Below are 55,695 nucleotides of genomic sequence, written 5' to 3'. Positions count from 1 at the left end.
ACAACCTCGGACTGTCGCACCCGCACGACGGTTCCTACGGCGTGGACAAGTGCCCCGCGGGCGACCCGAAAGCCGGTCAGTGGGAGTGCTATTGGTCCGGGCTGGGCTGGATGTACGACATCTCGGCCGCCCCGACCACCTACGCGATGTCCTACCGGCCCTACGAGGTCGAGGACCAGGACAACCTGCAGCGCGGGCACGTCGCGGAATACCTGATCGGTGCGCAGGCAGCACTCACCGACCGGTTGTCCAAGGAGGCCAAGGCCGGGGGGAGCACGCCCAGCGCGGCCTGGGCAGCCGACTACGACCGAATGAAGCAGTGGCGGTCGCAGGCCGGCGAGCTCTTCCGCAAGGGCGACTACCTGCACGCCGAGTACGCCGCGCGCAACGCCTCGCTCGCTGCTCGCGGCTTCCCGCAGACGCCGGCGAACACCTCCGACCCGAAGCTCGTCGAAGCCGGCCAGGTCTTCTACTTCAACGTCCACCCGCAGGGCACGGGCGAGAAGCCGAACCTGACGCCGACGTCCCTCAGCGCGGCCCAGCCGACGCCCAAGCAGACCGTGCTGACCGCAGCAGTGAGCAACCCGTCCGGCGTGCCGGCGACCGAGGTCGTCGTGCAGTTCCTCGACGGCACGACACCGGTAGGCACGTCCGCGCCGGTCAACGTCGGGCCGGGCGCCACGGTGGATGTTTCGGTCAGGTGGAACACCACTGCGGTCAAGGGCGACAGGTCGATAACGGCGGTAGTCGACCCGGCCAACGCGATCGCCGAGTCCAACGAGTCGGACAACCGGCTCACCCGCACCATCACGGTCAAGGGCAACAAGGTCACGAACGGCTCGTTCGAGTCGGGCACTGCCCAGCCCACGTCCTGGACGTCGACCGGCACGCTCTACGACACGTCGGGCGCGCACGCAAGTGACGGCACGGACGCGGTGGGGCTCAGCTCGAAGGTCGCGTCGGTCACCTCCGCTGCCATCCCGGTCCAGGCAGGGCAGACCTACCAGTTCGCCGCCACCCTGGTCTCCGGCACCGTGCCCTCCGTGTCGGTCGAATACTTGGACGCGGGCGGGAATCTCCTACGTTCGGTCGAGCCGGTCCTGTCCGGTCTTACCGGCTCGTTCGCGGCGGCGAGCGGAGCGACGCAGCTGAAGATCACCCTGGCCGCGCCTACCACGCTGGGCGCCGGGCAGGTGATCTGGCTCGACGACGTCTGGGTCTGGTGACCGTGCCGGAATCTGCTGATTGCGCCACCCGACCGGCGCGATACTTACCGGTCCGCAGTGGCTGGGAAGCAGTACAAGTAGAGCTTCCCAGCCGTCTTGCCGATGGGCTGTCCTCGGTACGACGGGTGCTACCTTGGGCCAGCGAATGCGGGGTCTCCCGCTCGGTCTACTCCCATTCGATGGTGCCGGGTGGCTTGCTGGTCACGTCCAGCACCACCCGGTTGACCTCGCGCACCTCGTTGGTGATCCGGGTGGAAATCTTCTCCAGCACGTCATAGGGCACCCGGGTCCAGTCGGCGGTCATCGCGTCCTCCGACGACACCGGCCGCAGCACCACCGGGTGCCCGTAGGACCGCCCGTCGCCCTGCACCCCCACCGACCGGACGTCGGCCAGCAGCACCACCGGGCACTGCCAGATCTGGCGGTCCAACCCGGCCGCCGACAGCTCCGCACGGGCGATCGAGTCGGCCCGCCGCAGGATCTCCAGCCGCTCGGCATCCACCGCGCCGATGATCCGGATCCCCAACCCGGGCCCCGGGAACGGCTGGCGCCAGACGATGGCCTCCGGCAGCCCCAGCTCCAGGCCGACCCGGCGCACCTCGTCCTTGAACAGCGACCGCAGCGGCTCCACGAGCTTGAACTGCAGGTCCGAGGGCAGCCCGCCGACATTGTGGTGGCTCTTGATGTTCGCGGTCCCGGTCCCACCGCCGGACTCCACCACGTCCGGATACAGCGTGCCTTGCACCAGGAACTCGAACGGCGGCCCCTCGGCCGACGCGATCAGCTCACGCTCGGCCTGCTCGAAGGACCGGATGAACTCCCGTCCGATGATCTTCCGCTTGGTCTCCGGATCGGTCACCCCGGCCAGCGCGTCCAGGAATTGCTGGCGGGCATCGACGATCTTCAGCGACACCCCGGTCGCGGCGACGAAATCGGTCTCGACCTGCTCGGCCTCACCGGCCCGCAGCAGCCCGTGGTCGACGAACACGCAGGTCAGCTGGTCCCCTACCGCCCGCTGCACCAGCGCCGCGGCGACCGCCGAGTCCACCCCGCCGGACAGCCCGCAGATCACCCGGGACGTCCCGATCTGCGCCCGGATCCGCTCGACCTGCTCGTCGATGATGTTCGCGTCGGTCCAGGTCGGTTTCAGGCCGGCGATGTCGTAGAGGAAGTTCTTCAGCACCTGCTGGCCGTGCTCGGTGTGCAGCACCTCCGGATGGAACTGCACGCCGGCCAGCCCGCGCCCGGCGTCCTCGAACGCCGCGACCGGAGCGCCCGCCGAGGACGCGGTCACCACGAACCCCTCGGGCGCCCGGGTGACCTCGTCACCGTGCGACATCCAGACCTGCCGGGGGTCACTGCGCGCGCTATCGGCGTTGCCGAACAACAGGCCCGGCTCCCGGAGCGACAGCAGCGTCCGGCCGAACTCCGACCCGCCGGTGTTGGCGACCTCGCCGCCGAGCGCCTGGGTCATCGCCTGGAAGCCGTAGCAGATGCCGAACACCGGCACGCGGGCGTCGAACAGCGCGGGGTCGGTGCTCGGCGCGTCCGGGGCGTACACCGAGGCAGGGCCGCCCGACAGGATGATCGCCTTCGGCTCGCGGGCCAGCATCTCGGCCACCGGCATCGACGACGGCACGATCTCGGAGTAGACGTTGGCCTCTCGCACCCGCCGGGCGATCAGCTGCGCGTACTGCGCCCCATAGTCAACGACGAGCACGGTGTCGGTCTGCACCGGCTCATTCTCGCAGAGCCGGCCCGGCTATCAGCCCAGCGACCGGGCCTCGCCGACCCAGCCGTGGTCAGCGCGCCGGCCATGCCTCACCAACTACGCCGGATCAGCGCGCCGGCCAGTCGTAGCGAACCCCGGTCAGCTGCTCGCTCAGGTCCCACAGCTCGGCGGCCAGCCGCGGGTCCCTGGCGGTCCTGCTGGGCGTCGCGGGTCCGGCCGGGCCGCGCATCCCGCCGGGCCACTGCGGACCGCTGAAGGAGCCGGGCTCGGCGACGCTCGCCGCGTACAGCGTCGGGTTCGCCCCGGCCGCCGCGGACTGGAAGACCAGCCGGCCCACCGTGTGGCGCACCCAGCGCGCCCGTGCCCGGGCACCCATCCCGTCCTGGCTGAGCATCAGGTTGGTGGTCGAGACGCCCGGGTGCGCGGCGGTCGAGGTCAGCGGAGCAGCGTGCGCCTCGGCGCGGCGCTGCAGCTCCAGCGCGAACAGCACATTGGCGAGCTTGGAGTTCGCGTAGGCCAGCTGCGGCGAATAGGCCGGCTCCGGCTCGCCCCGCAGCGGCCCAGGACGGCCACCCCGGTGCAGCAACGAGGACACCGTCACCACCCGGGCCGCGCCGGTGGAGCCCGCGGCCAGCAGCGCCGGCAGCAGCTGCCCGGTCAGCGCGAAGTGGCCCAGGTGGTTGGTGCCGAACTGCAGCTCGAAGCCGTCTTCGGTCCGGCGCAGCTCCGGCGGGGCCATCACCCCGGCATTGTTGATCAGCAGGTGCAGCGGCCCGTCCCAGTCGCCGGCCAGCGCCTTGATCGAGGCGAGCGAGGCCAGGTCCAGCCGCACCGGCTCGATGTCGGCTGCGGGCAGCTGCTGGCGTATCCGGGCCACCGCCGCCTGGCCGCGCTCGGCGTTCCGGCTGGCCAGCCGGACCCGGGCGCCGTGCCGGGCCAGCTCTAGACAGGTGTGCCAGCCGATGCCGGAATTGCCGCCGGTGACCAGCGCGGTCCGCCCGGCGAACGAGGGCAGTTGGGACGCGTTCCATGCCATGCTCGTCACGATACGGCCGCGGGACACCCCGGCCCTGGGGCGTGGGAGAGGTAGGGCATGACTGAAGCCGCCGTGCGCACCCGGCTCTGGCGCGACGGCGTGCTGGAGAAGGAGGACTTTCCGTTCGAGGAGCTGTCGGACTACCTCTGCCAACCCGACTGCATGGTGTGGGCCGACCTGCAGGCCCCGGACGCCGCCCGGCTGTCCGAGCTGGGCGAGGAGCTGTCGCTGGACAAGCTGGCGATCGAGGACGCGGTGGCCCACCACGAGCGCCCCAAGGCCTCCCGCTACGCCAGCCACACCTTTCTCACCGCCCGTGCGCTGCAACTGGACCGGCAGAGTGGCGAGCTCAGTGACATCCAGGTGTCGGCGTTCGTGCTCAAGCAGGCGTTCGTCACCGTCCACGCCGGTGAGTGGTTCGACATCGACACCATCGTCGAGCGCTGGGACGAGAACGCCGAGCTGATGCGCTACGGGGTGAAGGCGCTGGCCTGGGGAATGCTCGACGTGCTGGTCGACAGCCAGTTCGACGTCGTGCAGGCACTCGACGACGAGATCGAGGATCTGGAAGACCTGCTGTTCGACCAGGCCAACGGGGCCCATCAGCTGCAACGCCGGACGTTCGCGCTGCGCAAATCGCTGGTACGAACCCGCCGGGCGGTGCTGCCGATGCGCGAGTTGGTCAACACCCTGGCGCGGCGCGACAACGACGTTCCGCCGGAGCTGCGGCCCTACCTCGATGATCTGTACGACCACGTGCTGCGGGCCGCCGAGTGGACCGAGTCGCTGCGCGACATGATCGGCTCGGTGTTCGAGACCAACCTGTCGCTGCAGGACGCCCGGCTGAACACGATCATGAAGAAGCTGACGTCCTACACGGCGCTGATCGCCATCCCGACCGCGGTTACCGGCTTCTACGGCCAGAACGTGCCCTACCCCGGGTTCGGGCAACACTCCGGGTTCGTGTCCAGCCTGGTGGTCATCGCGCTGCTGGCCAGCCTGGTCTACCTGGCGTTCAAACACGCCGGGTGGCTGTAGCCGCTCAGCCTGCCCGCGAGTCGACGAGGGTGACCGGCCGGACATCCAGGCCGCGCTCGCGCAGCTGCGCCTCGACCCGGTAGATCTCGGCCAGCGGGGTGTGCCAGTGCGCCCCGGTCCGCGGCGGCGGGACATCGAGGCGCTGGCAGGCCTCGGCAAGCACCTGGACGTAGGCGATCCGGACGGCGCCCATCCGCATGCCCTTACCGGTCAGGCCCGGCCGGTTCTCCCGCGCCTCCAGCTGGGCGCGCAGCCGGCGCAGATCCGCCGCGACCTTCTCGATCGGGGCCGCGGCGCCGGCCGGTCGGCGCTGCTCGGCGCGCTGGTCGGCGATCAGCTCGCACTGGCGGCGCACCATGCGGAGCAGCGCGCTCACCAGGTACGGCAGCGCGAGCAGCCCGATCAGCAGCAGAGCCAGCAGCACCCCTCAAGTGTGCGCGTGCGCTCTACGCCCATCAAGGGAAACCACAGGACTTGTCCGCGCTGTTACCGACTTCTCAGGCTCACCCAGGCTCGGCCCGTCCGCGCAGGCCGGACCCGTCCGCGCAGGCCCGGACCCGTCCGCGCAGGCCCGGACCCGTCCGTGCAGGCCGGACCCGTCCGACCCGTGGGCGGAAAGCCTCAGCGCAGGCCGGACCCGTCCGACCCGCGGGCGGAAAGCCTCAGCGCAGGCCGGTGACGATCAGCTCGGCCTTCTGGAACTCCTTGACCGAGGAGTAGCCGCACTTGGCCATCACCCGGCGCAGCGATCCGAACAGGTTGCGCTCCCCGCTAGGGTCCGCGGTCGGGCCGAGCAGCAGCTCCGCCAGCGACGGCCGGTCCTGCGGATCGACGCCCAGATCCACCAGGGCCGAGCGCGGCACCCGGGGATGCGACGCGGTCGGATCCCAGTAGCGCCCGCCGCCGGGCGCCTCGGCCGCGCCGGCCAGCGCCTCGCCCAGCATCACCGCGTCCGCCCCGCAGACCAGCGCCTTGGCGATGTCGCCGCCGGTGGTGATGTCGCCATAGGCGATCAGGTGGACGTACCGGCCGCCGGTCTCGTCCAGGTACGCGCGCCGGGCCGCGGCCGCGTCGGCGATCGCGGTCGCCATCGGGACGTCGATGCCCAACGCGGAGTGGGTGGTGGAGCCCGAGTGGGCCCCGTAGCCGATGATCACCCCGGCCGCGCCGGTGCGCATCAGGTGCAGCGCGGTCTGATAGTTGGTCACGCCACCCACCAGCACCGGGATGTCCAGGTCGGCGATGAAGGTCTTGAGGTTGAGCGCGTCGTCGGCGGCATCGTCGGAGGCGACATGCTCGGCCGAGATGACGGTGCCCTGGATGACCAGCAGGTCGACGCCGGCCTTGAGCACTGCGGGTGAGAGCGCCACGGTGTGCTGCGGGGACAGCCGGACGGCCACCCGCACGCCGGCGGCCTGCAGCTCGCCGGTCCGCCGGGCCAGCAGCTCGGGCGAGACCGGCTGGGCGTAGAGCTGCTGCAGCGTGCTGGTGGTGCAGCCGGACTCGTCGGCGATGCTGGCCAGCACCTGCGCCGGGTCCTCGTAGCGCGCCCACAGGCCCTCGCCATTGAGCACCGCCAGGCCACCGAGGCGCTCGATCTCCACGGCCGTCGACGGCGAGACCACCGCGTCCGACGGCGCGGCCACCAGCGGCAGCTCGAAGGTGTGCGCGTCGATCTGCCACGCGGTCGAGACCACCGAGGACCCCCGGGTGCGCCGGGTCGGCACCAGGGCGACCTCGTCCAGGTGGTACCCGCGGCGCGCCTCACGCCCCAGTCCGATCTCCACGGTGTCAGGCATGTGCCAAAGTCTGCCCTATGGCCCGGCCGGAGCCGGTGCGGGCACGTTCCGGCGAGGTCTCGAGGGAGGGCTGCTCACCATGATCGGACGGCTGCACCACATCGTGCTGGACTGCCCCGATCCGGACGTCCTGGCGCGGTTCTACTCCGAGCTGCTCGGCTGGCCGGTCACCTGGCGGCACGACATCTGGGTGGTGGTCGCCGCGGACTCCCGGACCTCGGGGCTGGCGTTCCAGCGGGTGGCGGGCTACCAGGCGCCGGACTGGCCCGATCCGGCGCGTCCGCAGCAACTGCACCTGGACGTGATGGTCGACGATGTGGACGCGGCCGACCCGCTGGTGCTGGCCCTGGGCGCCCGCCGGCTGCCGATCGACGACCTGGACCAGGGCTGGCGGGTGTACGCCGACCCGGCCGGGCATCCGTTCTGCCTGATCCCGCGGCCGTCCTGGGCGCCGCCCATCCGCGCCTCCTCAGGCGAGCAGGCGGGCCGTCCCGCTGCGGGCGAGCAGGCGGGCTCTTGATGTTCCGGATCGCCTTCCTGGAGCCGAAGATCCCGCCCAACACCGGCAACGCCATCCGGCTGGTCGCCGCGACCGGCAGCGAGCTGCACCTGATCGGACCGCTGGGCTTCGACCTGTCCGACGCCAAGCTGCGCCGGGCCGGCCTGGACTACCACGACCTGGCCTCGGTGATCGTCCATCCGGACCTCGAGGCCGCCTGGGCGGCGTGGGCGACCAGGCCGCCCGCCGGTTCACCCCGGCCCCGGGTCTTCGCCTTCACCACCCGAGCCGCCACCCGGTTCACCGACGTCAGCTACCAGCCCGGGGACGTGCTGCTGTTCGGGGCCGAGCCGACCGGGCTGCCCGATGCCGTGCTGGCCGACCGGCGGATCAGCGGCGAGCTGCGGATACCGATGCTGGCCGGCCGCCGGTCGCTGAACCTGTCCAACGCTGCCGCGGTGGCCGCCTACGAGGCCTGGCGCCAGCACGGCTTCGCCGGCGCCTGAGCGGCACGCCGTCCCCAAGCCTGAGCGGTCGTCGTTTCAGCCATGAGCGGCCGTTTTCAGGTCCGTGCGGCAGGCGCGCCCGGCACCAGGCATGATCTGCCTCATGCAGACAGCCCCTTACGGTTCGTGGACCTCACCGATCAGCGCGGCCGACCTGGTCCGCAGCCAGCATCCGGTCGGCGGCGGACGCTATGTCGGCGGTCAGCTGTGGTGGACCGAGGCGCGGCCCGCCGAGGCCGGCCGCCAGTCCGTCCGCAGGCTCGGCGCCGACGGCGAGCCCGAGGACATCCTGCCGGCGCCGTGGAACGCCCGGACCCGGGTGCACGAGTACGGCGGCGCGTCCTGGACGGCCGGCCCGGACGGCAGCCTGCTGTTCGCCGAGTTCACCGACCAGCGGCTGTACCGGCTGGCCGCGGGGGCGTCCGAGCCGGAGCCGCTGACCCCGGTGGGCCCCGAGCCCGCCAGCCTGCGCTATGCCGAGCCGCAGCTGTCCGCCGACGGCGCCGAGGTGTGGTGCATCCGCGAGAGCCACCAGGCCGACGGCGCGATCACCCGTGACGTCTGCGCGGTGCCGCTGGACGGCTCGGCCGCCGAGGACCCGTCCCGGATCCGGTCGGTGGTGTCCGGCTCGCACTTCCTGGCACACGCGCGGGTGTCACCGGACGGCAGCACGCTGGCCTGGATCGCCTGGGAGCATCCGCAGATGCCGTGGGACGGCACCGAGCTGCGGGTGGCCGAGCTGACCTCCGACGGCGTCTGCGGGCCGTGGCGGACCCTGATGGGCTCGACCACCGAGTCGGTGCTGCAGCCGGAATGGGCCGACGAGAACAGCCTGTTCGTGATCAGCGACCGGTCCGGCTGGTGGAACCTGTACCGGGTCGCGTTGGCCGACGGCGCGTCCCCGCAACCGCTCTGCCCCCGCTCGGAGGACTTCGCCGGCCCGCTGTGGCAGCTCGGGCGCCACTGGTACTTCCCCTTGGGCGACGGCCGGCTGCTGACCGTCCGGACCTTGGGCCTGGACCGGCTGGCGGTGCTGGACCCGGCGACCGGCGAGCTGACCGACATCGACCTCGGTGACGTGACCACGATCGGGCTGGACAGCACGTCGGACGGCCACGCGGTGCTGACCTGCGGTGGCGCCCGGACCGACACCGGGCTGCGGACGCTGGACCTGAGCACCGGCGAGCTGACCGACGTGCGGCTGAGCAATGATGAGCTGCCGCCGATGGCCTACCTGCCCGACGCGCGGCCGATGACCTTCACCGGACCGGGTGGCCGTGACGTCCACGCCCTGGTGTACCCGCCGAACAACCCGGACTTCCAGGCGCCGGAGGGTGAGCTGCCGCCGTACGTCGCCTTCGTGCACGGCGGGCCGACCGCGCGGGTGTCGCCGACGGTGAACCTGGCCGTCGGCTACCTGACCAGCCGCGGGATGGGCGTGGTCGACGTCAACTACGGTGGCTCCTCCGGGTACGGCCGGGAGTACCGGGAACGGCTGCGCGGGCAGTGGGGAGTCGTGGACGTCGAGGACACCGTGGCCGTGGTGCGCGGGCTGGCTGACGAGGGGCTGGCCGACGGGGACCGGCTGGCGATCCAGGGCGGGTCGGCGGGTGGCTGGACGGTGCTGGCGGCGCTGACCGGGACGAAGGTGTTCGCCTGCGGCGCGTCCTACTTCGGCGTCGCCGAGCTGGTCAAGTTCGCCCAGGCCACCCACGATTTCGAATCCCGTTATCTGGACGGGCTGATCGGCCCGCTGCCGGAGGCGCTGCCGCTGTACGAGTCGCGCGCGCCGCTGAACAATGTGGACGGGCTGTCGTGCCCGGTGCTGCTGTTGCAGGGCCTGGACGATCCGGTGGTGCCGCCGTCCCAGTCGGAGATGTTCCGGGATGCCCTGATAGCAAAGGGAATTCCGCACGCGTACCTCGCCTATGCCGGTGAGTCGCACGGCTTCCGGCGGGCCGAGACGCAGATCCACTCGCGGGAGGCGGAGCTGTCGTTCTACGGGCAGGTGCTGGGGTTCGAGACGCCCGGCATTCCTACGTTGGAGTTGTGGCGTCCGGAGTCGGCTATCGGCGAGTGATCGCTTGTGGTTGCTGTGGCTGACGGGGCCTCCGTGGTTCAAGAAACCGCTTGTGGAGACGGCTGATCCTCTGCTGAGCAGTATTGTCAGACCCTTGCTTTAGTGTCTGATGTATGACGGTGATGGCCAGCTCGGACGCGGTGGTGTTGGCTGCTTCGACCGTGCCTGCAGCTGTCGCCGAGCTGGCCGGGTGCTCGTTCTCCGGCCTCGCCGATGACGATGTGCTCGAGGTGCTGCGGCTGGCCGAGCGGGCCCGTCGCCAACTGGAAGCGCTCGACCATGTGCTGATCGCCGAGCTGGAGGCCCGCAACCTGCCAGGTCGATACGTGCTGCGCGGTTCGAAGCAATTGCTGGCCGGGCTGCTCACCCTGTCGCCGGCTGAGAGTGGCGCCCGGGTGCGGCACGCCCACGCGCTCGGGCCGCGGACCAGCCTGACCGGCGAGCGGCTGGCCCCACTGCTGCCCGTCACAGCAGCAGCCCGCGCCGAGGGCGCCCTCACCGGACGGCAGGTCGAAGTGATCATCTCCGCGATGGCCAGGCTGCGTGCTGCCCAGTTGCCGGTCGAGCAGCAGGCGGACGCGGAGGCGTTCCTGGTCGAGCAGGCGCGCCGCTTCGACGCTGCCACTCTGGCCGGAATCGCCCGCCGGTTGCTGGACATTCTGGATCCCGACGGGCGGCTGGCCGAGGAGCGCAGCCAGCAGCGGCGGCGGTTCCTGACCTGCGTGCCGAACGGTGACGGGATGCACCGGCTTACCGCCGACCTAGACGCCGAGACCGCGGCCCTGGCGATGGCGGTGCTGCACTCGCTGGCCGCACCCAAAACCATTGGCCGGCGGCGAGCGGGACGAGCGCACTGCCGGGCAGCGGATGCACGATGCCTTCCGCGCCGTGCTGAAGCTGGCCCTGCGCGCTGGCGAGCTGCCTGCGGCCGGCGGCGTCCCGGCGACGGTGCTGATCACCATGACCGCGGAGCAGTTCCACACCGGCGCCGGCCTTGCGGCCACCAGCTACGGGCAGCAGCTCAGCATCGACCAGGCACTCCGGCTTGCCGATCAGGCAGCGATCGCCTGGATCGTGCACAACAGCAAGGGCGGCATCCTGAACTACGGCACCACCCGCCGGGTGGCCAGCGACAAGCAGACCCTCGCGCTGATCGCGCGTGACCAGGGCTGCAGCTTTCCCGGCTGCGCCGATCCGCCCGAGTGGACCGAGCGGCATCACATCATCCCGTGGCGCGAAGGCGGCCGGACCGATCTGGACAACCTCTGCCTGCTCTGCGACTACCACCATGACCGGATCGACACCGGCGGCTGGCAGATCACCATGCGCGACGGCGTGCCCTGGTTCATCCCGCCGGCGTGGCTGGATCCACGCCAGGAACCGCAGCGCAATGTCCGGCCATGAGCCGCCGGGCAAGCTTGTCAGCTGACGTCGCGTGCCTAGCTGGGCAGGCCGGCGCCGGCGAGCAGGTCAGCGCCGACATCAGCGAGCGAGGTCATGGCGACCCGCTGGGACCAGGGGCCGAAGGAGACCCGGGCGACGCCGAGCTCCGCCAGCTCGCGCGGCTCCGGGGTGCCGGGCAGCCCCAGGACGCTCACCTTGCGCTCGCCGATCCCCTCGACCAGCTGCCGCACGGTCGCCGCGTCCAGCCGGCCGGGGACGAACACGCAGTCGGCGCCGGCGTCCAGGAACGCCCGGCCGCGCTCGATCGCCTCGGCCAGCAGGTCCGCCGGGTCGCGGTCATCGCCCAGCAGGTACGCGTCGGTGCGGGCGTTCAGCACGAACGGCACACCCTCGGCCTCACCGGCCCTGACCGCGGCTCGCACTCCGGCCACCGCCTCGTCCAGCGGGCGCATCTGATCCTCGATGTTGGCCCCGACCACACCGACCCCGATAGCCTTGCGGACCGTCTCGCCCACATCGCCGTAGCCGGCCTCGAGGTCGGCGCTGACCGGCAGCGCAACCGCCGCGGCGATCCGGCCGACGGCCTCGATCATCAGCGACGCGGGCATGACCTCGCCGTCCGGATAGCCGTACGACGCCGCGATCGAGTAGCTGGCGGTCGCCACGGCGCGGCAGCCCGGCAACCCGGCGACCACCTTGGCGCTGGCCACATCCCAGACGTTGACCAGCACCAGCAGCTCGGGATCGGTGTGCAGCCGGCGCAGTTCGGCGGCCTTGTCGGCAAGGCCGCCCGCGAGGTTGCCTGCAAGAGTCATGCCCGCACCCTAGAGGCCGGGCAGCCGGTGCGTTCCACGGGCGCCACCGAAGCGCCGCCCCGGTCAGCGACCGCTGTAGTTCGGCGCCTCCACCGTCATCCGGATGTCGTGCGGGTGCGATTCCTTCAGCCCCGCCGCGGTGATCCGGACGAACTGGGCGTTGCGCTGCAGCTCGTCGATCGTGTGCGCGCCGGTGTAGAACATCGACTGCCGCAACCCGCCGATCAGCTGGTAGGCCACCGCCGCGAGCGGGCCGCGGTAGGGCACCTGCCCCTCGATCCCCTCCGGCACCAGCTTGTCGTTGTCGGTCACGTCCCCCTGGAAGTACCGGTCCTTGGAGTAGGACTTGGCCCGGCCGCGGGTCTGCATCGCGCCGAGCGACCCCATCCCCCGGTAGGACTTGAACTGCTTGCCATTGATGAACACCAGCTCGCCGGGCGACTCCTCGCAACCGGCCAGCAGCGAGCCCAGCATCACCGTGTCGGCCCCGGCGGCCAGCGCCTTGGCGATGTCACCGGAGTACTGCAGGCCACCGTCGCCGATCACCGGCACCCCGGCCGGACGGCAGGCCAGCGCCGCCTCGTAGATCGCGCTGACCTGCGGGACGCCGACCCCGGCGATCACCCGGGTGGTGCAGATCGAGCCCGGCCCGACCCCGACCTTGACCGCGTCGGCGCCGGCATCGACGAGCGCCTGGGCACCGGCCCGGGTGGCGACGTTGCCGCCGATGATGTCCACGTGCGCGGCGGCGGGCTCGGCCTTGAGCCGGCGGATCATGTCGGTGACACCGGCGGCATGCCCGTTGGCGGTGTCGACGATCAGCACGTCCACCCCCGCCTCGACCAGCGCCATGGCGCGCTTCCAGGCGTCGTCGAAGAAGCCGACCGCAGCACCCACCCGCAGCCGTCCGGACGGGTCCTTGGTGGCCAGCGGGAACTGCTCGCTCTTGGTGAAGTCCTTGACGGTGATCAGGCCCTGCAACCGGCCGGCCGCATCGACCAGCGGCAGCTTCTCGATCTTGTGCCTGGCCAGCAGGCCGAGCGCCACGTCCTTGTGCACGCCGACCTGCGCGGTCACCAGCGGCATCGGCGTCATGACCTCGGCGACCCGGCGCGAGTAGTCGGTCTCGAAGCGCAGGTCCCGGTTGGTGATGATGCCCACCAGCAGGCCGTCGCCGTCGACCACCGGCAGCCCCGAGATGCGGTAGCGCCCACACAGCGCGTCGACCTCGGCCAGCGTCGCGGTGGGCGAGGTGGTGACCGGGTGGGTGACCATGCCCGCCTCGGACCGCTTGACCAGATCCGCCTGCTGGGCCTGCTCCTCGATCGAGAGGTTGCGGTGCAGGATGCCGATGCCGCCCTGGCGGGCCATCGCGATCGCCATCCGCGCCTCGGTCACGGTGTCCATCGCCGCCGACACCAGCGGCAGTTTCAGGCTGATGTTGCGCGACAGCCACGCCGAGGTGTCCACCTCGCTGGGGATCACGTCGGTGGCGCCGGGCAGCAGCAGCACGTCGTCGAAGGTGAGCCCCAGGGCGGCGAATTTCGCTGGCACGCTCTCGGGCACATCAGGCAGGCTGTACCCCTGGGGACGGGCGCTCCGGTCGGCCGTGCGGTAGTCGGCGACCGTGCTGTCGTCGGTCACCGCGGTGGAGCCAGCAACGGGGCTGGCGCCGGGCGCCGCGTCGGGGCCAGCGGGACTGGAGGCAGCGGGACTGGAGGCAGCGGGACTGGAGGCGGCGGGACTGGAGTCGGCGACGTCACTGTGCCCGGGAGGCGCGGTGGTTCCAGGATCTGACGGGTGGTTGGTGTGCACGCGAACTCCTCGATGCCGGTAACCCATCCTAGGGGGCGACCACGACCTGATCCCCGATTGACCGACCTGCTGGTGAGCAAAACCTCAGGGGGAAATCAGGGTATTCCCCGCTCCCCACTCCCAGCCCGATCCGGAAGTCTCAGCTGCAGTGGATACCTCCCGGCCCGGCACGCGGTCCTGGGCCCGAGAACAGTCGAAAGGCACGCCTCATGAACTCGCCCGTCACCACCCCGAGCGGCAGCGCCTCGGACGGCAGCGCCTCGGACGGCAGCACTCCGGACGGCAGCACTCCGGACGGCACGCCGGGTGCGGCCGGCGGGCAGCGCGGCGTGGCCGCCCAGGCGATCGGCCTGACCAAGATCTACGGCAGCGGCGACACCCAGGTGCGCGCCCTGAACTCGGTCTCGGCGGACTTCGCCCGGGGCGAGTTCACCGCCATCATGGGCCCTTCGGGCTCGGGCAAGTCGACGCTCATGCACTGCCTGGCGGGCCTGGACACCGCGAGCTCCGGCTCGGTGCGGATCGGTGACACCGAGCTGACCGGCCTGTCGGACAAGAAGATGACCCAGCTCCGCAGGGACCGGATCGGCTTCGTCTTCCAGGCGTTCAACCTGGTGCCGACGCTGACGGCGCTGGAGAACATCACCCTGCCGATGGACATCGCCGGCCGGCGCCGCAGCGCCGAGGACCAGGCGTGGCTGACGTCGGTGATCGACACCCTGGGCCTGGCCGACCGGCTCGACCACCGGCCCTCGGAGCTGTCCGGCGGCCAGCAGCAGCGGGTGGCCTGCGCCCGGGCGCTGGCCGGCCGTCCGGAGATCATCTTCGGCGACGAGCCGACCGGCAACCTCGACTCGCGCTCCTCCGGCGAGGTGATGAGCATCCTGCGCAGCTCGGTCAGCCAGCTCGGCCAGACCGTCGTGATCGTCACCCACGACCCGCGCGCGGCCAGCTACGCCGACCGGGTGGTGTTCCTCGCCGACGGCGAGATCGTGGACGAGATGCGGGCTCCCACCGCCGACTCGGTGCTGGACCGGATGAAGAACCTCGAGCAGATCTGAGATGGCCACCGCATCCAGCACCTTGACCGAACCCGGCGGGCCCAGCGACTCCGGCAGGCCCGGCAGCTCCGGCAGGCAAGCCGTCCCGGCCGTCACCGCGGCCGCGGCGATGCGCAAGGTGTCGCTGCGCAACCTGGCCGCGCACAAGATCCGGCTGGCCCTCACCGTGCTCTCGGTGGTGCTCGGCACCGCCTTCGTGGCCGGTTCCTTCGTGTTCACCGACACCCTGCAGCGCACCTTCGACGGCATCTTCGACGACACCGCGGTAGGTGTGGACGTCCGGGTCTCGGCCCGGGACGACAACAGCAGCGGCGTCCCGCTGACCGACCTGGACCGGCTGCGCGCGGTGCCCGGCGTCCGGACGGTCGAGCCGGGCATCACCGGCCAGATCGTGCTGCTCGGCTCCGACGGCAAGGCCGTCAAGGGCGGCGGCGCGCCCAGCGTGGGGCTGTCCTACCTGCCGAGGGAGCAGCAGATCGGCGACCAGTTCACCTTCACGGCCGGCGGGCCGCCGACCCGGGCGGGCGAGATCGCGCTCAACCCCGGCGCGGCCAGGCTGGGCAAGCTGACCGTCGGCTCGCGCGCCAAGGTGCTGGTGCCCTCGCAAGGGCTCCTGGACGTGACCCTGACCGGCATCTACGACACCAAGACCGAGACCGGCGGCTACATCGGCGCCCTGTTCCCGCAACCGCAGGCGCTGCAGCTGTTCACCGACGGCAAGCACGTCGGCTATGTGGATGTGGCCGGCGACGGCGTCTCCCAGACCGAGCTGCGCGACCGGATCGCCCAGGCGCTGCCGGAGCTGAAGGCCAAGACCGGCGACCAGGTCCGCCACGACGTCAAGCAGGACATCAGCAACGCCCTGAAGTTCATCAACTACTTCCTGCTCGCCTTCGGCGCCATCGCGCTGCTGGTCGGCACCTTCATCATCTACAACACCTTCTCGATGCTGGTGGCCCAGCGGCTGCGGGAGCTGGCGCTGTTGCGGGCGATCGGCGCCAGCCGCCGCCAGGTGAGCCGCTCGGTGCTGCTGGAGGCGGCCCTGGTCGGGCTGGTCGGCAGCGCCATCGGCATCGCCGGCGGCGTGGGCCTTGCCTACGGGCTGCGGGCGCTGCTCAACGCGTTCAACGTCGGGCTGCCGTCCGGCGCCCTGCAGCTGCGGCCACGCACCGTGCTGATCGCGCTGGCCATCGGGATCGGCGTCACCATGTTCAGCGCCTACTCCCCCGCCCGGCGGGCCGCCAAGATCGCTCCGGTGGCCGCGATGCGCGAGGAGTTCGCCTCGACCGGGACGTCGCTGCGCCGGCGCACCGCGCTCGGGGTGGCAGCCGCCCTGCTCGGAGCGGCAGGCCTGGTCGCCGGCGCGACGGCCAAGCCCGGCGGTGGCGCGGCCGGCCTGATCGGGCTGGGCGCGCTGGGGCTGATCCTGGGCGTGCTGCTCGGCGCGCCCGCGCTGTCCCGTCCGGTGATCGGCGTGCTCGGCGCCGGCCTCGGCCCGGTGTTCGGCACCGTCGGCCGGCTGGCCCGCACCAACGCGGTGCGCAATCCCCGGCGGACCGCGGCCACCGCCTTCGCGCTGACCCTGGGCCTGATGCTGGTCACCACCATCGCGGTGTTCGGCGCCTCGGCCAAGAAGAGCATCAACGGCCTGGTCGACAACGACGTCACCGCCGACTACATCCTCACCGGGCCGGAGGCGATCGGCGTCCCGGTGGCGGCCGCGCCCGCGGTGGCCAAGGTGAGCGGGGTGGCTGCCACGGTGGCGCTGCACCCGGCGCAGGTGAAGATCGACAACCGGACCGAGTTCGGCACCGGGGTGGACGGCCCGCTGGCCGAGGTGCTGCGCTACCGGATCCTGCAGGGCAGCGACGACCTGACCGGGCGCAACCTGCTGGTGTCGCAGAAGTGGGCCGCCGACAACAACCTGCGCGTCGGCAGCACGGTGCCGATGCTGACCGCCGACCAGCAGACCGTCACCGGCACCGTCGGCGGCATCTACGAGAACAGCCAGCTGATGGGCAACTGGCTCACCTCGGGCAGCCTGTACCGCGAGCTGACCCCGAGCCGGGTGCTGAGCGACGAGGTGGTGCTGATCAAGGCCGCTCCGGGCGCCGACCTGGCCGCGCTGCGGACCGGGCTGGAGCAGGCCACCGACCCGCTGGTGGTGGTGCAGGTGCAGGACCGTGAGGAGTTCAAGGGCGAGGGCGCCCGCCAGATCAACGCGCTGCTGGCGGTGCTGTACGGCTTGCTGGCGCTGGCCATCGTGATCGCGGTGCTGGGCATCATCAACACCCTGGCGCTGTCGGTGGTCGAGCGCCGCCGCGAGATCGGCATGCTGCGCGCGGTCGGGGTGCTGCGGCCGCAGCTGCGGCGCACCATCTACCTGGAGTCGATGCTGATCGCGGTGTTCGGGGCGATCGTCGGGGTGGCGCTGGGGCTGACGTTCGGCTCGCTGTTCGTCCGGACGCTGCGTGAGCAGGGCCTGGACCAGATCTCGGCGCCGATCGGCCAGGCGGTGCTGATGCTGGTGCTGGCCGCGGTGGTCGGCGTGCTGGCGGCGCTGTGGCCCGCCGTCCGGGCGGCCCGCACCCCGCCGCTGGCTGCGATCGCCGACCTCTGACCAGCCGCGGGCCCAAAAAATCCGCATAAAGAAATCCGCAAGAATTGGAACGGACCGGCTCGCGGGCGTTACCGTTGACGGGTGACCTCTCGCGATTCGTTCTCCGATCCGCACAGCGGACCGCTGGATCCGTTCTTGGGGGACCCCAACGATCCGTCCAACCTGCTGGACGATCTGGACCCGGTCGAGCCGCTGACCGATACCGACCTGCAGGAGATCGCCGCCGATCTGGCCGAGCTGATCGAGTTCGAGGCGGCCCTGAGCCCGCACGAGATCCACGGCATCGTGGTGGACTGTGCCGACTGCGGCGAGCAGCACTACTTCTCCTGGGCGCTGATGGCGGCCAACCTGCGCAGCCTGCTGGGCAGTGGCCGCACCGGGGTCCACGAGCCGGCCGCCGAGCCGTACACCGACGCCTACGTCAGCTGGGACTACGCCCGCGGGTTCACCGACGCGCTGGCTCACCGCAGCTGACCCTGCGGCGCGGCTGACCCTCTAGCGGGCGCCGACGGCGCTCTCAGCGATGGCTACCGGCCGTGTTCAATACGGGTAAAATCCCGCAGAACCCACCGCCTGACGGGCGTCGCCGGAAATTTCTTGCACTCAGTTGGGCACTCTGCGTCACCTATCCCGCGCTCGATCGTTGATCGGAACACTTGGCACTTTTTTCGGGTGCGGGTCGTGTTCGGGAGGTAACCATGGCGGATGTCTCGCGCTTGCCAGCGCCGCGTGCCGAGGACTGGGATTGGCAGATGCAAGGCGCCTGCCGAGGCCTGGACTCCTCGACCTTCTTCCACCCTGAGAACGAGCGCGGGCCCTCCCGGGTACGCCGCGAGCGGGCCGCCAAACAGGTGTGCGCCCGCTGCCCGGTGACCGAGGCCTGCTTGAACTGGGCGCTGCAGACGCGCGAGCCCTACGGCGTCTGGGGTGGCAAGTCCACCGAAGAGCGTGCCCAGCTGATCAGAAGGCAGGCGAGCTACGCCAGCTGAGAAGCCAACTCCCCGCTCGCATAGCGGACGATGCGAGCGGGGAGTTGCTCAGCTGGAAGCTGCGGGCCAGGCTGGCGGCTAGTGGCTGTGCGAGTGGCCGCCGTGTGAGTGCGAGTGCCCCTCGGGCTCCGGCTCGGCCGGCTTCTCCACGATGGCGGACTCGGTCGAGAGCACCAGCCCGGCCACCGAGGCCGCATTGGCCAGCGCCGCCTTGGTCACCTTGACCGGATCCACGATGCCGGCTTCGAGCAGGTTCTCGTACTTGCCGGTCGCGGCGTTCAGGCCGACGTTGAGGTCCAGCTCTCGGACCTTGCTGACCACCACGTAGCCCTCCAGGCCGGCGTTGCTGGCGATCCAGCGCAACGGCTCCACCAGGGCGTCCCGGACGATGTTGACGCCGGTGGCCTCGTCGCCGGTCAGGCTCAGCTCGTCCAGGCAGGGCAGCGCGTGCACCAGAGCGGCGCCGCCGCCGGCGATGATGCCCTGCTCCACCGCGGCGCGGGTCGCGGAGATCGCGTCCTCGATGCGGTGCTTCTTCTCCTTGAGCTCGACCTCGGTGGAGGCGCCGACCTTGATGACGCCCACCCCGCCGGCCAGCTTGGCCAGCCGCTCCTGCAGCTTCTCGCGGTCCCAGTCGGAGTCGGTGGACTCGATCTCGGAGCGGATCTGCGCGATCCGGGCCTCGATGTCGGCCTGGGCGCCGGCGCCGTGGGTGACGGTGGTCAGGTCCTTGGTCACCACGACCCGGCCGGCCGAGCCGAGGTCCTCCAGACCGATCTGGTCGAGCTTGAGCCCGACCTCCGGCGAGATGACCTGGGCGCCGGTGACGATGGCCAGGTCCTGCAGGAACGCCTTGCGGCGGTCGCCGAAGAACGGCGCCTTGACCGCGACGACCGAGAAGGTCTTGCGGATCGCGTTGACGACCAGGGTGGACAGCGCCTCGCCGTCGACGTCCTCGGCCACGATCAGCAGCGGCTTGCTGGCCTGGATGACCTTCTCCAGCACCGGCAGCAGGTCGGCGATCGAGGAGATCTTCTGGGTGGTGATCAGCAGGTACGGGTTGTCGAAGGACGCGACGAGGCCTTCGGCATCGGTCACGAAGTAGGGCGAGATGTAGCCCTTGTCGAACTGCATGCCCTCGGTGAACTCGAGCTCGGTGGCCAGGGTGTTGGACTCCTCGACGGTGATCACGCCGTCGTTGCCGACCTTGGTCATCGCCTCGCCGATCAGCTGGCCGATCTGGGCGTCCTGGGCGGAGATGGTGGCCACGTGAGCGATGCCCTGCTCGCCCTCGACCGGGGTGGCGGCGGCGTCCAGCGTCTTGCTCACCGCCTCGACCGCGGCGTCGATGCCGCGCTTGAGGGCGCCGGGCTGGGCGCCGGCGGCGATGTTGCGCAGCCCGGAGTTGACCAGCGCCTGGGCCAGCACCGTCGCGGTGGTGGTGCCGTCACCGGCGACGTCGTTGGTCTTGGTCGCCACCGACTTCACCAGCTGGGCGCCCAGGTTCTCGAACGGGTCGGTCAGCTCGATCTCACGCGCGATGGTGACGCCGTCGTTGGTGATCAGGGGCGCGCCGTAGGACTTGTCGAGCACCACGTTGCGGCCTCGCGGGCCGAGTGTGACCTTGACGGTGTTGGCCAGCTTGTCGACACCGCGCTCGAGCGCGCGCCGGGCGTCCTCGTTGAAGCTGAGGAGCTTCGCCATGGATGGTTCCTCTCTCTAACTGTCGTCTCGCATGCCGTGCGGCAGCGGATCCGCGGCGGCCGGCCGTGCGCCGGGCGGGATCGCCGAGGCCATGCGGAAATTCGAAGCATGCGGGACTTCGAAGCATGCGGGACTCGAAGCCGTGCGGGATCGTGAAGCCGAGAGGCCCCGGGGCGCACAGCGCGCTCCGGGGCATCTCAGGTAGGTGCGTGGCGTTACTTGACGATGACTGCGAGGACGTCGCGCGCCGAGAGCACCAGGTACTCCTGGCCGGCGTACTTGACCTCGGTGCCGCCGTACTTGGAGTACAGGACGACGTCGCCCTCGGAGACGTCGATCGGAATGCGGTTGCCCTTGTCATCGACGCGGCCGGGGCCGACCGCGAGGACGGTGCCCTCCTGCGGCTTCTCCTTGGCGGTGTCCGGAATGACGATGCCGGAGGCGGTGGTGGTCTCGGCCTCCAGCGCCTGGACGACGATGCGGTCCTCAAGCGGCTTGATGTTGACCTTGGTGGCGGTCACGCTCAGCTCCCCTCCTGGGGTCTTACGGGTAAATGGAATGTCTGTTCAGATGTTCGGCCAGAGCTGCCGTCGCGGGGGTCAGCCGTGCCTTGACTAGCACTCTAGCTCTGAGAGTGCCAGCTCTCAACACCGGGGTCGGCTGCTCGGCCGACATGGTGTCGCCGTCCTTCGAAGGCGGTGACACCCCGGCAGCCGGAATTGTCGCCTCCGGTTAGGCCACACTTGCCGGGTGCTTCCCGACGTCACCAGCCAGGCCGGCCGCTCCGAGCTGGAGCGGGCGATCGAGCTGGTCCGGTCGGTGACCGAGACCGATCCGGTGCGCCGGGCGGCCGCCGTGCGTCGGCTGCTGCCGCCCGAGCTGGCCACCGTGGCGCTGACCCAGGACGGCCTGCGCGCCGCGGCCCGGACGAAGTTCGGCGACCTGGCCGGACGGCTGCTGTTCACCACCGAGGGCCTGGAGCAGGCCACCCGGATCGAGGTGGCCGACCACCGCGCCGCCCGGTTCGCCCGGGCGGGGCTGGGCTCGGTGCTGGACCTGTGCTGCGGCCTGGGCTCGGACGCGCTGGCCTTCGCCCGGGCCGGGCTGCGGGTCAGCGGGATCGAGCGGGACCCGGTGACGGCGGCGCTGGCCGTGGCCAACACCGCCGGGCAGCCGGTGCGGATCAGCACCGGATCGGCCGAGCGATCCGGCTGGCGCGAGGCGGAGTCGGTGTTCCTGGACCCGGCCCGGCGCACCGCCCACGGCCGCACCTTCGACCCGGCCGCCTACTCCCCCAGCTTCGAGTTCGTCACCGAGGTCCTGCTGGGAGCGCGGCACGCGGCGGCCAAGATCGGGCCGGGGATCGATCACGCCCTGATCCCGGCGGGGGTGGAGGCCGAGTGGGTGTCCTTCGACGGCGGGGTGAAGGAGGCTGCGCTCTGGTCCGCCGGCTTCGCCACCGGCGGCGTCCGGCGGCGGGCCACGGTGCTGCCGGCCGGCCGGCAGCTGACCGACGCCGACGCCGGAGAGCCCCGGGTCGGCCCGGTGGGCAGCTACCTCTACGAGCCCGACGGGGCGGTGATCCGGGCGGGCCTGGTGCAGCAGTTGGCCGCGCTGCTGCCCGGCGGCTGCCGGATCTTCGAGCAGCTGGCCTACCTGTCGGCAGACGGCCCGGCGGCGGGGCTGGCTGGGTTGGCCCGGGGCTTCCGGGTGCTGGACGTGCTGCCGTACTCGGTCAAGCGGCTGCGGACGGAGCTGGCCCGGCGGCAGGTCGGCATCGTCGAGATCAAGAAACGCGGCGTGGACGTCGACCCGGCGGTGCTGCGCCGCGAGCTGAAGCCGGCCGGCCCGAACTCGATCACCGTGCTGCTGGCCCGGGTCGGCGACCGGCGGCTGGCGGTCCTCGCCGACCCGCTCGGCCGCTGACGCTCCCAGCCGGCAGCGGTCAGGTTGCGGTCAGTCAGAGCCCCGGACGTTGCCCACCAGCGGGTGGACGGTCAGCCCGCACGCCGACAGCTCGGCCGGCACCAGCCCCAGCGACACCCCGTTCGGCAGCGTCACCGCGAGCCGGTCCGACCGCTGGCAGGAGCCCGCCGCCGACGCCGAGCTCTGCTCGATTATCGCCGAGGCGGTCGCGCCGGGGCTGAGCACGATGATCGGCGGCACCGGCCTGGTGCTGATGCCGCCGGCCGTCCCGCTCAGGGTCTGCACCGCGGTGGTCAGCGACGTGCCGGCCCGCTGCACGCGCACCTGCGGATAGCCCTCGAGCGCGCACGCGGTGCGGGCGCGGTTACGCAGGATCAGCCGCCAGGACGGCGCCGCGGCGTCGGGCACCTCGACCACCGAGGCGGTCAGGTCCTTGCGCAGGCACGGGCCTGCGACGGTGAAGCTCTGGCCATCGCCGGGGTCGGCGTCCGACAGGTCCCAGGCGGTCGAGATCACCTCACCGCGCACCCGGCCGGGCGCCGCGCTCTGCACCGAGGCCTGGATGCGCACCGTCTCCGCTCCCACGGTCAGGAAGTCCAGGTGCTGGTTCTCGGCCGCGGGCAGCAGGGTCTGCTTGTACTGCAGCCTGCCGCCGGCCATCGTGAACACCAGCAGCTCGCTGGCCGAGCGCTGCCCGTTCTGACCCACGCACAGGAACTCGTATAGGTAGCCGGCCTCGCCCCTGCTGAGCGAGTAGTCGTCCCATTGCCCGGTGGCCAGCCGGCCGCCACCGGGGAGGGTGGCGCAGTCCAACCCGCTGCCGGAGTAGGCCGGCGGGTTCAGCGGACCGGCCTTGGGCGCGCCGGTGGACGGAAGGACGAACGACCCGGACCCGCCCGCGGCGTTGTCCGAGGCCGGCAGGCTGACCTGCTCCCGGCCGGCCTGACTGGCCGTCTGGCTGGCGTTGCGGTTGCGCGCGGAGTTGATGCCGGCGACGGCCAGCAGCAGGACCGCGATCACGCTGGCGGCCACCAACTGCGGAGCCGACACCCGACGGGCGCGCTTGGGCTGGTCATCGGCGGCCGTGCCGGCCGGGGCCAGCGCCACCACCGACCCCACCGTGTCGTTGAGGATCCGGTCGACCGTGGCGCTCGGCTGCGGCGCCTCCAGCGAGTGGTACAGCAGCACCGAGCGCAGCTCGTCCGTCAACGTCTTACCACTCATCTGCTCGACCTCATGCCCGTTGCCCTCATGTCACATTCCTCAGGTACTGCGAGCTGACCGCGTCGTCGGCGAAGTCCCCTGCGACCCGCAGCGTGCTCAGCGCCCGACTGATCAGGCTGCGGACCGTGCCGACCCGGCAGTCCAGGACGCCGGCGACCTCGTCATCGGGCAGGTCGTGGAAGAACCGCAGCACCAGCGCCGCCCGCTGCCGCTCCGACAGCTCGCCGAGCTTGGCCCACAGGGCGATCCGGTCGTCCACCTCGGCAGTCCGGTCCCGGTCCACCGGACGGTCCGAGGCCCGCTCCCACGACGTGTCGAAGTGCACCTCGGTCGCCGACAGCCGCCGCCGGCCGGCCAGGTACCGGTTCACCACGGCCTTGCGGACGTAGGCGAGCTGGTGCTCGGCGAGCTCCACCTGCTGCCAGCGCGGATAGAGCCAGGCCAGGGTGTCCTGCACCAGCTCCTCGGCCTCGCCGGCGTTGCGGGTCAGCAGGTAGGCGGTCCTGAGCAGCGCCTGGGTGTGCTCGCGGACGAACGCGGTGAACCGCTCGTCCGAGTCCATCCCCGCCTCCTCGCTGCCCTCGCTGCCTTCACTGCCCTCACTGCCTCACTGCCTCTACTGCCCTAGATGCGGCGGGCCGGGCGTTGTGTTGCCGACCGCCTCGAACTGCCACGCGTGCGCCGGCCGGGCGATCAGGCCGGCCGGAACCCCGGCCAGCCGGTCGGTGACCTCGCCGGTCGGGTCGATCACCACCACCCGCGGCTCGCCGGCAGCGCTGCGATAGACCTGCGCGCCCGGACCGAGCCGGGGCAGCAGCCAGGCCAGCAGCTGTTCCAGCTGCCCGTCGGCGGCTCGAACCTCCCACATGGTGACAGTCATCGCCGACGACCCTGCCATCAGGACAGCACCTCGGTGATCGGCATCGACGAGTCGGCCGGGACGTCCAGCGCGCTCGGGGCAGCACCCTGGGCGACCAGCTGGGCGCCGAGGGCCGCCACCATCGCGCCGTTGTCGGTGCAGAGCTTCGGCCGCGGCACCCGCAACCGCAGCCCGGCCCGCTCGCAGCGCTGCGCGGTCAGCTCCCGCAGCCGGGAGTTGGCCGCCACGCCGCCACCGAGCAGCAGGTACTCGATGCCGGCCTCGGACGCGGCCCGCACCGCCTTGGCGCTGAGCACGTCCACCACCGCCTCCTGGAAGCTGGCCGCCACGTCGGCGACCGGCACCGGTTCGCCGGCCCGCTGCCGGGCCTCCACCCAACGCGCCACGGCGGTCTTCAACCCCGAGAACGAGAACGAGAACGGATCGTCGTGCGCTCCGGTCATGCCCCGCGGGAACGCGATCGCGTCCCGGTCGCCGTCCCGGGCGGCGCGGTCGATCAGCGGGCCGCCGGGAAAGCCCAGGCCGAGCAGCCTGGCCACCTTGTCGAACGCCTCGCCGGCCGCGTCGTCCAGGGTCGCGCCGAGCTCGGTCAGCTCCAGGCCACCCACCCGGGGCACCCGCAGGATCGAGGAATGGCCGCCGGAGACCAGCAGCGCGATGCAGGCCTGCTCCAGCGGGCCGTTGTCCAGCAGGTCCACCGAGACGTGCGCGGACAGGTGGTTCACCGCGTACAGCGGCTTGTCCAGCGCCAGCGCGTAGGCCTTGGCCGCCGCCACCCCCACCAGCAGCGCGCCGGCCAACCCCGGGCCGGCGGTGACGGCGATCGCGTCGATATCGGCCAGCGCGACGCCGGCCTCGGCGCAGGCCCGGTGCACGGTCGGCACCATGGCCTGCAGGTGCGCCCGGCTGGCGACCTCGGGCACCACCCCGCCGAACCGGGCGTGCTCGGAGACGCTGGAGGCCACCGCGTCGGCGAGCAGCTCGGCGCCGCGGACGATGCCGACGCCGGTCTCGTCGCAGGAGGTCTCGATGCCGAGCACCAGCGGCTGGTCGGCCGTCATGGGCGCGGGCTCTCGGTGCTCTGGCGCTGGCTCTCGCGGTTCTGGGTGTCGCGGTTCTCGCGGTCCTGGCGGTCCTGGCGGGAATCGGGGAGGGCGCACCGCATGGTGATCGCGTCCACCCGGCCCTGCTCGTAGTAGCCCCGGCGCCTGCCCAGCACGGTGAAGCCCTCTCCTGCGTACAGCTGCTGCGCGGCGGAGTTGTCCTCGCGGACCTCCAGCAGCACCTCGGTGGCCCGGCGCCGGCGGGCCTCGGCGACCAGCGCCCGGACCAGCAGCCGGCCGATGCCCCGGCGGCGGGCGGCCGGCAGCACGCCGACGGTGAGGATCTGCGCGGTCTCGCCGATGGTGAGCAGCCCGCCGGTGCCCAGCAGCTGGTGGTCGGCCGTCTCGGCGACGATGTAGTGGCGCAGCTCGGTGTCGGCCAGCTCGTCCAGGTAGCCCTGCCGCGACCACGCCTCCGGGCCGAACATCCGCTGCTCGAACGGCATCAGGGCGTCCAGATCGGCGATCCGCATCGGCCGGAGGCGAACGTTTGGCGGGTGCGGAGGCATTGGCTCGCTCATGTTCTCACCGGCTTGCTGGCCGCTGGCTCCACGGCATCCGGACGGCGCAGGTACAGCGGCGTCAGCACCTCGTCCGGCACCCGGTGGGCCACCCGCTCGGCCGCGCACGCCGCCAGGCCGGCGACGGTCGGGTAGTCGCCATCCAGCAGCGGCCGGCCCAGGATGCCGGCGTACAGCCGCGCCCCCGCCCCGGCCATCGCGTCCGTGCCTGCCAGCAGCGAGGCAGGCAGCTCGGCAGGCTTGGCCACCGCCGGCTCCCCGACACGGCGGCCGTGCCGGTAGCGCGCCCAGTAGACCTCCTTGCGGCGGGCGTCACCGGCCACCAGCAGGTCGTCCCGCTCGGCATGCACGGCGGCGATCGCATCCAGCGAGCAGACGGCGTACGCAGGCAGGCCGGTGGCGTCGGCGAGCGCGGCGGCGGTCATCAGCCCGACCCGCAGCCCGGTGAACGGCCCCGGCCCGACCCCGGCCACCACCGCCGCCAGCTCGGAGATCGAGACGCCGGCCTCGGCCAGGCACGCCTGCAGCGACGGGACGAGCAGCTCGCCGTGCGCCCGGGCGTCCACCGTGACCCGCTCGGCCAGCACCACCGGGTCCACGCCGGCACCGAACTCGACCAGCCCCGCCGTCACCGCCGCGGACGAGGTGTCCAGAACCAGAGCCAGCACCCGGCCAGCCTAGTGCGCGGCCGGATCGCCGGATCGCTGCCGGCCGGGCTCGGCCAGCGCCGCCAGCCGGTCGGCCCAGTCCCCGCCCTCGGGCGTCAGCCGCAGCTCCCGCTCCTCCGACTCGGGCAGCCGGCTTATCTCGATCCGCAGCCGGGCCTCGGCCAGCTGCTCCACCAGCCCGGCGCCCCACTCGACCACCGTCACCGAGTCGGCGAGCTCCACGTCGAGGTCCAGGTCGTCCACCTCGGCCAGCGAGCCCAGCCGGTACGCGTCGACGTGCACCAGCGGAATCCGGCCGGCATGCACCCGGGCGATCACGAACGTCGGCGACACCACCCGGCCGGACACCCCCAGCCCGGCGCCGATGCCCTGCGTCAGCGCGGTCTTGCCGGCGCCCAGCGGGCCGGTCAGCACCAGCAGGTCGCCCGGGCGCAGCAGCGAGGCCAGCCGGCGGCCGAAGGCCTGGGTGTCCGCCGCGGTGGGCGAGGACACCACCAACGGCTCCATCAGGCGCTGACCGGCTGATCCGACCCGGCCACGCCCGGGCGGCCGGCCAGCGCGGCCCCGACGACGCCGACCAGCAGCTCGTTGACCAGCTCCGGATGTTCGAGCATCAGCAGGTGCCCGGAGTTCTCGGCGACGACCAGCCGGGCCTCGGGCAGCTCCCGGGCGATCGCCCTGGAGTGCTCCAGCGGGGTCATCGCGTCCGAATCGGCCCCGATCACCAGCACCGGGCAGTCCTTGAGGTTGCGCACCCCCAACCGGCCGTCGTGGTCCATCAGGGTCGGATAGAAGTCCGCCACCACGTCGACCGGGGTGGCCGAGATCATCGTGGTGCAGTACGCCACTACGGCAGGGTCGACGTCCTTGGACGCGAAGCTCAGCCGCTTGGTCATCACCCAGGCCAGGTCGCGTCCCATCGCCCGGGCCTGCTCCACCAGCGCGGCGTTCTTGGCAGCCCGGCGCAGCACGATCGGCAGCACCGGCGCGTGCAGCCGGGCCAGCACGTTGGGCAGGCCCAACGTCAGGTTCTTCAGCTCACCGGACGAGGTGTTGATCAGCACCACCGACTCGACCCGGGCAGGACCGCCCCCGGGCGAGGCGCGGAACAGCTCCGGGTGCCGGTCGGCCAGCGCCATCACCGTCATGCCGCCCATCGAATGCCCCACCAGGACGATCGGGCCGGTCGGGACGAGCTGGTCGAGCACGCTGTACAGGTCATGCCCCAGCTGGGTGAGGGTGCAGGACTCAGACGGCGCGCGGGCCGAGCGGCCGTGCGAGCGCTGGTCGTAGAACACCTGCCGGACCGAGTCGCCGAACGCCGCGGTCAGCGCCCGCCGCTGGAACAGGAACGAGCCCAGGTTGAGCGTGTAGCCGTGCACGTACACGACGGTCAGGCCCGCGTCCGCGCCGACCGCCCCTCCGCCGATCTCCCCTCCGACGATCTCATAGTGCAGCTCGACGCCGTCGTCGGTGCGCACCTGTCCCTGCTCGCGCACCGGGGGCGGACTGAGCAGCGCGGCCGAGCCGGTCTCGATCCGGCTCCGCTCGCGAGCCGCAGCCCGGCGTTGCTGGGCCACCGCGGTGGCCGCGACCGCGGTCAGCACCCCGACGCCGCCGCCGACGATCGCCGGGAGCTTGCCCACCCGCATCAGGCGGCTCCGCCGGTGTAGCTGCGCGGGACCCGCGACCCGACCCGGCTGACGATCTCGTAGTGGATGGTGTCCAGCGCGTCCGCCCAGTCCTGCGCGGTCGGCTCGCCGTTTCCGCCCGGGCCGAACAGCACCACCTCGTCCCCGGCGCGGGCCTCGGCATCGCCGAGGTCGACCACGAACTGGTCCATGCAGACCCGGCCGCTGACGGTGTAGCGGTGGCCGCCGATCGAGACCGGGGCGACGTTGGTGGCCGCCCGCGGCACTCCGTCGGCGTAGCCCACCGGGACCAGCGCCAGCGTCGTCTCGCGGTCGGTGACGTACTGGTGGCCGTAGCTGACCCCCTCGCCCTTGTCGACCCGCTTGACGTTGGCGATGGTGGTGCGCAGCGTCATCGCCGGGACCAGGCCGAAGCCGCCCCTCTCCGGTACCGGCGACAGCCCGTAGATGGCCACCCCGGGCCGGACCAGGTCGAAGTGGCACTGCGGCAGGGTCACCGTGGCCGCCGAGTTGGCCAGGTGGCGAAGCTCCGGCATGACGCCGTGGCTGCGGGCGGTGTCCAGCGCGTCGCCGAAGCGCTCGACCTGGCGGGCGATGCTCGGATGCCCCGGCGAGTCGGCGCAGGCGAGGTGGCTCCAGATGCCGGTGGTCTCGATCACGCCGGAAGCTACCGCCTTGGCGGTCGCGTCCAGCAGGTCCGGCCACTCGGCGGCGGTGATGCCGTTGCGGGACAGGCCGGTGTCGATCTTGAGGTGCACCCGGGCCGGGGTGCCCAGCTCCGCGGCGGTGGCCACCACCAGGTCCAGCCCCTGCTGCGAGGACACCGAGATGTCCACCCCGGCCGCCAGCGCGTCGCGCAGCGCCTCGGTCTCGCGCGGGGTCCACAGCCAGGCCAGCACCGGCTCGGTGATGCCGGCCGCGCGCAGCGCCAGCGCCTCCTCCAACATCGCCACCCCGAGCCAGCTGGCGCCGCCGGCCAGCGCGGCCCTGGCCGAGGGGAGCAGGCCGTGGCCGTAACCGTCGGCCTTGACCACCGCCATCACCTCGGCGGCGGTGGTGGCCTTCAGGGTGGCGACATTGGCGGCAATCGCCGCCAGGTCGACGACGGCCTCGGTACGCATGCCTTCAGTCTGTCAAACCGGACGCCCGGTCAGACGCCAGCGCACTGATCTCGGCCCGCAACGCGGCAATCAGATCGCCGGCTGCAACCGGCCCGGTCGCCGCGGCCCGCACCCCCGCGGCGGCATGCAGGTAGGCGCCGGCGGCCGCCGCCAGCCCGGGCTCCACCCCCGCGGCCAGCAACGACCCGATCAGGCCGGCCAGGACGTCCCCGCTGCCGGCGGTGGCCAGCGCCGGAGCGGCCACCGGATTGAGGTAGCAGCGCCCGGACGGCTCGGCGACGACGGTGGCGAAGCCCTTGAGCAGCACCGTCGCGCCGGTGTCGCGAGCAGCCCGCCGGGCGGCCGCCACCCGGTCGGCGCCGACCTCGCCGAACAGCCGCTCGAACTCCCGGTCGTGCGGGGTCAGCACGGTGGCGCCCGAACGGCCGTCCAGCAGCTGCCTGCGTCCGGCCAGCAGGTTCAGCCCGTCGGCGTCGACCACCACCCCGGCGTCGGAGGCCAGCACCTGCTCCAGGGACTCGACCGCCGCGGCGGTGTCGCCCAGCCCCGGTCCCACCACCCAGGCCTGCACCCGGCCGGCCCCGGCGACGGTGTCGGACACGATCACCTCGGGCCAGCGCCGCACCACCTCGGCGGCCGCGTGGCCGGCATAGCGCACCGCCCCGACGCCGCCGAGGCGGGCCGACCCGACGCACAGCTGCGCCGCGCCGGGATAGGCCTGCGAGCCCGCCGCCACCCCGACCACGCCGCGGGTGTACTTGTCATCGTCCGGGCCCGGGACGGGCGCCTGAAGGTCGGCGCGTTCCAGCCGGAGCAGCCGCGGCTCCGGCAGCAACGGCCCCAGGCCCAGATCCACCAGCCGCAGCCGGCCGGTGTGCAGCCGGCCCTGGCCGACCAGCAGGCCGGCCTTCAACGCGCCCATGCAGACGGTGGCAGCCGCCCGGACCGCCGGCCCGGAGACGGCGCCGGTATCCGGATCGACCCCGGACGGGATGTCGACCGACAGCACCGGCGCAGGAGAGTCCAAGCTCCAGCGCACCAGCGGGACCAGCGCCTCGCGCACCGGCCCCCGGGCGCCGATGCCGAGCAGCCCGTCGATGACCAGGTCGGCGGGGCCGGCGTCGGCCAGCGGGACCTGCCGGCCACCGGCGGCGCGCAGGGCGGCGAGCCCACCGGCATGCACCCGATCCGGGTCGGCCAGCACCGCGGCCACCGCCACGCCTCGCCGGCTCAGCTCCGCGCCGGCGTACAGCGCGTCGCCGCCGTTGTCGCCCGGGCCGACCAGCAGCACCACCCGGGCGCCGTAGCTGAAGCCGAGCATTCCGACCGTCTCGACGGTGACCGCCCGGGCGGCCCGGGCCATCAGCGCCCCGTCGGGCAGGCCGGCCAGCAGCTGCCCCTCCGCCGACCGGATCTCGGAGACCGGCCAGACGCCCTGCACCGATCAGCCCTCCGCGATGACGACCGCCGAGGCCACCCCGCCGTCATGGGACAGCGACAGGTGCCAGGTCCGGATGCCGAGCTCGGCGGCCTTGGCGGCCACGGTGCCCTCGACGATCAGGTGTGGCCGTCCGGTGTCGTCGACCAGCACCTGGGCGTCGTGCCAGGACATGCCACCGGGCGAGCCCATCGCCTTGGCGACCGCCTCCTTGGCCGCGAACCGGGCGGCCAGCGACTCGGCGGTCCGTTCCACGCCATGCGCGGTGAACCGCTCGGTCCGGGTGAAGAGCCGCTCGATCAGCCGGGTGGTGCGGACGCTGGCGGACTCGAAGCGGGCGACGGGCACCACGTCGATGCCTACCCCGATGATCACCCGGGCACTGCTGTGGGCGTCCCCGGCGAGCCGGGCACGGTGGTCGGGGTGCCCGGCGAGCCCAGCGTCCCCGGCGGTGCGTAGTCCGACAGGTGCCCCGGGAACACCGAGGCCTTCGGGTCCAGGTACCGCACGGCGTTGTTGACCGCGGTGGCCACCTCGCCGAAGCCGGTGGCGATCAGCCGCACCTTGCCCGGGTACTCGCAGATGTCGCCGGAGGCGTACACGCCCGGCACCGAGGACGCCATCGTGGTGTCGACGACGATGTGCCGCTTCTGCTGGATGTCCAGGCCCCACTCCAGCAGCGGCCCCAGGTTGGCGATGAACCCGAGCGCGGCGACCAGCCGGTCACAGGGCAGCGAGGTGACCTGGCCGTCCACGCTGACCTGCACCTCGGTCACCGGGTTGCCGAGCACCGCGGTGACCTGGGCATCGGTGACGACCTGGACCGACGTCGAGCGCATCACCTCGACCGAGTGCGGATGGGCCCGGAAGGCGGCCCGGCGGTGCACCAGCGCCACCGACTTGGCGATCGGCTCCAGCAGCAGCGCCCAGTCCACCGCCGAGTCGCCGCCACCGACGATCACCACGTCCAGGCCGTGGTACTCCTCCGGATCGGGCACGAAGTGGACCACGCCGCGGCCCAGCATGTCCTCGCCGGTGGGCAGCGGCCGGGGGGTGAAGGTGCCGATCCCGCCGGTGATGATGATCGCGCGGGCACGCACCCGCCGGCCTGACGATGTCGTGACGACGAAGTCCTCGCCGCGCTCCAGCCCGATCGCCTGCTCGCCCAGCAGGTACTTCGGGCTGAACGGGGCCGCCTGGGCGACCAGGTTGGCCACCAGCTCCCGTCCCCGGATGGCCGGGAAGCCGGCGACGTCGAAGATCGCCTTCTCCGGGTACATCGCGGTGATCTGGCCGCCCGGTTCGGGCAGCGAGTCCAGCAGGGCGGTGGACAACCCCCGGACCCCCGCGTAGTAGGCGCCGAACAGGCCGACGGGGCCCGCTCCGACGATGAGGACGTCGACCGAGGTCTGCTCAGCTGGGCTCACAGGTGCGAACCTATTCGACTGTGACCGACTTAGCGAGATTACGCGGCTTGTCGACGTCAAATCCGCGGCTCTGAGCGATCTCGGCGGCCAGCACCTGCAGCGGGATGGTGGTCAGCAGCGGCGACAGCAGGGTCGGCGCCACCGGCAGCTCGATGAGGTGCGCGGCGTGCTTGGCGGCCAGCAGGTCCCCCTGCTCGGCGATCACGATGGTGCGCGCGCCCCGGGCGGAGATCTCGGCGATGTTGGACAGCATCTTCTGGTGCAGCAGCGGCCGGGCAACCGGGGACGGCATCACCACCACCACCGGCAGGCCCGGTTCGATCAGCGCGATGGGGCCGTGCTTGAGCTCGCCGGCCGGAAAGCCCTCGGCATGCATGTAGGCCAGCTCCTTGAGCTTCAGCGCGCCCTCCAGGGCCACCGGGTAGCCGACATGCCGGCCCAGGAACAGCACCGCCCGGGAGCCGGCGATCTCGCGGGCCAGCACCCGCACCGGCTCGACCACCGACAGCGTCTCGGTGATCAGCGCCGGCATCGCCTGCAGCGCCGCGTACTCGGCCGCGATCTCGTCGCCGAACTTGGTGCCCCGGGCCTCGGCCAGCGCCAGCCCCAGGATGAGCACCGCGACGACCTGGGCGCTGAACGTCTTGGTGGCCGCCACCCCGATCTCGGGGCCGGCGTGGGTGTAGAGCACCGCGTCGGCCTCGCGCGGGATCTGCGCGCCGTTGGTGTTGCAGATGGCCAGCACGGTGGCCCGCTGCTCCTTGGCGTGCCGGACGGCCTCCAGGGTGTCGGCGGTCTCGCCGGACTGGCTGATCGCCACCACCAGGGTCTGCTGGTCCAGCACCGGGTCCCGGTAGCGGAACTCCGAGGCCATCTCGACCTCGACCGGGATCCGGGTCCAGTGCTCGATGGCGTGCTTGGCCAGCATGCCGGCGTGGTAGGCGGTGCCGCAGGCCACCACGAAGACCTTGTCGATCTCGCGCAGCACCGATCCGTCCAGCCGCTGCTCGTCCAGGGTGATCCTGCCGTCCAGGTAGTGCGCCCGCAGGGTGTCGGCGACCGCGGTCGGCTGCTCCTGGATCTCCTTGAGCATGAAGTAGTCGAAGCCGCCCTTCTCGGCGGCGGCCAGGTCCCAGTCGATGGTGAACCGCTTGCCCTCGACCTCGATGCCGTCGAAGCCGATGATCCGGTAGCCGTCGCGGGAGATCTCCACCAGCTGGTCCTGGCCGAGCTCGACGGCCTCCTTGGTGTAGCTGATGAAGGCCGCCACGTCCGAGCCGAGGAAGTTCTCGCCGTCGCCCAGGCCCAGCACCAGCGGCGAGTTGCGGCGGGCGCCGACCACCGTCTCGGGATGGTCGCGGTCCAGCAGCACCAGGGTGAAGGCGCCCTGCAGCCGGCAGCACACCCGCCGGGTGGCCTCGGTGAGGTCCGGCGCGCCGGCTGCGAGCTCCGCGGCGACCAGGTGCGAGACCGTCTCGGAGTCGGTCTCGGACACCAGCTCGACCCCGGCGGTCTCCAAGGCCGTCCGCAGCTCGCTGAAGTTCTCGATGATGCCGTTGTGCACCACCGCGATCCGGTGGCCGGTGTCGATGTGCGGGTGGGCGTTGAGGTCGTTCGGGGCGCCGTGGGTGGCCCACCGGGTGTGCCCGATGCCGGTATGCCCGGTCAGCGTCCCACCGGTCCGCTCGCTCTCGCGCTCCAGCTCGGCGTCGAGATTCTCGATCCGGCCGGCCTTCTTGGCCGTCCGAAGCTCACCGGACTCGCTGATCACCGCCACACCGGCGGAGTCATAGCCCCGGTATTCCAGCCTGCGCAGGCCCTGCATCACCACCTCGAGGGCAGATCCGGGACCGACGTAGCCAACGATGCCGCACATGCGCTAGAGCGTACGGGAATTGTGAAGCGACACCGGTCAACCGCCCGAAGATGCGCCGGAGCTGCTGCCGGTCCCGCTGGTCACGCCGTCGCTGGAGGGCAGGGTCGGGGCGCTGCTGCCGGGCGGCGGCACGGCGGGCTGGGTGGCCGACGGCGTCGCCGAGGGGGTCACCGTCACCGTGACGGTCGGGGTGGGCACGCTGGTGCCGGACGGAACCGAGCCGGAGCTGCTCGGGGCGCTGCTCGGGGCGGTGCTGGAGGCGCTGCTGGAGGCGGGAGGGGGTGTCGAGCTGGCCGGCGCCGGGCTGGCGCCAGGCCCAGCGTCCTGGTTGCCGCCCAGGACGCTGACCCCCGAGCCGCGCTGGCCTTCGACGCTGGCGGCGACCGGCTGTCCGGTGAGCAGCTCGAAGCCGGTGATCAGGCCGATCGTCAGCACGAACAGGGCGCCGGCGCCGAGTGCCAGGCGTTGCGGGGTGAGCGCCACCCGCAGCCGGTGTCGGCGGCGGCCGGCCGGGGAGCCGGTCTCGTCGGGCGGGTTCTGGTCCGGCGGATCGCCGGGGTCGGCTGGGCCGCGGCCGCCCTGTCGCCTGGCCGCCGCCACCGCCAGGGTGAGTCGCATGGCCTGCCGGGAGCGTTCCAGGGACCGGGCGTAGAGCACGCCGCCGACGACGCTGATGGCGCTGCCGAGCGCCGCGCCGATCAGGGTCCCTGCCACCCCGAACACCGAGGCGGCGATCGAGGCGCTCACCGCGGCGAGCACGCTGGCCATCAGCTGGGTGAACGACAGCGACACCCGTTCGGGCTCGGGCTTGGGCCTCACGTCGGGCTCGGGGTCGGGCTCGGTGTCAGGCTTGGTATCGGGCTTGGGAGTCGAATCAGTCATCTCTGGTTCCAACGCGGCGGCACGCGAGGTCGGTTCCACCTCGGCCAGGAGGTAACGCAGCTAACAGCCGGACGGGCGCTAGACGGCGCTGACGACCTCGGACACCCGGCGCGCGATCTGCTCCGCGCGCTCCTGGCTGGCGGCTTCCACCATGACGCGGACCAGCTGCTCGGTACCCGAGGGCCGCAGCAGGATCCGGCCGTCCTCGCCGAGCTCGGCCTCGGCGGCCGTCACCGCGGCCCGGACGTCGGGCGAGGCGGCGACGGTGTCCCGGTCGGCGACCTTGACGTTGATCATGACCTGGGGCAGCCGCTGCACGATCGCGGCCAGCTCGGCCAGCGGCCGGCCGGCGGTGGCCATGCACGACATCAGCCGCAGCGCGGTCAGCAGGCCGTCACCGGTGGTCGCCGCGTCGGTGAAGATCACGTGGCCGGACTGCTCGCCGCCGAGGCTCAGGCCGTTGCTGGTCAGGCTCTCCAGCACGTAGCGGTCCCCGACCGCGGTGGTGAGCACCTTGATGCCGGCCTCGCGCATCGCGTGGTGGAAGCCGAGGTTGCTCATCACGGTGGCGACCACGGTGTCCTGGGCCAGCATCGAGCGGTCCTTCAAGGCGCGGGCGCAGATGGCCAGGATCTGGTCGCCGTCCACCACCGTGCCGGCGGCGTCCACCGCCAGGCAGCGGTCGGCGTCGCCGTCCAGGGCGATGCCGAGGTCGGCCCGGTGCTGCAGCACGATCTGGGAGAGGGAGTCGATGTGGGTGGAGCCGACCCCGTCGTTGATGTTCTCCCCGTCCGGCTCGCCGGCCACCACGATCGCCTCGGCGCCAGCCCGGCCGAACAACTCGCCGGCGACCGCGGAGGCCGCTCCGTTGGCGCAGTCCACCACGACCTTGAGGCCGGCCAGCGAGGTGGGCGCCGATGCCAGCAGGTGCTCGACGTACTCGGCCGCGCCGGTCTCGGCCACGGTGACCCGGCCGATCGCCGCTCCGGTCGGGCGCGGGGTGCGCCAGCCGCTCTCGATCTCGGCCTCGATCTCGGCCTCGATGTCATCGGGCAGCTTCTGCCCGCCGCGGGCGAACAGCTTGACGCCGTTGTCGGGCATCGGGTTGTGGCTGGCCGACAGCACCACCCCGAGGTCAGCGGCATAGCGCTGGGTCAGGTAGGCCACCGCCGGGGTGGGCAGCACTCCGGCGAGCCGGACGTCGGCGCCGGCCGAGGTCAGGCCCGCGACCACCGCGGCCTCCAGCATCTCGCTGGAGACCCGTGGATCGCGGCCGACCACGGCGACCGGGCGGTGCGAACCGTCGTGATTGGCCAACACCCGGGCGGCGGCGCTGGCCACCGCCAGCGCCAGCTCGGGAGTCAGATCGGCGTTCGCGCGACCGCGAACCCCGTCCGTGCCGAAGTATTTGGCCACGAACGGTGCGCGGTTAACGCTTGGAGTACTGGGGAGCCTTGCGGGCCTTCTTCAGGCCGTACTTCTTGCGCTCCTTGATCCGGGCGTCCCGGGTCAGGAAGCCGGCCTTCTTCAGGGTCGGACGGTCGTCGGGCTCGATGTTGATCAGAGCCCGTGAGATGGCAAGCCGCAGCGCGCCGGCCTGGCCGGTGATGCCGCCGCCGACCAGGGTGGCGGTGATGTCGTACTGGCCGTCCCGCTCCAGGGTCACCAGGGGCTCACGGATGAGCTGCTGGTGCACCTTGTTGGGGAAGTAGTCGTCCATGGTGCGGCCGTTGAGCTTGAAGACGCCGGTGCCCGGGACGAGCCGGACACGGACGACGGCCTCTTTGCGGCGGCCTACGACGGGAACTGGGGTAGTCAACGCGAATTCTCCTAGGTGGCTGATCCGCGCTACTGCGCGACCTGCGTGATCTGAAATTCCTTGGGCGTCTGCGCGGCGTGCGGGTGGCTCGGTCCGCTGTAGACCTTGAGCTTCTTCAGCTGCGCGCGCCCGAGGGTGTTCTTGGGCAGCATGCCCTTGACCGCGAGTTCCACCAGACGCTCGGGCTTGGACTCGAGCAGCTCGCCGACGGTCCGCTTGGACAGCCCGCCCGGGTAGCCCGAGTGCCGGTAGCGGAATTCGCCGAGCTTCTGCGGGGCGACCGCGACCTTGTCGGCGTTGACGATGATGACGAAGTCGCCGGTGTCGACGTGCGGGGCGAACTGCGGCTTGTGCTTGCCGCGCAGCAGGCGGGCGGCCTGGCTGGCAAGCCGGCCCAGGACGATGTCGCTGGCGTCGATGACATGCCAGGACCGGACGACGTCACCGGGCTTGGGGGTGTAGGTAGGCAAGGCGCGCTCTCTTCTCGTCGGTCTTCACGACGCAGCCGGTGGCTGGGCGTCGCTCCCGCGGTCCCACCGAGGGCTCTCGGCGGTCGACCCCGGAACATGGCCGTCCACACGCGCCGCTGGGCGAACGCGTGCCAAAAGAGCACGATACCGCCAGGGCGGGGACGCCTCCAAATCGGCGCAGCCGGCCGTGCTGGCGTCAGCGCGGCCGGGCCACCCGGGCGCTGTCGAAGACCGGTTCGCTGGACTCGGCCACCACCCCGTCGGCGCCGAAGATCAGGAACCGGTCGAACCGGCGGGCGAACCACCGGTCGTGGGTCACCGCGATCACCGTTCCGTCGAAGGTCTCCAGCGCGTCCTCCAGCGCCTCCGCCGAGAGCACGTCGAGGTTGTCGGTCGGCTCGTCGAGCAGCAGCAGGGTCGCTCCGGACAGCTCCAGCAGCAGGATCTGGAACCTCGCCTGCTGTCCCCCGGACAGGGTGCCGAACGTCTGGTCGCCCTGGGAGTTGAGCTCGTAGCGGCGCAGCGCCGCCATCGCCCGCCCGCGATCCACCCCCGGACGTCCCGGCTCGCCGTGCCAGAGCAGGTCCACCAGGGTGCGGTCGAACCACTCCGGATGGGTGTGGGTCTGGGCGAACAGGCCCGGGACCACCCGCGCGCCGAGCCGCCAGGAGCCCTGATGGCGCACCGGCTCGCTGCCGAGCAGCCGCAGGAAGTGCGACTTGCCGGCCCCGTTGGAGCCCAGCACCGCCATCCGCTCGCCGTAGAAGACCTCGAGGTCGAACGGCTTCATCAACCCGGTGAGCTCCAGCCGCTCGCAGGTCACCGCCCGCACCCCGGTGCGGCCACCGCGCAGCCGCATGGTGACGTTCTGCTCCTCCGGCTTGTCCGGCGGCGGGCCGTCGGCCTCGAACCGGGCCAGCCGGGTCTGCATCGCCCGGTAGCGCGAGGCCATGTCGGGCGAGATCTTGGCCTGCTGCTGCAGCGTCCGGACCAGCTCGATCAGCCGGGCGTGCTCCTCGTCCCAGCGCCGGCGCACCTCGGCCATCCGCTCGTGCCGGTGCGCCCGGGCCTCGTGGTAGGAGGCGAACCCGCCGCCGTGCACCCAGGCGGTGCCGCCCTCCAGGGTGACCACCCGGTCGGCGGCATTGGCCAGCAACTCCCGGTCGTGGCTGACGAACAGCACGGTCTTGGGGGTGGAACGCAACCGCTCCTCCAGCCACTGCTTGCCGGGCACGTCCAGGTAGTTGTCCGGCTCGTCCAGCAGCAGCACCTCCGCCGGCCCGCGCAGCAGCGCCTCCAGCGCCAGCCGCTTCTGCTCGCCACCGGAGAGGGTGGCGATCTCGCGGTACTTGCAGTTGTCGAAGGGGATGCCGATCGCGGCCACCGTCACGGTGTCCCAGAGCACCTGGGCGTCATAGCCGCCGGCATCGCCCCAGTTGGTCAGGGCGTGGGCGTAGCGCAGCTGGGTCTTCTCGTCATCGGCGCTCATCATCGCCAGCTCCGCGGCGTTGAGGTCGGCCCAGGCCTGCCCGACCGCGGGCGCGGCCAGGCCCACCAGGAACTCCTCCACCGTGGTGCTGTCGCGCACCGAGCCGATGAACTGCCGCATCACGCCCAGGCCGCCCGAGCGCGCCACCGCTCCGCTCTGCGGCGCCAGATCGCTGGCGATCAGCCGCAGCAGGGTCGTCTTGCCGGCGCCGTTGGCGCCCACCAGCGCGGCCTTCGCGCCCTCACCGACCCGGAAGCTCACGTCCTCGAGCAGCATCCGGCCATCGGAGAGCTGGTGCCGGATCGACTGCACATCCACATAACCCACACCGGCAAGTCTCCCGCACCCGCGCAATCGCAAAACCCTGGGCGCACAATCAATCACCATGACCACCCCGCTCGACACGCTCGCCGCCGACCTGCCCGCCGACGCGCTGGTCACCGACCCGGCGCTGATCGAGAACTACCGCTACGACTGGGCCCGGGACCCCGGCGCGGGCATGCCGCTGGCCGTCGTGCGGCCCCGCGACACCGCCGAGGTGCAGATCGCGATGCGGTGGGCGGCCCGGCACCGGATCCCGGTGGTGCCCCGCGGCGCCGGCAGCGGCCTGTCCGGTGGCTCGTCGGCGGTCGCCGGCGGCATCGTGATCAGCCTGGACCGGATGCGCGCGGTCCGGATCGACCCGGACTACCGGGTGGCCGTCGTCGAGCCGGGCGCGCTGAATGCCGAGGTGAAGGCCGCCGCCCGCGAGCACGGGCTGTGGTACCCGCCGGACCCGTCCTCGTACGAGATCTGCTCGATCGGCGGCAACATCGCCACCAATGCCGGCGGGCTGTGCTGCGTCAAGTACGGGGTCACCACCGACTACGTCCTCGGCTTGGACGTGGTGCTGGCCGACGGCGTCGCGATCAGCCTCGGCGGGGCCCGGCTCAAGGACGTGGCCGGCCTGTCGCTGATCAAGCTGTTCGTCGGCAGCGAGGGCACCCTGGGCGTGATCACCCGGGCGGTCCTGCGGCTGGTGCCCGCGCAGCAGCCGCCGAGCACCCTGGTGGCGCTGTTCGCCAGCGTGGCGGCGGCCGCCGACGCGGTGGTGCGGATCAGCCGGCTGGCCCGGCCGGCGATGCTGGAGCTGATGGACCAGGCCTCGATCAACGCCGTGGAGGACTACCGGTCGATGGGCCTGGACCGGACCGCCGGCGCGCTGCTGCTGGCCCAGTCCGACGCCGGGACGGGCGCGGCGGCCGAGATCGCGGTCATCGCCGAGGCCTGTGCCGCCGCGGGCGCCGGCGAGGTGTTCAGCACCGACGACCCGGCCGAGGGCGAGGCCTTCGCGCTCGCCCGGCGGAGCGCCTTCCCGGCCATCGAGCGGCGCGGCTCGCTGATGCTGGAGGACGTCGGGGTGCCGGTGCCACGGCTGCCCGAGCTGCTGGCCGGCATCGCCGATATCGCCCGGCGCAACGAGATCGAGATCCCCACCGTGGCCCATGCCGGGGACGGCAACACCCACCCGATCGTGGTCTACGACGCCGCCGATCCGGCCTCCACCGCGCGGGCGGGTCGCGCCTTCACCGAGATCATGGCGCTGGCCATCTCGCTGGAGGGCACGATCACCGGCGAGCACGGCGTCGGACGGCTGAAGAAGGCGCAGTTGCCCGACCAGCTGGGCCCGGACGTGATGGCGCTGACCCGCCGGATCAAGCACGCGCTCGACCCGCTCGGCATCCTCAATCCCGGGGCCGTGTTGTAAGGCCCAGATAGCGCCCTCGTGACCCGGAGCTGGCTAGTCTGGCGCCAAATGACAGCGGCTGGGTGGGTCTGGATGGCCGTCGCCGCCATCCTGGCTGTGCTCGACTGGGCGGCGGTGGCTGCCGGATCCCGGCTGCTGGAGCGGTGTTTCAAGCCTGCCGTGCTGCTGGCCCTGCTGGCCGCGGCGCTGACCGCGAAGCCGGAGCACTCCGGGGTGCACGGCTGGCTGGTGCTGGCGCTGTGCTTCGGGCTGATCGGCGATGTCGCGCTGTCCTTCGCCCCGTCCGGCCACCCCGAGCCGCGCGGCGCGTCCTCATCCGAGCAGCCGGCCGCCGCGGTGTCGATGGCCGAGGCGGTCAGGTCGGACACCGGAGAGCTGGTGGCGACCGCCCGGCCGGTGGCTCCGGCAGCCCGGCCGGCCGGTGGCGCGCACCGTGCCCCGCCGGCCAGGCCGGACGCCGGGCCGCGATCCCCGAACCCGTTGTTCGCCGCCGGGTTGGCCAGCTTCCTGCTCGGCCATCTCTGCTACTGCGCGGCCCTGTTCGGCTACGGCGCCGACCAGCTCAGCCTGGGCTTCGGCCTGGTGCTGGTGCTGTTGGCGTTGCTCGCCTTCGGCCACCGGATCCTCGCCGGCGCCCAGACCGAGGGCGGCAACGCGCTGACGATCGCGGTCGCGGCCTACATCGCCGTCCTCGGCTCGACGGTGGTGCTCGGGATCGGTACCAGCTCGTTGTGGCTGGCCGCCGGCATCGTGCTGTTCGGCTTCTCCGATCTGGTGCTGGCCACCGACCGGTTCGTGGTGCGGCGCGGATGGGCTCCGCTGACCGTCGCGATCAGCTACCACCTCGCCCAGGCGCTGCTGCTGCTCGGCCTGGTGCGCTGAGGCTGCCCTGTGCGCTGAGGCTCCCGGTGCGCTGAGGCCGCTGGTGCGCTGAGGCCGTCGTAAGCTGCGCTGATGCCCCGCCGACCCACCCGTACCGTGCCCACCGTCCTGCTGCCGGGCCCGCTGGGCGCCAGCGAGCAGGACTGGCAGCACTGGCTCGCCGGCCGGCTGCGCGAGGCCGGCCGCGAGGTGCGGGTGGCCTCCTGGCCGGCTCTGGACTCCGCTGACCTGGCCGGTTGCCTGGCGGCCTTGCGCGAGTGCCTGGCAGGCCTGCCCGACGACGGCTTCGACCTGCTCGCGCACTCGGCCGCCTGCCTGCTGTGGATGCACCATGCGGCCGGCAGCGCGGCCCCTGACCCGGCGGCTGGCACTGATGCCGGAGCCGCCGCGCCGAGACCGTCCCGGGTCGCGCTGGTGGCGCCGCCGGCCCCGGACCTGCCGGTGCCGGGCTGGGACTTCCTGCGCCCCGTGCCGCTGCCGGTGGACGCGCTGCGGCGGGCCGCCGACGGCACTGTGCTGGTCGGCGGCGACGACGATCCGCACTGCCCGAGCGGGGTGGCTCAGGTGTTCGGCACCCGGCTGAAGATGGCGGTCACCGTGATCGCCGGGGCCGGCGCGCTCACTGCGGCCACCGGCTACGGGCCTTGGCCGGCAGCCCTGGACTGGTGCGGGCGGGACAACCTGGCCTTCCGGGCCTGAAGGGTAGGTCAGCACCGCGGCGAACCCACCCAGCGGTGGTCGTACCGGCCGGCCAGAGCCACGATGAACCGCTCGATGCCCGGCCGGTCGACCTGCTCGAAGCGCTCCAGCCTCCCCCATGCCGCCAGCGCAATACCCTTTGTAAGGGCCGGGTAGGGAGTCATCAGCACATCCCCTCGGTGGGCCTTGGCGATGTCCTTGAGCGCCGACACCTGGGCAGCCGGCAGCGAAGGCGAGTAGGTGATGATGACGTGGCCGTGCTCCTCGGCGTGCACGAAGGAGCCTGTCTGCAGCGGGGTGTCGTAGATCCCCGGAGTAGGCGGAATGGGGAAGTGCGGTCCGGAGGTCGGCGGAATGGAGTTGTACTGGACCTTTTCCAACGCGGCGACCGACAGGTGCGGGCTCTTCATAATGGCGACGGCGGTGCCGGGCAGGCACGGCTCGCTTCGCTCGGACGCCGACGCCGAGCCGACCGCTGACCCGGTCAGTCGCGGCAGCTGCTGTTTCACCGCGACGCCGACCGCGGCGCACATCAGACCGGCGATAACCAGCCACCAGCCGAGGCGGCGAAGGGCGACCGCGTTCACGACAGCCTGCCCAGCCGCCGTAGCCGGCGCTCCCGGAGCGCCAGCGGGAGAGGCGCGAGGGTGCTCGCTGCGCTCAGCAGCGCGACCGCTACCGACTCCCAGAAGGCGAGGCTGCCGGTACTCAAGCTCAGAATATTGGGGATCATCCAGGAGAGCCCTCCCACGGTGGCAGGCAGCAGGAAGGTCAGCAGGAACCAGAACAGGCCGAACATGCCTACCAGGTAGAGAATGCTGAACCACTGGGCGACCGAGCGATCGCGCCGGCTGGCCGATTCCAGTTCTGCCGACTCCTCGGCAGACATCGGAAGCAACCGTTTCTTCATGGTCAGCCAGCTGGTCCGATACAGATTGTCACAATGCAACGCGCAGGCCAGCACCGCGTACAGATCGGTGCGCAGGAAGATCGCACACTGCAGCACCAGGTTGACGATGGTCATCAGGATTAGCGTGCCGAGCAGCCGTGCCAAAACGTCGGGCAGCGGCAGGCCCAGGTCGAAGTAGGCCCAGCGCAGACCGATTGCCAGCGCGAGCAGGCTGATGTCGAATGCCGGCCCCGCCAGCATCGGCCCGTACCGCTGGCGGCGCGGGCGGGTCAGCAGCAGCGACAGGTCGGTCTCGGCCGCCAGGAAGATGCCTCGGTAGCTGAGCCGGAACCGCGCCGGCACGTCGATCGCCCGTCCTGCCAACCAGTGCCAGGCCTCGTGCACGATCATGATGACCACCGAGATGGCGTACGCGCAGAGGATGCACAGCACCGGGTCGGGCAGGAACAGGTAATCCTCGAACGATGGTCGCAGCGCGGGCTCAGCCGCCAATGCCACCAGCACGAAGACGAGGGCAAGGGCATAGCAGAACCAGGCCACCTTGCCGAACAGCGGACGGGCCAGCCACGACGGCACACCGCTGACCCACCGGACTTCGCCGGAAAGCGCGGGGCCCTCCTCATAGACCAGGATTCCCGCCTCCTCGAGGGTGGCGAGGAAGTCCTCGACGTCCACCTCGACCTGGCTGTGCTCGAAGGCAGCAGCGGCTGCCTCGGTAACCGAGCGTCCGTCCGCAAGCGCCGACAGCACCACTCCGCCTACCGCTGGCACGGCGACGAAGGTGGCGGTAGCGGGGTTTCCCACCAGAACGTCATCGCCCTCGGCGACGAGCGAAAGTCTGGCGGCAGCCGCCTGCACGGCGGATGCTTGCCGTTGAGAGATCGTCATATCTGTCCTCGGTTCCGAGGTCCGAGCGGTGAGTCCGCAGTGGCGCTCCCACCGCTCGTGGCCGTGCTAGCGATCAGCTGTCGCAGGGGTCGAGGTCGATGCGGCAAGTCGACGTAAGGCGGGTTTGCTCCACCTTGCGTACCTGGATCTTCATGGCAATCACCTCCTATTCGCAGGTAGGAATGTGTAGGGGAACCAACGCTCGACACCTGGTCGGTTTTATCCGCCGGCAGCTAGGGGTCGACCACCGCATATCACGCCGCATAGCGCGGGGCGGACGAGTGACCGACTGGACTGGACTTCGAGGTTCAAGCGGTGAGACCGCAGCCGCGATCTCACCGCCCGAAGCGTTGCTGTCGATCAGCTGTCCCAGGGGGTGCAGCCCAGCTCCGGATCACAAGGAATCGTCAGGCGGACCTGCTCCACCTTCCGTACTCGGATCTTCATGTGCGATCACCTCCTTTGCATGGGTAAGGGCGCGTAACACCTGATCAGAGAGGTGTGTTCGCGAAGATGGGCCTGGTGAGCTCCGAACGGTGCGGCCGCGGCGCGATCTCACTGCTCGTCGCCTTGCTGGTGATTTAGCTGTCGCAGTAGCAGCAAGCCTGGGGGTCCGAACATGCTGATAGGCGGGTCTGCTCCACCTTCCGTACCTGAATCTTCATGGCAATCACCTCCCTCCCATGCCCGAATAGGTAAACCGCATAACGTTAAACGGAGAGGCCTATTCGCAAGATCGACCCAGTGAGCTCCGAGCATTGAAACCGCAGTGCGGTCTCACCGCTCGTTGCGTTGCTGGCGATCAGCTGTCGCAGTTGAACTCGACCTTGCAAATGCTCGTCAGGCGGGTCTGCTCGATCTTGCGTACCTGGATCTTTATGTCGAATCACCTCTTCCATGGGGGCGGTACAGAGTTGATCACCGGTCCGGCTATCCGCCGGCAGCCGCGACCGCTTCGGGTTCCGGCGCCGGTAGCTCCGAGCCGCATACCGGGCAGTCCGGCCGGCGTGAGCGAGCAGTGATGGTGAGGTCGCAGTCTCCGGCCAGATCGATGACCACAGACGCGCCCGCGTAGCGCGGAGCGGTGAACCCCGTGAGATATCGCAGGAGCTCGAATGAGACGAGCGAGCCGAGCAGGGTCGCGACCGGCCCGGCGCCTCGGTTGATCCGGGCCACGCCCTGTTGGTGCAGAAGAGAGTTGGCGACCCGACCGGAGCTGTCGTCGGAGTCCGTCGGGCACGCGAGGCACGCGCTCTGACCCGGCTGCACCGACCAGATGACACCTTCGGTGACCATCATGCCGCCCCGTACGAACGGAACACCGGCCCGGACGCAGGCAGCGTTGACCCACTGGTCGATCTCGGCGGGGGAGTCCACCCCCGCGCACACCGCATCCGGGCGCGTCGAGTCGACCACCTCGGCGACGCTCGCGGCATCGGTGAAGTCGGCGCGGATGGTCCGCACCTTGATCTGCGGATCGAACTCCCGTACCCAGTCCGCGGCCCGCTCGATCTTCGGCCGGCCGATGTCCTGCGCGCGGTAGACGAATTGGCGCGCGAAGTTGCGCGGCTCGACGTCGTCTCGATCCACCAGCGTCAGCTGGCCGACACCGAGGCCACAGAGGTTCTGCAAGACATTCGAGCCGAGGCCACCGACGCCGAGCATCAGGACGTGCGAGTCGCGGAGGCGGCGGACCATCGTCTCAGCGCTCGCCTCGAGGGTGGAGAACGTCCGGAGAAAGGCCAGGTTGCTGAAATGGCGCAACCTCTCGTCCTCGGTCAGGTCGCCAGTCCGGTCGCGGTCCTCGATCAGGCGCAGCTCGTCCAAAGCCCCGATCGCGTCCAGCACGTCTTCCCGCGACACTGCCGGGAAGGCGGGGTTGAGTGCGTGGTAGAGCCCGGCGGCATCGTGACGACCCTCGGTCAGCAGCGTCAGCAGAGCAGCGATCGAGCCGTCCTCGTCAGCCAGTTCGATCGATTCCCGCGGATCCAGCACTATCCGCACACCCGATTCGATCGACTCCCAACCGAGCGGTTTCAACACCGGGATCATGTCGCCCCCCGAGCCCTTCAGTATAGACAAAATGTCTATTGCGCCGAAGAGTACCCCCGGAAGAAGAAAATGGACATAGCGTAAATAAAGATCTAATGCCTAGTCAGTAGGCTCCCGTTTAGCGCGGGTTTGCTGGGCACGGCCCGCCAGCTCATTCTCCGGCGGGTACCCCACCGCGAGCAGGGTGAGACCTTGCGGCGGGGCGACAACGACCTCGTCGGCACGCTGGTCCCGGCTGAGTAACTCGGCCGGCCAGCCCGCCGGGCGGGTGCCTTCACCGACCGCGGCCAGCGCACCGACCAGCGAACGGACCATCGAGTGGCAGAAGGCGTCCGCCTGCACGGTCAGCTCGATCAGGTCACCGGTGCGCGCCACCTCCAGTCGCTGGAGTGACCGGATGGTGGTGGCGCCCTCCCGCCGGCGGCAGAACGCGGCGAAGTCATGCAGGCCGAGCAGGTTCGAGGCGGCCTGTTGCATCGCCGTTTCGTCCAGCCGTCGTCGCCAGCCCACGGTGTCCAGCCGCCGCAGCGGCTCCGGGCCGTGCTCGGCGTCAGAGATCCGGTACCGGTAGCGGCGCCACAGTGCGCTGAACCGGGCGTCGAAGTCCGCCGGCGCCGCCGCCACCGAATGCACCCGGACGTCCGGCGGCAGCAGCCCGGCCAGCCTGCGGATGATCCGGTCCCGCTGTTGCTCCCAGCCCTCAGCGTCGACGTCGCAGTGGCAGACCTGGCCGCTGGCGTGCACCCCGGCATCGGTGCGCCCGGCCACCACCACCGGCACCCTGGGCACTCGGAACAGCGTGCCCAGCGCCTCTTCCAGGACGCCCTGGACGGTCCGCAGCCCCGGCTGCACGGCCCAGCCGGCGAAGCCGGTCCCGTCGTAACCCAGATCCAGCCGCAACCGGACGAGCCCGCCTCCCCCGGTGGGGAAGGCGGGCTCGGCCGGTGTGCTCATGCGCTGCGCCGCCGCGGACGGCGGACCGCCTACTTGCCCTCGTCCTCGGCAGCCTCGGTCGCGGCAGCATCGTCGGCCACGGCTTCCTCGGTCGCCGCATCGCCGGTCAGCGACGCGTCGACGACAGCGTCGTCGGCCGTGCCGGACTCGACCGCGTCGGACTCGCCGAGGTTGGCGCCGCCTGCTGAAATAACGTCGGACTCGCCGACGTTGGCCGAGCCTGCCGAAACAGCGTCAACCGCGCCGCTCTCGTCGACGGCCTCGGCGCCGTCGTTCGAGGCAGCTTCAGCGTTCGAGGCTTCAGCGTTCGAGGCAGCTTCGGCGTCGCCGGCCACCCGAGCGGCGGTCGGTGATTCGCTGGCCGCGTCCTGGGCGATCTCGGCGGTACGGCCGGTCGGGGCCTTGGACGGCGCGACCTTGGTGCCGCGGGACCGCTCGGCCTCCCGGACGACCCGGGCAGCCGCGCTCAGCTCCTCCACCAGCTCGATGACGGCCATCGGGGCGTTGTCGCCCTTGCGGGGGTTCACCTTGATGATCCGGGTGTAGCCGCCGGGACGCTCGGAGAACTTCGGGCCGATCTCGGCGAACAGCTTGTGCACCACGTCCTTGTTCCGGATGACCTTGAGAACCTGGCGACGATCGTGCAGCTCACCGTGCTTGGCGAACGTGATCAGCTTCTCGGCCAGCGGGCGCAGCCGCTTGGCCTTCGCCTCGGTGGTGGTGATCCGGTCGTGTTCGAACAGCGCGGTCGCGAGGTTCGCGAGCAGCAGGCGTTCGTGTGCCGGACCGCCGCCGAGGCGAGGACCCTTGGTGGGCGTGGGCATGACTTGCTCCTAGAGGAAAGGTTTCTCGGGCCTGGACCGCCGGTCCTCCCGGCGGTCACCGGCTGCGGTCAACGTGGGAGTTACAGCTCTTCGGTCTCGGCGTAGTCGGTGTCGTCGCCGAACTCCTCGCCGCCGTAGGAGTCCACCACCGCGTTCAGGTCGAATCCGGGCGGACTGTCCTTCAGCGACAGGCCCAGGCCGTGCAGCTTGACCTTGACCTCGTCGATGGACTTGGAGCCGAAGTTGCGGATGTCGAGCAGGTCCGCCTCGCTGCGGCCGACCAGCTCGCCGACCGTGTGGATGCCCTCACGCTTGAGGCAGTTGTAGGACCGGACGGTGAGGTCCAGCTCCTCGATCGGCATCGAGAACGCCGCGATGTCGGCCACCTCGGTCGGCGACGGGCCGACGTCGATGCCTTCGGCCTCCTCGTTCAGCTCGCGCATCAGACCGAACAGTTCGACCAGGGTGTGACCGGCGCTGGCGACGGCGTCGCGCGGGCTGATCGAGGACTTGGTCTCGACGTCGACCACCAGCCGGTCGAAGTCGGTGCGCTGCTCGACGCGGGTCGCCTCCACCGCGTAGGTGACCTTCAGCACCGGGGAGTAGATCGAGTCGACCGGGATCCGGCCGATCTCCTGGCCGGGCTGCTTGTTCTGCACGGAGGTGACGTAGCCACGGCCCCGCTCCACGATCAGCTCGATCTCGAGCCGGCCCTTCTTGTTGATCGTGGCGATCTTGAGGTCCGGGTTGTGCACCTCGACACCGGCCGGCGGCGCGATGTCGGCCGCGGTGACCTCGCCGGGGCCCTGCTTGCGCAGGTACATCACGACCGGCTCGTCGGAGTCGGAGGAGACGACGAGCTCCTTGAGGTTCAGGATCAGGTCGGTGACGTCCTCCTTGACGCCTTCGACGGTGGTGAACTCGTGCAGCACGCCGTCGATCCGGATGCTGGTCACCGCCGCGCCCGGGATGGACGACAGCAGGGTGCGCCGCAGCGAGTTGCCCAGCGTGTAGCCGAAGCCCGGCTCGAGCGGCTCGATGACGAACTTGGAACGGTTGTCCGCGACGACCTCTTCGGTCAGCGTCGGACGCTGTGAAATCAGCAAGGTGGTGCTCCTTCGCACACTCTTGAGCGACCGCTATATGACGCTCGGGTGAGGTATTCAGTTGTGCGGCCAGGCCGGGAAGGACCCTCCCGATACGGGACGGCCCTCCCGGCCTTGACCGGGCTTACTTGGAGTACAGCTCGACGATCAGCTGCTCGGTGATCGGGATGTCGATCTGCGCCCGCTCGGGAAGCTGGTGCACCAGGATCCGGAGCTTGGACGGGATGACCTGCAGCCAGGCCGGGGTGGGCCGGTCGCCGAGGGTCTCGCGGGCGATCAGGAACGGCGTGGTCTCCAGCGACTTAGGACGGACGTCGATGATGTCCAGCGGGCTCACCCGGTAGCTGGGGATGTCGACCTTGTGGCCGTTGACCAGGAAGTGGCCGTGGCTGACCAGCTGGCGGGCGGCGCGGCGGGTACGGGCCAGGCCGGCCCGGTAGACCACGTTGTCCAGCCGCGATTCGAGGATCTGCAGCAGGTTGTCACCGGTCTTGCCGGTGCGCCGGGTGGCCTCCTCGTAGTACCGGCGGAACTGCTTCTCCAGCACGCCGTAGGAGTACTTGGCCTTCTGCTTCTCCTGCAGCTGCAGCAGGTACTCGCTCTGCTTGATGCGAGCCCGGCCGTGCTGTCCGGGCGGGAACGGGCGGCGCTCGAAGGCGGCGTCGCCACCGACGAGGTCGACGTTGAGACGGCGCGAGATGCGGGTCGCGGGTCCGGTGTAACGAGCCATTTCTATCTCTCCTTAATCCTCAGACCCGACTCAGACCCTCCGCCGCTTGGGCGGACGGCAGCCGTTGTGCGGCTGAGGAGTGACGTCGGAGATGGTGCCGACCTCGAGCCCGGTGGCCTGCAGCGACCGGATCGCGGTCTCGCGGCCTGATCCCGGGCCCTTGACGAACACGTCGACCTTCTTGACGCCGTGCTCCTGCGCCTTGCGGGCGGCGTTCTCGGCGGCCATCTGCGCGGCGAACGGAGTCGACTTGCGGGAGCCCTTGAAGCCGACGTGGCCGGCCGAGGCCCAGCTGATCACATTGCCGGTCGGGTCGGTGATGGAGACGATGGTGTTGTTGAACGTGCTCTTGATGTGAGCGTGGCCGTGCGCGACGTTCTTCTTCTCTTTGCGACGGACCTTTTTCACGGCGCCTGTGCCGCGAGTCTTGGGAGGCATCTGCCTTTAGCTCCTGAGGGTTGATCGGAACGAAGTCGGAGGGCGGACCGCGGCGTGCGCCGGGGGCCCGGGGCGACGAGCTACTTCTTGGCCTTCTTCTTGCCGGCCATCGTCTTCTTCGGGCCCTTGCGGGTACGGGCGTTGGTCTTGGTGCGCTGTCCGTGCACCGGCAGGCCGCGGCGGTGCCGCAGGCCCTGGTAGCAGCCGATCTCGATCTTGCGGCGGATGTCGGCAGCGACCTCGCGGCGCAGGTCACCTTCGACCTTGTAATTGCCCTCGAGGTAGTTGCGCAGCTTGACCAGGTCCTCGTCGCTCAGGTCACGGGCTCGCAGGTCCGGGCTGATGCCGGTCGCTTCGAGGGTTTCCTTCGCACGGGTCGGTCCGACGCCGTAGATGTAGGTGAGCGCGATGACCATCCGCTTCTCGCGGGGCAGGTCAACGCCGGCAAGACGTGCCATTCGGGGCGATCTCCTTCGTTCCTTCGGAGGTGTTGTGCGCATCCGTCCGCTGTTGCCCCACCGGGTGCTGACGGATCAGCCCCGATGCAGCGGCCCCGGCCTCCGACCGGGGGTGACCCCGCTCCGCACCGGGCTGGCCGGGTGGAACGGGGAGGAGTGCGCGTGCTGGGGTACTGCTGGGTGGTGCTACCGCTAGCCCTGACGCTGCTTGTGGCGCAGGTTGTCGCAGATGACCATGACTCGGCCATGGCGACGGATGACCTTGCACTTGTCGCAGATCGGCTTGACGCTGGGCTTGACCTTCACGTCTGTTGCTCCTGGTTTCGAACGCGATGGCCGCCGCACTCGGGCGGCAGCCATCTTCATCGGTCGGCTTACTTGTAGCGGTAGACGATCCGCCCGCGGGTGAGGTCGTACGGTGAGAGCTCCACCACGACCCGGTCTTCGGGCAGGATGCGGATGTAGTGCTGGCGCATCTTGCCGCTGATGTGAGCAAGCACCTTGTGCCCGTTGCTCAGCTCCACCCGGAACATCGCGTTGGGCAGTGGCTCGACCACCTTGCCTTCGACCTCGATGGCCCCGTCCTTTTTGGCCATGTCCTCCGCTTTTCGTTGCGTATCGTCTCTACAGTTCGGGCGCAGTCAGCAGGCACGGGGTTACCGCATCGACGAACTGCGTCCGGCGCTTGTCGATGAGGGCCGATCACCACTCGCGGCCACAGCGAGAGACCCAGAAACCTGGGCATGGAAACCGACGGCATGCGCCAACGGTTGAGTTTACTCACGAGTCGACCCGATACCAAAACGCGGCCGACCGCCCCGGGGCCGGAAGCTGACCACACGGCCCAGGGCCGGGAAGATCGCCGGCGACCGGACGGTTGCAGCCGACGTGAAGCATGTTCCGTTATCCATTCTGGATCTGGCGCCGGTCAGCAGCAAGGGCGACACCACCGAGGCCTTGCGCAACACCGCCGAGCTGGCCCGCAGGGCCGAGAGCTGGGGCTACCACCGCTTCTGGGTGGCAGAGCACCACAACATGCCCGCGATCGCCAGCTCGTCGCCGGCCGTCCTGCTGGCCCACCTGGCAGCCGTCACCAGCACCATCCGGGTCGGGTCCGGCGGGGTGATGCTGCCCAACCACGCGCCGCTGGTGGTGGCTGAGCAGTTCGGCACCCTGGAGTCGCTGCATCCCGGCCGGATCGATCTCGGGATCGGCAGGGCGCCGGGCACCGACCAGCGGACCGCCCTGGCGCTGCGCCGCACCATGCAGGGCCTGTCGGCCGAGGACTTCCCCGCCGAGCTGGCCGAGCTGATCAGCATGCTGGCCGGCGACCCGGCCCGGTTGCAGGCAGTGCCCACCGCAGCCGCGCTGCCCCAGGTCTGGCTGCTCGGCTCCAGCGACTTCAGCGCGCGGCTGGCCGGGCTGCTAGGCCTGCCGTTCTCCTTCGCCCATCACTTCTCGGCCGCCTACACCGAGCCGGCGCTTGAGGTCTACCGGCGCAGCTTCCGGCCGTCGCAGTGGCTGGACGAGCCCTACGCGATGGTGGCGGTCAGCGCGACCTGCGCCGACACCGACGAGCGTGCCGAGTACCTGGCCAAGCCGGGCTGGCTGGCGTTCCTGCGGCTGCGCGCCGGTGCGCCGATCCGGCTGCCGAGCCCCGAGGAGGCCGCCGGCTACGAATTCAGCCCCGCCGAGCGTGCGTTCGTCGAGCAGCGCAAGGTCGGCCAGGCGCTCGGCTCGGCCCGGACGGTGGCCGGCCAGCTCGAGGAGCTGCTCGGGCGCACCGGCGCCGACGAGCTGATGATCACCACCCAGATCTACGACCTCGAAGACCGGCTGCGTTCCTACCAGCTGATCGCCGAGCTCAGCGAACGGCAGGCCCTGGGCCAGACCCTGTGCCTCAGCGTGTGAGCGCGCCGGCCGGGCGGCAAGCCCGACCGGCGCGGACGACCGCCTGAGTCAGCTGTCGCCACCTCCGGCCCGGGTTTCGGAGTCGGCCCACAGCCGGTACATCGCCAGCCGGTCGGCGTCGGTATCCGGCGAGAAGAGCAGGCCGGGTGGACAGTCGAGCGCTCGTTCGATGGCGACGGCGGTGCGCAGCGAGCAGCTGTTGCGCCGGCCTGTGACGAGATGGTTCACCGTGGAATGACTCAATCCGGCGCTGCGCGCCAGTTGCCGCTCTGAGACCCCCAAGAGGTCGATGTAATCAGCGAGTGCCCGCCGACTCCGCAGTTGCATGAATCCCCCGTTCGACACACTGCATCCGGCATCGGCCGGATTTTGGGACTCAAAGTACCCGAAATGTCTGACGTCCTGTCACTTATCAGACACTCTGTGCCGTGTCCTACGCGACAGCCCGCATGATCCGGGGCGTCCACCGTGGTATTCAGACGGTTCAGCTAGTGCCGCCAGACGCTTCGTCCAGCGGTCACCAGCGCGCGGAGATGCCTGCTGACTCCCGGCGCGCCATGAGGTCTGACCCTGCCCGGAGCAGCAGCTCGCCCAATCCTTCCCCGACGCTGATCGAGACGCCGACCACGCAGGCGATTCCGGCCTGGTCGAGCCTGGCGCGGACCCGCTCGGTGACGATGATGCCGACGGCCTCCATGTCCACCTGGACCAGCGCCGCGACCTGCCGGGTTCCGTACCGGCCCACCGGGTCGCTGGCCCGCAACACCCCGCGCAGGCACTGGGCGATCGCTGCTTCGCTGCGGGGTTGCGCCGGATCGATCAGCACCAGCGCCACGCAGCCCGGCGCGGTCGCGATGCTCTCGGCGGCCTGGACCCGCCAGCCGGACTCCGACCACATGCGCACGCTCGCGTCGTAGGCCGAGGTGGTCCTGATCGAGTCCCGCAGCGCCAGCCGGTGTCCGGCCAGGACCAGCGGCAACACCACCAGGCCGGTGACGGGGTGCCAGCCCACGAGCAGCGCGAGCACGACCCCGGTCAGCTTGGTGAGGGTGTCGGCTACCTGGTTGCGCAGGCCGAGCAGTTGCCGGAGCAGACCACGGTCGTCAGACCCCCACACCACCGCCGCGATGAGCACCGAATTGACGGCGGTCCAGGACAGCACCGCCGCGGCGATGCCGAGCGGTCCGGTGGTGTGCTGGCGCACTGTCGCAGCAGCGCACGCCGCGGCGATCACGATGGCCACGCTGATCAGGTAGCGCGCGGGACGGCCACCGTTGACACTCTTGCGGGACGGCCATTCGGCGCCGTAGGAGATCAGGACCAACGGCACCACCAGCGCGGTCGGCAGCAGCAGCGCTCCGGCCACGGTCCACACGTCCAGCAGGTTGTGCACCTTGCCCTCGGTGAGGCTGCGCCGCAGGCGCTCGATGTGCCGGGCCGTAAGGGAGTGGGAGACAGTGAGGGCTGCCAGCAAGATGAAGATGTCGATGTGGTGAGCGGTCATGCCGGCCACCGCGGGTTGCTAGCGCAGGGAGGGGTGGAGCATGAAGAGCATTGAATGGCCCTGATGAGAGGTACCCGGCAGCGGGGGTACGTGGTCATTTTCAACCGTGCACCCCTGCTTCCGGTGAGAAAATTCCGTGCGGTCTGTTTCGAGTGTGACAGACGCTACATCACCCCAAATGGTCTGTCACTGGCAGCGTTCTGGGTGAGGAAGCGCGTCCCGGCCGGCGCTGTCAGCCACCTCGATCCGTCGCTGCCTCCGGGTTGCCTACCCCCGGCAGGACGGCGTCCGGTGCCGCCCGCGACGCGTCCCGACATCACCTTCGCCAACTGGCCCGGCAGTCGGTATGACCCGATACTGTCTACATCATGTCTGCACGTACCGGATCCGCAGCCGGCCGCGGCGGGTGGCCGTTCTCGGCCAGTCCGCGATGAGCGCGCTGTCAGAACTGCTCCAGGCTGAGAACTCCACGGGCCTCAGCGCTCGCGCCATCTCACAGGCGGCACGAGAGCTCGGCTTCACCCTGAATCACGACACCGCTGCCCGCTACCTGCGCGGCGAGCACGGCACCCCCGACGAGTCGACGCTGCAGGCCTTCTCCACCGTGCTCGGAGTCTCGCTGGGCAAGCTGCGCCGAGCCGCCTCGCTGCCTGCCGATGTCACCGAGCCCTACCGGCCGCCGGCGGAGGCCGACCGGCTCAGCCGCCGCCAGCGTCGAGCGGTCGACGAGGTCATCCGGGCGATGCTTCAGCCGGCCCCGGCCAGCCAGCCGGTCACCGATCTGGAGGCCCGTCGCGGCAGCCGGCCGGCGCGTGGCAAGGCCGCCAGGCGCGGCTCGGCGGAGCCGCCCGGACGCTGACCCGTCCTACCCGCTCCTTGCCGGGCCGGCGCCGGCCGGATGCGGCGCGGCGGCACGGTTGCTGCACCAGACCGGGCGATCGCCCGCATTGCCGAATCTCCGAGCCGCTACTGTCTACAACATGGCTGCACGACGGAACGTCCACGACGGGTTTGGATCGACGAAGCGCGAGCCGGCTCGATGACCGCATTGTCTGAGCTGTTGCAGGCCTCGAACACCGCCAACCTGAGCGCCCGCACCATCGCTCGCACCGCCCGGGAGCTGGGCTTCAGCCTCAATCACGACACCGCGGCACGGTACCTGCGGGGCAACCACGGGACCCCCGACGAGTCCACCCTGCAGGCGCTGTCGAAGGTTCTCAAGGTCCCGATGACCAAGCTCCGGACCGCGGCCGCCCTGCCCAACGAGGTGACCGAGCCGTACCGGCCACCGGCCGAGTCCAGCCGGCTCAACCGCCGGCAACGACGCGCGGTGGACGAGGTCATCCGAGCGATGCTCCAGCCCACCACCGCCGCCAGCAAGCAGGTGACCGAGCTGGACGGCAAGCGGGCCTCCAAGGCAGCACCGAAGACAGCCACGAAAGCGACGTCGAAGGCGGCTGCGAAAACAGCGGCGCCGAAAGCGGCCCGCCGTGGCTCGGTGGAGCCCCCTCAGCGCTGAGGGGGCACCCGCACAGGATCGTCAGATGCCTGCTCAATAATCCCCCCATGACCTCGCCCCCCAGCACCCGGCGCCTTCCGAGCAGCGCCGCGGGCCTCGCCGCCCCCTACGATCCCTGGGCCGATCTCCGGCAGAACTGGCCGCACGTCAAGGTCGTCATCGAGCGCATGACCGGTGACCTGCTGGGTGAGGTACGCGACGACGGCCGCCTGATCGCGCTGCGTGCCGACACCTCCGCAGCCCAGCGACGGTG

The 55,695-nt window shown here is 71.2% G+C and carries 57 protein-coding genes and 1 pseudogene (1 of these 58 only partly in view); 19 read left to right on the top strand and 39 right to left on the bottom strand.

The features are described from left to right. On the top strand, positions 1-1,226 hold the end of the coding sequence (locus VF612_RS12360) for a CARDB domain-containing protein (RefSeq protein WP_408660148.1). The gene continues 2,527 nt to the left of window position 1, outside the view; 1,226 of the gene's 3,753 nt are visible here — the last part of the coding sequence; its start codon lies off the left edge, out of view; its stop codon occupies positions 1,224-1,226. A 166-nt stretch (positions 1,227-1,392) separates the two neighbouring features. On the opposite strand, the gene guaA is transcribed toward VF612_RS12360, so the two are convergent. Beyond that, positions 1,393-2,961, bottom strand: a complete 1,569-nt coding sequence (guaA, locus tag VF612_RS12355) for a glutamine-hydrolyzing GMP synthase (RefSeq protein WP_408660147.1) — start codon at positions 2,959-2,961, stop codon at positions 1,393-1,395. 103 nt (positions 2,962-3,064) lie between these two features. Next, entirely contained in the window at positions 3,065-3,994 is a 930-nt protein-coding gene (locus tag VF612_RS12350; protein WP_408660146.1) for an SDR family NAD(P)-dependent oxidoreductase, read from the bottom strand. A gap of 57 nt (positions 3,995-4,051) precedes the next feature. Here VF612_RS12350 and VF612_RS12345 point away from each other — a divergent pair, with 57 nt between their 5' ends. Continuing rightward, a complete protein-coding gene (locus tag VF612_RS12345) occupies positions 4,052-5,032 on the top strand; it encodes a magnesium transporter CorA family protein (RefSeq protein WP_408660145.1) in 981 nt (326 codons plus the stop codon). A gap of 4 nt (positions 5,033-5,036) precedes the next feature. Here the strand turns inward: VF612_RS12345 and VF612_RS12340 are convergent, their stop codons facing one another. Together VF612_RS12340 and VF612_RS12335 are read right to left on the bottom strand one after the other, a co-directional pair. After that, positions 5,037-5,456, bottom strand: a complete 420-nt coding sequence (locus tag VF612_RS12340) for a hypothetical protein (RefSeq protein WP_408660144.1) — start codon at positions 5,454-5,456, stop codon at positions 5,037-5,039. A gap of 238 nt (positions 5,457-5,694) precedes the next feature. Then, a complete protein-coding gene (locus VF612_RS12335; RefSeq protein ID WP_408660143.1) occupies positions 5,695-6,831 on the bottom strand; it encodes a GuaB3 family IMP dehydrogenase-related protein in 1,137 nt (378 codons plus the stop codon). A 79-nt stretch (positions 6,832-6,910) separates the two neighbouring features. Here VF612_RS12335 and VF612_RS12330 point away from each other — a divergent pair, with 79 nt between their 5' ends. The 5 genes and pseudogenes from VF612_RS12330 (at position 6,911) to VF612_RS12310 (ending at position 11,320) form a co-directional block, all read left to right on the top strand. Then, positions 6,911-7,351, top strand: coding sequence for a VOC family protein (locus VF612_RS12330; protein WP_408660200.1), 441 nt, complete (start codon positions 6,911-6,913; stop codon positions 7,349-7,351). After that, positions 7,351-7,836, top strand: a complete 486-nt coding sequence (locus VF612_RS12325; RefSeq protein ID WP_408660142.1) for a tRNA (cytidine(34)-2'-O)-methyltransferase — start codon at positions 7,351-7,353, stop codon at positions 7,834-7,836. Before VF612_RS12330 ends, VF612_RS12325 begins: the two co-directional genes overlap by 1 nt. A 103-nt stretch (positions 7,837-7,939) precedes the next feature. Continuing rightward, positions 7,940-9,916, top strand: coding sequence for a S9 family peptidase (locus VF612_RS12320; RefSeq protein ID WP_408660141.1), 1,977 nt, complete (start codon positions 7,940-7,942; stop codon positions 9,914-9,916). 113 nt (positions 9,917-10,029) lie between these two features. Continuing rightward, positions 10,030-11,020, top strand: a pseudogene (locus tag VF612_RS12315) (DUF222 domain-containing protein); the annotation flags it as partial. A gap of 18 nt (positions 11,021-11,038) precedes the next feature. Further along, positions 11,039-11,320: an HNH endonuclease signature motif containing protein gene (locus VF612_RS12310; RefSeq protein WP_408660199.1), complete on the top strand. Its 282-nt coding sequence runs from the start codon at positions 11,039-11,041 to the stop codon at positions 11,318-11,320. 35 nt (positions 11,321-11,355) lie between these two features. Here the strand turns inward: VF612_RS12310 and VF612_RS12305 are convergent, their stop codons facing one another. Beyond that, entirely contained in the window at positions 11,356-12,135 is a 780-nt protein-coding gene (locus tag VF612_RS12305) for an isocitrate lyase/PEP mutase family protein (protein WP_408660140.1), read from the bottom strand. Between the two features lie 63 nt (positions 12,136-12,198). Continuing rightward, complete coding sequence (gene guaB / locus VF612_RS12300) at positions 12,199-13,710, bottom strand: IMP dehydrogenase (RefSeq protein WP_408660198.1); 1,512 nt, start codon at positions 13,708-13,710, stop codon at positions 12,199-12,201. Positions 13,711-14,159: 449 nt separating this feature from the next. Between guaB and VF612_RS12295 the strand changes: the two genes are divergently transcribed. The 4 genes from VF612_RS12295 to VF612_RS12280 all read left to right on the top strand — a co-directional run bounded on the left by VF612_RS12295 (position 14,160) and on the right by VF612_RS12280 (position 18,620). Continuing rightward, positions 14,160-15,011, top strand: coding sequence for an ABC transporter ATP-binding protein (locus tag VF612_RS12295; RefSeq protein WP_408660139.1), 852 nt, complete (start codon positions 14,160-14,162; stop codon positions 15,009-15,011). A gap of 109 nt (positions 15,012-15,120) precedes the next feature. Beyond that, entirely contained in the window at positions 15,121-17,631 is a 2,511-nt protein-coding gene (locus tag VF612_RS12290; RefSeq protein WP_408660197.1) for an ABC transporter permease, read from the top strand. A gap of 81 nt (positions 17,632-17,712) precedes the next feature. After that, complete coding sequence (locus VF612_RS12285; protein ID WP_408660138.1) at positions 17,713-18,105, top strand: DUF5319 family protein; 393 nt, start codon at positions 17,713-17,715, stop codon at positions 18,103-18,105. Between the two features lie 224 nt (positions 18,106-18,329). Next, on the top strand, positions 18,330-18,620 hold the full coding sequence (locus tag VF612_RS12280; RefSeq protein ID WP_408660137.1) for a WhiB family transcriptional regulator: 291 nt from the start codon (positions 18,330-18,332) through the stop codon (positions 18,618-18,620). A 78-nt stretch (positions 18,621-18,698) separates the two neighbouring features. On the opposite strand, the gene groL is transcribed toward VF612_RS12280, so the two are convergent. Together groL and groES are read right to left on the bottom strand one after the other, a co-directional pair. Further along, entirely contained in the window at positions 18,699-20,324 is a 1,626-nt protein-coding gene (gene groL / locus VF612_RS12275; RefSeq protein WP_408660136.1) for a chaperonin GroEL, read from the bottom strand. 215 nt (positions 20,325-20,539) lie between these two features. Beyond that, on the bottom strand, positions 20,540-20,851 hold the full coding sequence (gene groES / locus VF612_RS12270) for a co-chaperone GroES (protein ID WP_408654731.1): 312 nt from the start codon (positions 20,849-20,851) through the stop codon (positions 20,540-20,542). A gap of 223 nt (positions 20,852-21,074) precedes the next feature. On the opposite strand from groES, the gene VF612_RS12265 reads away from it, so the two are divergent. Then, positions 21,075-22,250, top strand: coding sequence for a class I SAM-dependent methyltransferase (locus VF612_RS12265; RefSeq protein ID WP_408660135.1), 1,176 nt, complete (start codon positions 21,075-21,077; stop codon positions 22,248-22,250). Between the two features lie 30 nt (positions 22,251-22,280). On the opposite strand, the gene VF612_RS12260 is transcribed toward VF612_RS12265, so the two are convergent. The 18 genes from VF612_RS12260 to VF612_RS12175 form a co-directional block, all read right to left on the bottom strand. Further along, on the bottom strand, positions 22,281-23,474 hold the full coding sequence (locus VF612_RS12260; protein ID WP_408660134.1) for a DUF4232 domain-containing protein: 1,194 nt from the start codon (positions 23,472-23,474) through the stop codon (positions 22,281-22,283). A 25-nt stretch (positions 23,475-23,499) separates the two neighbouring features. Next, the gene (locus VF612_RS12255; RefSeq protein ID WP_408660133.1) at positions 23,500-24,036 is read right to left on the bottom strand and encodes a SigE family RNA polymerase sigma factor; all 537 of its coding nucleotides are present in this window, start codon (positions 24,034-24,036) and stop codon (positions 23,500-23,502) included. 54 nt (positions 24,037-24,090) lie between these two features. Then, positions 24,091-24,354, bottom strand: a complete 264-nt coding sequence (locus VF612_RS12250; protein ID WP_408660132.1) for a hypothetical protein — start codon at positions 24,352-24,354, stop codon at positions 24,091-24,093. 17 nt (positions 24,355-24,371) lie between these two features. Further along, positions 24,372-25,415, bottom strand: a complete 1,044-nt coding sequence (tsaD, locus tag VF612_RS12245; RefSeq protein ID WP_408660131.1) for a tRNA (adenosine(37)-N6)-threonylcarbamoyltransferase complex transferase subunit TsaD — start codon at positions 25,413-25,415, stop codon at positions 24,372-24,374. After that, on the bottom strand, positions 25,412-25,966 hold the full coding sequence (gene rimI, locus VF612_RS12240) for a ribosomal protein S18-alanine N-acetyltransferase (RefSeq protein WP_408660196.1): 555 nt from the start codon (positions 25,964-25,966) through the stop codon (positions 25,412-25,414). Before rimI ends, tsaD begins: the two co-directional genes overlap by 4 nt. 8 nt (positions 25,967-25,974) lie before the next feature. Continuing rightward, on the bottom strand, positions 25,975-26,646 hold the full coding sequence (gene tsaB, locus VF612_RS12235; RefSeq protein ID WP_408660130.1) for a tRNA (adenosine(37)-N6)-threonylcarbamoyltransferase complex dimerization subunit type 1 TsaB: 672 nt from the start codon (positions 26,644-26,646) through the stop codon (positions 25,975-25,977). A gap of 9 nt (positions 26,647-26,655) precedes the next feature. Then, positions 26,656-27,153: a tRNA (adenosine(37)-N6)-threonylcarbamoyltransferase complex ATPase subunit type 1 TsaE gene (gene tsaE, locus VF612_RS12230; protein ID WP_408660129.1), complete on the bottom strand. Its 498-nt coding sequence runs from the start codon at positions 27,151-27,153 to the stop codon at positions 26,656-26,658. Beyond that, positions 27,153-28,298, bottom strand: a complete 1,146-nt coding sequence (locus VF612_RS12225; protein WP_408660128.1) for an alpha/beta fold hydrolase — start codon at positions 28,296-28,298, stop codon at positions 27,153-27,155. The genes tsaE and VF612_RS12225 overlap by 1 nt, the downstream gene beginning before the upstream one ends. After that, positions 28,298-29,419, bottom strand: coding sequence for an alanine racemase (gene alr, locus VF612_RS12220; protein WP_408660127.1), 1,122 nt, complete (start codon positions 29,417-29,419; stop codon positions 28,298-28,300). The genes VF612_RS12225 and alr overlap by 1 nt, the downstream gene beginning before the upstream one ends. 4 nt (positions 29,420-29,423) lie before the next feature. Then, on the bottom strand, positions 29,424-30,860 hold the full coding sequence (locus tag VF612_RS12215) for an NAD(P)H-hydrate dehydratase (RefSeq protein ID WP_408660126.1): 1,437 nt from the start codon (positions 30,858-30,860) through the stop codon (positions 29,424-29,426). A 3-nt stretch (positions 30,861-30,863) separates the two neighbouring features. Further along, the gene (locus tag VF612_RS12210) at positions 30,864-31,232 is read right to left on the bottom strand and encodes a holo-ACP synthase (RefSeq protein ID WP_408660125.1); all 369 of its coding nucleotides are present in this window, start codon (positions 31,230-31,232) and stop codon (positions 30,864-30,866) included. Then, the gene (locus VF612_RS12205) at positions 31,229-32,284 is read right to left on the bottom strand and encodes an NAD(P)/FAD-dependent oxidoreductase (RefSeq protein WP_408660124.1); all 1,056 of its coding nucleotides are present in this window, start codon (positions 32,282-32,284) and stop codon (positions 31,229-31,231) included. Before VF612_RS12205 ends, VF612_RS12210 begins: the two co-directional genes overlap by 4 nt. A gap of 10 nt (positions 32,285-32,294) precedes the next feature. Beyond that, positions 32,295-34,160, bottom strand: coding sequence for a glutamine--fructose-6-phosphate transaminase (isomerizing) (glmS, locus tag VF612_RS12200; protein WP_408660123.1), 1,866 nt, complete (start codon positions 34,158-34,160; stop codon positions 32,295-32,297). Positions 34,161-34,196: 36 nt separating this feature from the next. Beyond that, positions 34,197-35,042 (bottom strand): hypothetical protein, encoded by an 846-nt coding sequence (locus VF612_RS12195; RefSeq protein ID WP_408660122.1) that lies wholly within the window; start codon positions 35,040-35,042, stop codon positions 34,197-34,199. 78 nt (positions 35,043-35,120) lie between these two features. After that, positions 35,121-36,458 carry a phosphoglucosamine mutase gene (glmM, locus tag VF612_RS12190; protein WP_408660121.1) on the bottom strand — a complete coding sequence of 446 codons (1,338 nt, stop codon included), beginning with the start codon at positions 36,456-36,458 and terminating at the stop codon, positions 35,121-35,123. Between the two features lie 13 nt (positions 36,459-36,471). Then, a complete protein-coding gene (rpsI, locus tag VF612_RS12185) occupies positions 36,472-36,885 on the bottom strand; it encodes a 30S ribosomal protein S9 (RefSeq protein ID WP_408660195.1) in 414 nt (137 codons plus the stop codon). A gap of 5 nt (positions 36,886-36,890) precedes the next feature. Beyond that, the gene (rplM, locus tag VF612_RS12180; protein ID WP_408660120.1) at positions 36,891-37,331 is read right to left on the bottom strand and encodes a 50S ribosomal protein L13; all 441 of its coding nucleotides are present in this window, start codon (positions 37,329-37,331) and stop codon (positions 36,891-36,893) included. A 196-nt stretch (positions 37,332-37,527) separates the two neighbouring features. Beyond that, positions 37,528-39,147 carry an ABC-F family ATP-binding cassette domain-containing protein gene (locus tag VF612_RS12175; RefSeq protein WP_408660119.1) on the bottom strand — a complete coding sequence of 540 codons (1,620 nt, stop codon included), beginning with the start codon at positions 39,145-39,147 and terminating at the stop codon, positions 37,528-37,530. Between the two features lie 58 nt (positions 39,148-39,205). Between VF612_RS12175 and VF612_RS12170 the strand changes: the two genes are divergently transcribed. The 3 genes from VF612_RS12170 to VF612_RS12160 all read left to right on the top strand — a co-directional run bounded on the left by VF612_RS12170 (position 39,206) and on the right by VF612_RS12160 (position 42,148). Then, positions 39,206-40,567 (top strand): FAD-binding oxidoreductase, encoded by a 1,362-nt coding sequence (locus tag VF612_RS12170; protein ID WP_408660118.1) that lies wholly within the window; start codon positions 39,206-39,208, stop codon positions 40,565-40,567. Positions 40,568-40,615: 48 nt separating this feature from the next. Beyond that, complete coding sequence (locus VF612_RS12165; RefSeq protein ID WP_408660117.1) at positions 40,616-41,449, top strand: lysoplasmalogenase family protein; 834 nt, start codon at positions 40,616-40,618, stop codon at positions 41,447-41,449. Positions 41,450-41,521: 72 nt separating this feature from the next. Then, on the top strand, positions 41,522-42,148 hold the full coding sequence (locus VF612_RS12160; RefSeq protein WP_408660116.1) for an alpha/beta hydrolase: 627 nt from the start codon (positions 41,522-41,524) through the stop codon (positions 42,146-42,148). Between the two features lie 8 nt (positions 42,149-42,156). On the opposite strand, the gene VF612_RS12155 is transcribed toward VF612_RS12160, so the two are convergent. The 11 genes from VF612_RS12155 to infA form a co-directional block, all read right to left on the bottom strand. Beyond that, positions 42,157-42,735 carry a DUF3105 domain-containing protein gene (locus VF612_RS12155; protein WP_408660115.1) on the bottom strand — a complete coding sequence of 193 codons (579 nt, stop codon included), beginning with the start codon at positions 42,733-42,735 and terminating at the stop codon, positions 42,157-42,159. Beyond that, the gene (locus tag VF612_RS12150; protein WP_408660114.1) at positions 42,732-43,946 is read right to left on the bottom strand and encodes a hypothetical protein; all 1,215 of its coding nucleotides are present in this window, start codon (positions 43,944-43,946) and stop codon (positions 42,732-42,734) included. Before VF612_RS12150 ends, VF612_RS12155 begins: the two co-directional genes overlap by 4 nt. 930 nt (positions 43,947-44,876) lie before the next feature. After that, entirely contained in the window at positions 44,877-45,998 is a 1,122-nt protein-coding gene (locus VF612_RS12145; RefSeq protein ID WP_408660113.1) for a HesA/MoeB/ThiF family protein, read from the bottom strand. A gap of 99 nt (positions 45,999-46,097) precedes the next feature. Continuing rightward, positions 46,098-46,952 carry a tRNA pseudouridine(38-40) synthase TruA gene (gene truA, locus VF612_RS12140; protein ID WP_408660112.1) on the bottom strand — a complete coding sequence of 285 codons (855 nt, stop codon included), beginning with the start codon at positions 46,950-46,952 and terminating at the stop codon, positions 46,098-46,100. Positions 46,953-46,981: 29 nt separating this feature from the next. After that, the gene (gene rplQ / locus VF612_RS12135; protein ID WP_408660111.1) at positions 46,982-47,776 is read right to left on the bottom strand and encodes a 50S ribosomal protein L17; all 795 of its coding nucleotides are present in this window, start codon (positions 47,774-47,776) and stop codon (positions 46,982-46,984) included. An 80-nt stretch (positions 47,777-47,856) separates the two neighbouring features. Then, a complete protein-coding gene (locus tag VF612_RS12130) occupies positions 47,857-48,882 on the bottom strand; it encodes a DNA-directed RNA polymerase subunit alpha (RefSeq protein WP_408660110.1) in 1,026 nt (341 codons plus the stop codon). A 124-nt stretch (positions 48,883-49,006) separates the two neighbouring features. Then, the gene (rpsD, locus tag VF612_RS12125) at positions 49,007-49,612 is read right to left on the bottom strand and encodes a 30S ribosomal protein S4 (protein ID WP_408660109.1); all 606 of its coding nucleotides are present in this window, start codon (positions 49,610-49,612) and stop codon (positions 49,007-49,009) included. 30 nt (positions 49,613-49,642) lie between these two features. Then, a complete protein-coding gene (rpsK, locus tag VF612_RS12120; protein WP_408650774.1) occupies positions 49,643-50,050 on the bottom strand; it encodes a 30S ribosomal protein S11 in 408 nt (135 codons plus the stop codon). 80 nt (positions 50,051-50,130) lie between these two features. Next, positions 50,131-50,508 (bottom strand): 30S ribosomal protein S13, encoded by a 378-nt coding sequence (gene rpsM / locus VF612_RS12115; RefSeq protein WP_408660108.1) that lies wholly within the window; start codon positions 50,506-50,508, stop codon positions 50,131-50,133. Positions 50,509-50,700: 192 nt separating this feature from the next. Next, entirely contained in the window at positions 50,701-50,814 is a 114-nt protein-coding gene (gene rpmJ / locus VF612_RS12110) for a 50S ribosomal protein L36 (protein WP_119951654.1), read from the bottom strand. Between the two features lie 68 nt (positions 50,815-50,882). After that, positions 50,883-51,104: a translation initiation factor IF-1 gene (gene infA, locus VF612_RS12105; RefSeq protein ID WP_311421483.1), complete on the bottom strand. Its 222-nt coding sequence runs from the start codon at positions 51,102-51,104 to the stop codon at positions 50,883-50,885. A gap of 292 nt (positions 51,105-51,396) precedes the next feature. On the opposite strand from infA, the gene VF612_RS12100 reads away from it, so the two are divergent. Continuing rightward, the gene (locus VF612_RS12100; protein ID WP_408660107.1) at positions 51,397-52,419 is read left to right on the top strand and encodes an LLM class flavin-dependent oxidoreductase; all 1,023 of its coding nucleotides are present in this window, start codon (positions 51,397-51,399) and stop codon (positions 52,417-52,419) included. Between the two features lie 48 nt (positions 52,420-52,467). Here VF612_RS12100 and VF612_RS12095 read toward each other — a convergent pair whose 3' ends face one another. Together VF612_RS12095 and VF612_RS12090 are read right to left on the bottom strand one after the other, a co-directional pair. Continuing rightward, positions 52,468-52,746, bottom strand: a complete 279-nt coding sequence (locus VF612_RS12095; RefSeq protein ID WP_408660194.1) for a helix-turn-helix transcriptional regulator — start codon at positions 52,744-52,746, stop codon at positions 52,468-52,470. Positions 52,747-52,936: 190 nt separating this feature from the next. Further along, positions 52,937-53,923 carry a hypothetical protein gene (locus tag VF612_RS12090; RefSeq protein ID WP_408660106.1) on the bottom strand — a complete coding sequence of 329 codons (987 nt, stop codon included), beginning with the start codon at positions 53,921-53,923 and terminating at the stop codon, positions 52,937-52,939. A 346-nt stretch (positions 53,924-54,269) separates the two neighbouring features. On the opposite strand from VF612_RS12090, the gene VF612_RS12085 reads away from it, so the two are divergent. From VF612_RS12085 to VF612_RS12075, 3 genes are all read left to right on the top strand, one after another. Then, the gene (locus tag VF612_RS12085) at positions 54,270-54,782 is read left to right on the top strand and encodes a hypothetical protein (RefSeq protein ID WP_408660105.1); all 513 of its coding nucleotides are present in this window, start codon (positions 54,270-54,272) and stop codon (positions 54,780-54,782) included. 180 nt (positions 54,783-54,962) lie between these two features. Beyond that, positions 54,963-55,442, top strand: a complete 480-nt coding sequence (locus VF612_RS12080; protein ID WP_408660104.1) for a hypothetical protein — start codon at positions 54,963-54,965, stop codon at positions 55,440-55,442. Positions 55,443-55,489: 47 nt separating this feature from the next. Continuing rightward, on the top strand, positions 55,490-55,695 hold a 206-nt coding region (locus VF612_RS12075; protein WP_408660103.1), incomplete at its 3' end, for a hypothetical protein.

This window comes from Jatrophihabitans sp., from assembly GCF_036388195.1.
In the GTDB taxonomy this organism is placed as follows: Bacteria; Actinomycetota; Actinomycetes; order Mycobacteriales; family Jatrophihabitantaceae; genus Jatrophihabitans_A.
The sequence above is the reverse complement of the archived record's forward strand: the minus strand, read 5'-3'. Positions and strand labels throughout refer to the sequence as shown.

What these genes read in the sequence shown, in the direction of transcription:
- VF612_RS12350 (WP_408660146.1), bottom strand. Translation starts at nt 3,994, where the DNA reads ATGGCATGGAACGCGTCCCAACTGCCCTCGTTCGCCGGGCGGACCGCG.
- VF612_RS12345 (WP_408660145.1), top strand. Translation starts at nt 4,052, where the DNA reads ATGACTGAAGCCGCCGTGCGCACCCGGCTCTGGCGCGACGGCGTGCTG.
- VF612_RS12335 (WP_408660143.1), bottom strand. Translation starts at nt 6,831, where the DNA reads ATGCCTGACACCGTGGAGATCGGACTGGGGCGTGAGGCGCGCCGCGGG.
- VF612_RS12330 (WP_408660200.1), top strand. Translation starts at nt 6,911, where the DNA reads ATGATCGGACGGCTGCACCACATCGTGCTGGACTGCCCCGATCCGGAC.
- VF612_RS12325 (WP_408660142.1), top strand. Translation starts at nt 7,351, where the DNA reads ATGTTCCGGATCGCCTTCCTGGAGCCGAAGATCCCGCCCAACACCGGC.
- VF612_RS12320 (WP_408660141.1), top strand. Translation starts at nt 7,940, where the DNA reads ATGCAGACAGCCCCTTACGGTTCGTGGACCTCACCGATCAGCGCGGCC.
- VF612_RS12305 (WP_408660140.1), bottom strand. Translation starts at nt 12,135, where the DNA reads ATGACTCTTGCAGGCAACCTCGCGGGCGGCCTTGCCGACAAGGCCGCC.
- VF612_RS12295 (WP_408660139.1), top strand. Translation starts at nt 14,160, where the DNA reads ATGAACTCGCCCGTCACCACCCCGAGCGGCAGCGCCTCGGACGGCAGC.
- VF612_RS12290 (WP_408660197.1), top strand. Translation starts at nt 15,121, where the DNA reads ATGCGCAAGGTGTCGCTGCGCAACCTGGCCGCGCACAAGATCCGGCTG.
- VF612_RS12280 (WP_408660137.1), top strand. Translation starts at nt 18,330, where the DNA reads ATGGCGGATGTCTCGCGCTTGCCAGCGCCGCGTGCCGAGGACTGGGAT.
- groL (WP_408660136.1), bottom strand. Translation starts at nt 20,324, where the DNA reads ATGGCGAAGCTCCTCAGCTTCAACGAGGACGCCCGGCGCGCGCTCGAG.
- VF612_RS12260 (WP_408660134.1), bottom strand. Translation starts at nt 23,474, where the DNA reads ATGAGTGGTAAGACGTTGACGGACGAGCTGCGCTCGGTGCTGCTGTAC.
- VF612_RS12255 (WP_408660133.1), bottom strand. Translation starts at nt 24,036, where the DNA reads ATGGACTCGGACGAGCGGTTCACCGCGTTCGTCCGCGAGCACACCCAG.
- VF612_RS12250 (WP_408660132.1), bottom strand. Translation starts at nt 24,354, where the DNA reads ATGACTGTCACCATGTGGGAGGTTCGAGCCGCCGACGGGCAGCTGGAA.
- tsaD (WP_408660131.1), bottom strand. Translation starts at nt 25,415, where the DNA reads ATGACGGCCGACCAGCCGCTGGTGCTCGGCATCGAGACCTCCTGCGAC.
- rimI (WP_408660196.1), bottom strand. Translation starts at nt 25,966, where the DNA reads ATGCCTCCGCACCCGCCAAACGTTCGCCTCCGGCCGATGCGGATCGCC.
- tsaE (WP_408660129.1), bottom strand. Translation starts at nt 27,153, where the DNA reads ATGGAGCCGTTGGTGGTGTCCTCGCCCACCGCGGCGGACACCCAGGCC.
- VF612_RS12225 (WP_408660128.1), bottom strand. Translation starts at nt 28,298, where the DNA reads ATGCGGGTGGGCAAGCTCCCGGCGATCGTCGGCGGCGGCGTCGGGGTG.
- alr (WP_408660127.1), bottom strand. Translation starts at nt 29,419, where the DNA reads ATGCGTACCGAGGCCGTCGTCGACCTGGCGGCGATTGCCGCCAATGTC.
- glmS (WP_408660123.1), bottom strand. Translation starts at nt 34,160, where the DNA reads ATGTGCGGCATCGTTGGCTACGTCGGTCCCGGATCTGCCCTCGAGGTG.
- VF612_RS12195 (WP_408660122.1), bottom strand. Translation starts at nt 35,042, where the DNA reads ATGACTGATTCGACTCCCAAGCCCGATACCAAGCCTGACACCGAGCCC.
- VF612_RS12170 (WP_408660118.1), top strand. Translation starts at nt 39,206, where the DNA reads ATGACCACCCCGCTCGACACGCTCGCCGCCGACCTGCCCGCCGACGCG.
- VF612_RS12165 (WP_408660117.1), top strand. Translation starts at nt 40,616, where the DNA reads ATGACAGCGGCTGGGTGGGTCTGGATGGCCGTCGCCGCCATCCTGGCT.
- VF612_RS12160 (WP_408660116.1), top strand. Translation starts at nt 41,522, where the DNA reads ATGCCCCGCCGACCCACCCGTACCGTGCCCACCGTCCTGCTGCCGGGC.
- VF612_RS12150 (WP_408660114.1), bottom strand. Translation starts at nt 43,946, where the DNA reads ATGACGATCTCTCAACGGCAAGCATCCGCCGTGCAGGCGGCTGCCGCC.
- VF612_RS12145 (WP_408660113.1), bottom strand. Translation starts at nt 45,998, where the DNA reads ATGATCCCGGTGTTGAAACCGCTCGGTTGGGAGTCGATCGAATCGGGT.
- truA (WP_408660112.1), bottom strand. Translation starts at nt 46,952, where the DNA reads ATGAGCACACCGGCCGAGCCCGCCTTCCCCACCGGGGGAGGCGGGCTC.
- rplQ (WP_408660111.1), bottom strand. Translation starts at nt 47,776, where the DNA reads ATGCCCACGCCCACCAAGGGTCCTCGCCTCGGCGGCGGTCCGGCACAC.
- rpsD (WP_408660109.1), bottom strand. Translation starts at nt 49,612, where the DNA reads ATGGCTCGTTACACCGGACCCGCGACCCGCATCTCGCGCCGTCTCAAC.
- rpsK (WP_408650774.1), bottom strand. Translation starts at nt 50,050, where the DNA reads ATGCCTCCCAAGACTCGCGGCACAGGCGCCGTGAAAAAGGTCCGTCGC.
- rpsM (WP_408660108.1), bottom strand. Translation starts at nt 50,508, where the DNA reads ATGGCACGTCTTGCCGGCGTTGACCTGCCCCGCGAGAAGCGGATGGTC.
- infA (WP_311421483.1), bottom strand. Translation starts at nt 51,104, where the DNA reads ATGGCCAAAAAGGACGGGGCCATCGAGGTCGAAGGCAAGGTGGTCGAG.
- VF612_RS12095 (WP_408660194.1), bottom strand. Translation starts at nt 52,746, where the DNA reads ATGCAACTGCGGAGTCGGCGGGCACTCGCTGATTACATCGACCTCTTG.
- VF612_RS12090 (WP_408660106.1), bottom strand. Translation starts at nt 53,923, where the DNA reads ATGACCGCTCACCACATCGACATCTTCATCTTGCTGGCAGCCCTCACT.
- VF612_RS12085 (WP_408660105.1), top strand. Translation starts at nt 54,270, where the DNA reads ATGACCCGATACTGTCTACATCATGTCTGCACGTACCGGATCCGCAGC.
- VF612_RS12080 (WP_408660104.1), top strand. Translation starts at nt 54,963, where the DNA reads ATGACCGCATTGTCTGAGCTGTTGCAGGCCTCGAACACCGCCAACCTG.